41 protein-coding genes and 1 pseudogene (2 of these 42 only partly in view) are annotated in these 57,671 nt (G+C 73.5%); 16 read left to right on the top strand and 26 right to left on the bottom strand.

Annotated elements, in window-relative coordinates:
* The 3 genes from ACFYXA_RS06490 to ACFYXA_RS06480 form a co-directional block, all read left to right on the top strand.
* Nucleotides 1–1,197, top strand: partial view of a sugar ABC transporter substrate-binding protein gene (locus tag ACFYXA_RS06490; RefSeq protein ID WP_351096668.1) — the 3' portion only. The gene continues 138 nt to the left of window position 1, outside the view; the window shows 1,197 of its 1,335 coding nt (coding positions 139–1,335); its start codon lies off the left edge, out of view; it ends in the stop codon at nucleotides 1,195–1,197.
* 79 nt (nucleotides 1,198–1,276) lie between these two features.
* Nucleotides 1,277–3,322 (top strand): beta-galactosidase, encoded by a 2,046-nt coding sequence (locus tag ACFYXA_RS06485; RefSeq protein WP_389028702.1) that lies wholly within the window; start codon nucleotides 1,277–1,279, stop codon nucleotides 3,320–3,322.
* Nucleotides 3,323–3,476: 154 nt separating this feature from the next.
* Nucleotides 3,477–5,531 (top strand): RICIN domain-containing protein, encoded by a 2,055-nt coding sequence (locus tag ACFYXA_RS06480; protein WP_389028699.1) that lies wholly within the window; start codon nucleotides 3,477–3,479, stop codon nucleotides 5,529–5,531.
* A 76-nt stretch (nucleotides 5,532–5,607) separates the two neighbouring features.
* Here the strand turns inward: ACFYXA_RS06480 and ACFYXA_RS06475 are convergent, their stop codons facing one another.
* From ACFYXA_RS06475 to ACFYXA_RS06445, 7 genes are all read right to left on the bottom strand, one after another.
* Nucleotides 5,608–7,230, bottom strand: a complete 1,623-nt coding sequence (locus ACFYXA_RS06475) for a CHAD domain-containing protein (protein WP_389028697.1) — start codon at nucleotides 7,228–7,230, stop codon at nucleotides 5,608–5,610.
* Between the two features lie 28 nt (nucleotides 7,231–7,258).
* Nucleotides 7,259–8,161, bottom strand: coding sequence for an STM4011 family radical SAM protein (locus ACFYXA_RS06470; protein WP_389028694.1), 903 nt, complete (start codon nucleotides 8,159–8,161; stop codon nucleotides 7,259–7,261).
* Between the two features lie 10 nt (nucleotides 8,162–8,171).
* A complete protein-coding gene (locus ACFYXA_RS06465) occupies nucleotides 8,172–9,509 on the bottom strand; it encodes an STM4012 family radical SAM protein (RefSeq protein ID WP_389028691.1) in 1,338 nt (445 codons plus the stop codon).
* Nucleotides 9,506–10,321 (bottom strand): STM4013/SEN3800 family hydrolase, encoded by an 816-nt coding sequence (locus ACFYXA_RS06460; RefSeq protein ID WP_389029102.1) that lies wholly within the window; start codon nucleotides 10,319–10,321, stop codon nucleotides 9,506–9,508. Before ACFYXA_RS06460 ends, ACFYXA_RS06465 begins: the two co-directional genes overlap by 4 nt.
* Before the next feature lie 34 nt (nucleotides 10,322–10,355).
* Nucleotides 10,356–11,480 carry an STM4014 family protein gene (locus tag ACFYXA_RS06455; RefSeq protein ID WP_389029099.1) on the bottom strand — a complete coding sequence of 375 codons (1,125 nt, stop codon included), beginning with the start codon at nucleotides 11,478–11,480 and terminating at the stop codon, nucleotides 10,356–10,358.
* Between the two features lie 32 nt (nucleotides 11,481–11,512).
* A complete protein-coding gene (locus tag ACFYXA_RS06450) occupies nucleotides 11,513–12,466 on the bottom strand; it encodes an STM4015 family protein (RefSeq protein WP_389028688.1) in 954 nt (317 codons plus the stop codon).
* Nucleotides 12,467–12,569: 103 nt separating this feature from the next.
* The gene (locus ACFYXA_RS06445) at nucleotides 12,570–13,292 is read right to left on the bottom strand and encodes an FAD binding domain-containing protein (protein WP_352253692.1); all 723 of its coding nucleotides are present in this window, start codon (nucleotides 13,290–13,292) and stop codon (nucleotides 12,570–12,572) included.
* Nucleotides 13,293–13,657: 365 nt separating this feature from the next.
* Between ACFYXA_RS06445 and ACFYXA_RS06440 the strand changes: the two genes are divergently transcribed.
* The 7 genes from ACFYXA_RS06440 to ACFYXA_RS06410 all read left to right on the top strand — a co-directional run bounded on the left by ACFYXA_RS06440 (nucleotide 13,658) and on the right by ACFYXA_RS06410 (nucleotide 20,405).
* Complete coding sequence (locus ACFYXA_RS06440; RefSeq protein WP_389028684.1) at nucleotides 13,658–14,686, top strand: serine/threonine-protein kinase; 1,029 nt, start codon at nucleotides 13,658–13,660, stop codon at nucleotides 14,684–14,686.
* A complete protein-coding gene (locus ACFYXA_RS06435) occupies nucleotides 14,676–15,134 on the top strand; it encodes a hypothetical protein (protein ID WP_351096680.1) in 459 nt (152 codons plus the stop codon). Before ACFYXA_RS06440 ends, ACFYXA_RS06435 begins: the two co-directional genes overlap by 11 nt.
* The gene (locus ACFYXA_RS06430; RefSeq protein ID WP_389028681.1) at nucleotides 15,131–16,558 is read left to right on the top strand and encodes a hypothetical protein; all 1,428 of its coding nucleotides are present in this window, start codon (nucleotides 15,131–15,133) and stop codon (nucleotides 16,556–16,558) included. The genes ACFYXA_RS06435 and ACFYXA_RS06430 overlap by 4 nt, the downstream gene beginning before the upstream one ends.
* A 48-nt stretch (nucleotides 16,559–16,606) precedes the next feature.
* The gene (locus ACFYXA_RS06425) at nucleotides 16,607–17,371 is read left to right on the top strand and encodes a VWA domain-containing protein (RefSeq protein WP_389028678.1); all 765 of its coding nucleotides are present in this window, start codon (nucleotides 16,607–16,609) and stop codon (nucleotides 17,369–17,371) included.
* Between the two features lie 5 nt (nucleotides 17,372–17,376).
* On the top strand, nucleotides 17,377–18,156 hold the full coding sequence (locus tag ACFYXA_RS06420) for a PP2C family serine/threonine-protein phosphatase (RefSeq protein WP_389028675.1): 780 nt from the start codon (nucleotides 17,377–17,379) through the stop codon (nucleotides 18,154–18,156).
* Nucleotides 18,156–19,328, top strand: coding sequence for a protein kinase (locus ACFYXA_RS06415; RefSeq protein WP_389028672.1), 1,173 nt, complete (start codon nucleotides 18,156–18,158; stop codon nucleotides 19,326–19,328). Before ACFYXA_RS06420 ends, ACFYXA_RS06415 begins: the two co-directional genes overlap by 1 nt.
* A gap of 150 nt (nucleotides 19,329–19,478) precedes the next feature.
* Nucleotides 19,479–20,405: a GNAT family N-acetyltransferase gene (locus ACFYXA_RS06410; RefSeq protein ID WP_389028669.1), complete on the top strand. Its 927-nt coding sequence runs from the start codon at nucleotides 19,479–19,481 to the stop codon at nucleotides 20,403–20,405.
* Nucleotides 20,406–20,433: 28 nt separating this feature from the next.
* Here ACFYXA_RS06410 and ACFYXA_RS06405 read toward each other — a convergent pair whose 3' ends face one another.
* The 3 genes from ACFYXA_RS06405 to ACFYXA_RS06395 form a co-directional block, all read right to left on the bottom strand.
* Nucleotides 20,434–21,588 (bottom strand): peptidoglycan DD-metalloendopeptidase family protein, encoded by a 1,155-nt coding sequence (locus ACFYXA_RS06405; RefSeq protein ID WP_389028666.1) that lies wholly within the window; start codon nucleotides 21,586–21,588, stop codon nucleotides 20,434–20,436.
* 44 nt (nucleotides 21,589–21,632) lie between these two features.
* Nucleotides 21,633–22,916 carry a type II CAAX prenyl endopeptidase Rce1 family protein gene (locus tag ACFYXA_RS06400; protein WP_389028663.1) on the bottom strand — a complete coding sequence of 428 codons (1,284 nt, stop codon included), beginning with the start codon at nucleotides 22,914–22,916 and terminating at the stop codon, nucleotides 21,633–21,635.
* Between the two features lie 159 nt (nucleotides 22,917–23,075).
* Complete coding sequence (locus ACFYXA_RS06395) at nucleotides 23,076–26,450, bottom strand: pyruvate carboxylase (protein ID WP_352251131.1); 3,375 nt, start codon at nucleotides 26,448–26,450, stop codon at nucleotides 23,076–23,078.
* Nucleotides 26,451–26,794: 344 nt separating this feature from the next.
* Here ACFYXA_RS06395 and ACFYXA_RS06390 point away from each other — a divergent pair, with 344 nt between their 5' ends.
* Nucleotides 26,795–31,981: a family 43 glycosylhydrolase gene (locus tag ACFYXA_RS06390; protein WP_389028660.1), complete on the top strand. Its 5,187-nt coding sequence runs from the start codon at nucleotides 26,795–26,797 to the stop codon at nucleotides 31,979–31,981.
* A gap of 55 nt (nucleotides 31,982–32,036) precedes the next feature.
* Here ACFYXA_RS06390 and ACFYXA_RS06385 read toward each other — a convergent pair whose 3' ends face one another.
* The 5 genes and pseudogenes from ACFYXA_RS06385 to ACFYXA_RS06365 all read right to left on the bottom strand — a co-directional run.
* On the bottom strand, nucleotides 32,037–34,847 hold the full coding sequence (locus ACFYXA_RS06385) for a hypothetical protein (protein ID WP_389028657.1): 2,811 nt from the start codon (nucleotides 34,845–34,847) through the stop codon (nucleotides 32,037–32,039).
* Nucleotides 34,844–35,968: an AAA family ATPase gene (locus ACFYXA_RS06380; protein ID WP_351096702.1), complete on the bottom strand. Its 1,125-nt coding sequence runs from the start codon at nucleotides 35,966–35,968 to the stop codon at nucleotides 34,844–34,846. Before ACFYXA_RS06380 ends, ACFYXA_RS06385 begins: the two co-directional genes overlap by 4 nt.
* Nucleotides 35,969–36,001: 33 nt before the next feature.
* Nucleotides 36,002–37,450: a VWA domain-containing protein gene (locus ACFYXA_RS06375; RefSeq protein ID WP_389029096.1), complete on the bottom strand. Its 1,449-nt coding sequence runs from the start codon at nucleotides 37,448–37,450 to the stop codon at nucleotides 36,002–36,004.
* 8 nt (nucleotides 37,451–37,458) lie between these two features.
* Nucleotides 37,459–38,811: a hypothetical protein gene (locus ACFYXA_RS06370; protein ID WP_352251153.1), complete on the bottom strand. Its 1,353-nt coding sequence runs from the start codon at nucleotides 38,809–38,811 to the stop codon at nucleotides 37,459–37,461.
* Nucleotides 38,812–38,886: 75 nt separating this feature from the next.
* Nucleotides 38,887–39,360: pseudogene (locus ACFYXA_RS06365) on the bottom strand (hypothetical protein); the annotation flags it as partial.
* Nucleotides 39,361–39,616: 256 nt separating this feature from the next.
* Here ACFYXA_RS06365 and ACFYXA_RS06360 point away from each other — a divergent pair.
* Together ACFYXA_RS06360 and ACFYXA_RS06355 are read left to right on the top strand one after the other, a co-directional pair.
* The gene (locus ACFYXA_RS06360) at nucleotides 39,617–41,890 is read left to right on the top strand and encodes an ATP-binding protein (protein ID WP_389028653.1); all 2,274 of its coding nucleotides are present in this window, start codon (nucleotides 39,617–39,619) and stop codon (nucleotides 41,888–41,890) included.
* 443 nt (nucleotides 41,891–42,333) lie between these two features.
* The gene (locus ACFYXA_RS06355; RefSeq protein ID WP_389028650.1) at nucleotides 42,334–43,596 is read left to right on the top strand and encodes a helix-turn-helix domain-containing protein; all 1,263 of its coding nucleotides are present in this window, start codon (nucleotides 42,334–42,336) and stop codon (nucleotides 43,594–43,596) included.
* A gap of 63 nt (nucleotides 43,597–43,659) precedes the next feature.
* On the opposite strand, the gene ACFYXA_RS06350 is transcribed toward ACFYXA_RS06355, so the two are convergent.
* From ACFYXA_RS06350 to ACFYXA_RS06340, 3 genes are all read right to left on the bottom strand, one after another.
* Nucleotides 43,660–44,094 (bottom strand): hypothetical protein, encoded by a 435-nt coding sequence (locus ACFYXA_RS06350; RefSeq protein WP_389028647.1) that lies wholly within the window; start codon nucleotides 44,092–44,094, stop codon nucleotides 43,660–43,662.
* 27 nt (nucleotides 44,095–44,121) lie between these two features.
* Nucleotides 44,122–44,769: a flavin reductase family protein gene (locus tag ACFYXA_RS06345; RefSeq protein WP_389028644.1), complete on the bottom strand. Its 648-nt coding sequence runs from the start codon at nucleotides 44,767–44,769 to the stop codon at nucleotides 44,122–44,124.
* Nucleotides 44,770–44,847: 78 nt separating this feature from the next.
* Nucleotides 44,848–45,600: an ANTAR domain-containing protein gene (locus ACFYXA_RS06340; RefSeq protein ID WP_389028641.1), complete on the bottom strand. Its 753-nt coding sequence runs from the start codon at nucleotides 45,598–45,600 to the stop codon at nucleotides 44,848–44,850.
* Between the two features lie 125 nt (nucleotides 45,601–45,725).
* On the opposite strand from ACFYXA_RS06340, the gene ACFYXA_RS06335 reads away from it, so the two are divergent.
* Nucleotides 45,726–46,067, top strand: coding sequence for a helix-turn-helix transcriptional regulator (locus tag ACFYXA_RS06335; protein ID WP_389028638.1), 342 nt, complete (start codon nucleotides 45,726–45,728; stop codon nucleotides 46,065–46,067).
* A 431-nt stretch (nucleotides 46,068–46,498) separates the two neighbouring features.
* Entirely contained in the window at nucleotides 46,499–48,565 is a 2,067-nt protein-coding gene (locus ACFYXA_RS06330; RefSeq protein WP_389028635.1) for an NlpC/P60 family protein, read from the top strand.
* Between the two features lie 112 nt (nucleotides 48,566–48,677).
* On the opposite strand, the gene ACFYXA_RS06325 is transcribed toward ACFYXA_RS06330, so the two are convergent.
* A complete protein-coding gene (locus tag ACFYXA_RS06325) occupies nucleotides 48,678–48,851 on the bottom strand; it encodes a hypothetical protein (protein ID WP_352251111.1) in 174 nt (57 codons plus the stop codon).
* A 357-nt stretch (nucleotides 48,852–49,208) separates the two neighbouring features.
* Here ACFYXA_RS06325 and ACFYXA_RS06320 point away from each other — a divergent pair, with 357 nt between their 5' ends.
* A complete protein-coding gene (locus ACFYXA_RS06320) occupies nucleotides 49,209–49,844 on the top strand; it encodes a class I SAM-dependent methyltransferase (protein ID WP_352251109.1) in 636 nt (211 codons plus the stop codon).
* A gap of 15 nt (nucleotides 49,845–49,859) precedes the next feature.
* On the opposite strand, the gene ACFYXA_RS06315 is transcribed toward ACFYXA_RS06320, so the two are convergent.
* The 7 genes from ACFYXA_RS06315 to ACFYXA_RS06285 all read right to left on the bottom strand — a co-directional run.
* Nucleotides 49,860–50,432 (bottom strand): phosphatase PAP2 family protein, encoded by a 573-nt coding sequence (locus tag ACFYXA_RS06315; protein ID WP_351096724.1) that lies wholly within the window; start codon nucleotides 50,430–50,432, stop codon nucleotides 49,860–49,862.
* Complete coding sequence (locus ACFYXA_RS06310; RefSeq protein WP_389028630.1) at nucleotides 50,425–51,804, bottom strand: diacylglycerol/lipid kinase family protein; 1,380 nt, start codon at nucleotides 51,802–51,804, stop codon at nucleotides 50,425–50,427. Before ACFYXA_RS06310 ends, ACFYXA_RS06315 begins: the two co-directional genes overlap by 8 nt.
* A gap of 88 nt (nucleotides 51,805–51,892) precedes the next feature.
* On the bottom strand, nucleotides 51,893–53,605 hold the full coding sequence (locus ACFYXA_RS06305; protein WP_389028627.1) for a hypothetical protein: 1,713 nt from the start codon (nucleotides 53,603–53,605) through the stop codon (nucleotides 51,893–51,895).
* Nucleotides 53,606–53,770: 165 nt separating this feature from the next.
* Nucleotides 53,771–55,978 carry a DUF1996 domain-containing protein gene (locus tag ACFYXA_RS06300; protein ID WP_389028624.1) on the bottom strand — a complete coding sequence of 736 codons (2,208 nt, stop codon included), beginning with the start codon at nucleotides 55,976–55,978 and terminating at the stop codon, nucleotides 53,771–53,773.
* Nucleotides 55,979–56,276: 298 nt separating this feature from the next.
* Nucleotides 56,277–56,825 carry an isochorismatase family cysteine hydrolase gene (locus ACFYXA_RS06295; protein WP_389028621.1) on the bottom strand — a complete coding sequence of 183 codons (549 nt, stop codon included), beginning with the start codon at nucleotides 56,823–56,825 and terminating at the stop codon, nucleotides 56,277–56,279.
* Nucleotides 56,826–57,015: 190 nt separating this feature from the next.
* On the bottom strand, nucleotides 57,016–57,180 hold the full coding sequence (gene rpmG, locus ACFYXA_RS06290) for a 50S ribosomal protein L33 (RefSeq protein ID WP_351096733.1): 165 nt from the start codon (nucleotides 57,178–57,180) through the stop codon (nucleotides 57,016–57,018).
* A 338-nt stretch (nucleotides 57,181–57,518) separates the two neighbouring features.
* Nucleotides 57,519–57,671, bottom strand: partial view of an MFS transporter gene (locus tag ACFYXA_RS06285; protein WP_389028618.1) — the end only. It continues 1,092 nt past the right edge of the window; 153 of the gene's 1,245 nt are visible here — the last part of the coding sequence; its start codon lies off the right edge, out of view; it ends in the stop codon at nucleotides 57,519–57,521.

Here is a 57,671-nt window from a genome sequence, read left to right as displayed (position 1 = left end):
GAGAAGGGCGGCACGGTGACGGTGTGGGCCTGGGAGCCCACGCTGAAGACGGTCGCCGCCGACTTCCAGAAGAAGTACCCCAAGGTCAAGATCAACCTGGTCAGCGAGCGGTCCGGCGACAAGCACTACACCGCGCTGTCGAACGCGATCTCGGCCGAGAAGGGCGTGCCCGACATCGCCCAGGTCGAGTACTTCGCGGTGAGCCAGTACTCCCTCACCAAGGGCCTGACCGACCTCAAGCCGTTCGGCGCGGACAAGCTCGCCTCCAAGTACACCCCGGGCCCGTGGAACGCGGTCAGCGAGGGCGACGCCGTATACGGCCTGCCGATGGACTCCGGCCCCATGGCGCTGTTCTACAACAAGAAGGTCTTCGACAAGTACAAGATCGCCGTCCCGACCACCTGGGACGAGTACGTCGAGGCCGCCCGCAAGCTGCACAAGGCCGACCCCAAGGTCTACATCGCCAACGACGCGGGCGACGCCGGCTTCACCACCAGCATGCTGTGGCAGGCCGGTTCGCGCCCCTACAAGGTCGACGGCACCAAGGTGAAGGTCGACTTCGCCGACGCGGGCGCCAAGAAGTACACGGACACCTGGCAGAAGCTCCTCGACGAGAAGCTCCTCGCGCCCGTCAACGGCTGGACCGACGACTGGTACAAGGGCCTCGGCGACGGCACCATCGCCACCCTGGCCTCCGGCGCCTGGATGCCCGCCAACTTCGTCACCGGCGTCCCGAACGCCAAGGGCGACTGGCGCGCGGCCCCCATGCCGGCCTGGACCAAGGGCGACAAGGCGAGCGCGGAGAACGGCGGCAGCTCGCTGACGCTGCCCACGCTGGGCAAGAACAAGGAACTCGCCTACGCCTTCGCCGAGTACGCCAACGCCGGTGACGGCGTGAAGACCCGCGTCAAGCAGGGCGCCTTCCCGGCGACCACCGCGGAGCTGCAGTCCACCGAGTTCCAGTCGACCAAGTTCGACTACTTCGGCGGCCAGGAGGCGAACAAGATCTTCGCCGAGTCCGCGGCCAACGTCGCGAGCGACTGGTCGTACCTGCCCTTCCAGCAGTACGCCAACTCGATCTTCAACGACACCGTCGGCAAGGCCTACGTCGGCGGCAAGAAGCTGACGGACGGTCTGAAGGCCTGGCAGGACGCCTCCGTCAAGTACGGCAAGGAGCAGGGCTTCACCGTCGAGTAGCCCTCGGCACGCAAGTCCGCCGGGCGGCGCGGCACGTCGGCCGCGCCGCCCCCGCGCACCCCCATCCGGAAGGACCGCCATGATCTCCACCCTCCAGTCCCGCATGCTGCGCGGGGCGGACGGTGACCCCGCCCCGCGTCTGGCCTACGGCGCCGACTACAACCCCGAGCAGTGGCCCCGGGACGTGTGGGAGGAGGACGTCCGGCTGATGCGCGAGGCCGGCGTCACCGTCGTGTCCGTCGCGATCTTCTCCTGGGCGCGCCTTCAGCCGGGCCCCGAGGAGTGGGACTTCGGCTGGCTTGACGAGGTCATGGACTTGCTGCACGCGGGCGGCATCGGCGTCGACCTGGCCACCGCCACCGCCTCCCCGCCGCCCTGGCTGACCGCCGCCCACCCGGAGATCCTGCCGGTGACGGCGAACGGCGAGACGCTGTGGCCGGGGGCGCGCCAGCACTGGCGGCCGACCTCGCCCGTCTTCCGCGAGCACGCCCTGCGCCTGGTCCGCGAGATGGCGAACCGCTACAAGGACCATCCGGCGCTGGTCGCCTGGCACGTCTCCAACGAGCTGGGCTGCCACAACGTCTACGACTTCTCCGACGACGCGGCCCGCGCCTTCCGGACCTGGCTGCGCGCCCGCTACGGCACCCTCGACGCCCTCAACCACGCCTGGGGGACGGCGTTCTGGTCGCAGCGCTACAGTGACTGGGAGCAGATCCTGCCGCCGCGGCTCGCCGCCTCGCACCCCAACCCGACCCAGCAGCTGGACTTCAAGCGGTTCTCCTCCGACGCGCTCAAGGACCATCTGCGCGCCGAGCGGGACATCCTCCGCGAGATCACCCCGGACGTGCCGATCACCACCAACTTCATGGTGATGGGCGGCACCAAGGGCATGAACTACCCGGAGTGGGCCGACGAGATCGACTTCGTCTCCAACGACCACTACGTCCACCCCGGCCCGCAGGACCGCGACGAGCTGTCCTTCTCCGCGAACCTGGTCAGCGGCATCGCGGGCGGCCGGCCCTGGTTCCTGATGGAGCACTCCACCAGCGCCGTCAACTGGCAGCACGTCAACGTGGCGAAGCGGCCCGGCGATCTGGCCCGCGACTCGCTGCTGCACGTGGCGCACGGCGCGGACGCGGTGTGCTTCTTCCAGTGGCGGCAGTCCGCGGCCGGCGCGGAGAAGTACCACTCGGCGATGGTTCCGCACGCCGGCCCCGACAGCGACCTCTTCCGCGCGGTGCGTGACCTCGGCGCCACCCTCAAGTCCCTGGCCCCCGTGGCCGGTTCGGAGCGGGAGTGCGCCGCCGTCGGCATCCTCTACGACTGGGAGTCGTGGTGGGCGAGCGAGCAGGACTCCCACCCCACCGCGCTGCTCGACTACCGGCAGGAGGCGCTCGACTGGTACTCGGCGCTGCTCGCCCTGGGCGTCCGCGCCGACCTCGTCACCACCCGCGCCGACCTCTCCCGGCACCAGGTGCTGATCGCCCCCGTGCTGCACATGGTGCCCGCCGAGCTCGCCAAGGAGCTGACCCGGTACGCCGAGCAGGGCGGTCACCTCGTCACCACCTACTTCTCCGGCGTCGTCGACCAGAACGACCATGTCTGGCTGGGCGGTTACCCGGGCGCCCTGCGCGAGCTGCTCGGCATCCGCGTCGAGGAGTTCGGGCCGCTGCTCGACGGGCAGAGCGTGGAGCTGGACGACGGCGGCACCGGCACTCTGTGGACCGACCAGGTCGACGTCGCCGACGACGACACCGAGGTCCTCGTCCGCTACCGCACGGGCACGCACGCCGGCCGGCCCGCCGTCACCCGCCGGGTCACGGAGCGGGGCTCCGCCTCCTACGTCTCCACCCGCCTCGGCGTCGACGGGCTCGTCCCGCTGCTGCCGCGGCTGCTGGAGCCGGCCGGGGTGCGCAGCGAACTGCCGGCCGAGCTCCGCGGACGGGTCGAGCTGACCGTCCGCCGAAACGCCTCGGAGCGCTTCCTGTTCCTGGTCAACCGCACCGACGCCGCGGTGCCGGTGACCGCTCTGGACGGCGAGGTCCTGCTCGGCGCCCGCGACGAGGGCGGCGCGCTCGTCCTGGGGCCGCGCGAGGTCGCCGTACTGCGCCGGCCCGCTGGCTGAGCGCGAACGCGCCCGCACCACCTCGCAGCACCCGCACCACCTCCATGACTCCTCGGCGTGGGCACGGCCTCCGTGTCCGCGCCGGGGGCCATCCCCTCCCGCTCTGGCGGCGGGAGGGGCCCACGCAGCGACCGCACCGCAGTTGGGAGCACAGATGGCACGCCGTATCCGCAGCAGACGGTCCCTCGGGGCCGCGGCACTGACCGCCCTGGCCACCGGGGCCGCCCTGCTCAGCGTCCCCGCGCAGGCCGAGGCCGCCTCGTCGGTCACCGTTCGGCCGGACCCGTCGTACCAGCAGGAGAGGTTCGAGGGCTGGGGCACCAGCCTGGTCTGGTTCGCCAACGCCACCGGCGACTACCCGCCGGCGATCCGCGAGAAGCTGGCGAAGCTCCTCTTCGACGACGACGGCCTCGCGCTGAACATCGCCCGCTACAACGTCGGCGGCGGCAACGCCCCCGACGTCAGGGACTATCTGCGCGCCGGCGGCGCCGTCGAGGGCTGGTGGAAGGCCCCCGCGGGCACCACCCGCGAGGACACCGACTGGTGGAGCGCCGACGACCCGGCCGACTGGAACGCCGACGCGGACGCCACCCAGCGCTGGTGGGTGGACCGCATCAAGAAGGACATCACCCACTGGGAGACGTTCAGCAACTCGCCGCCCTGGTTCATGACGGTCAGCGGCTACGTCTCCGGCGGATTCGACTCGGGCGCCGATCAGTTGAAGACCGAGTCGGTCGACGACTTCGCCGCCTACATGGCCGGCGCGACCAAGCGGCTGGAGCGGGCGCACGGCATCAAGGTCAAGACCGTCGACCCGTTCAACGAGCCGAACACCACCTACTGGGGCACCCGGCTGGGCGCGGACGGCCGGCCCGTCGGCGGCCGTCAGGAGGGCGCCCACATCGGGCCCGGGCTCCAGCAGAAGGTCCTCGCCGCGCTGGACCCGGCGCTGAAGAAGGTGAAGACCAACGCGCGGATCTCGGCCATGGACGAGACCAACCCCGGCATCTTCGCGCAGAACTGGAACTCCTACTCCCAGGCGTCGCGCGACCTGGTCGACCAGATGAACGTCCACACCTACGGCACCGGGCAGCGCACCACCGTGCGCGACCAGGCCAAGGCCGCCGGCAAGACGCTGTGGATGAGCGAGGTCGAGGGCGACTGGGGCGACGGGCAGAGCTTCACCGACATGCGCCCGGGCCTCGGCCTGGCCCAGCAGATCGTCAACGACCTGCGTGAACTGGAGCCCAGCGCCTGGGTGTTCTGGCAGCCGGTCGAGGACTACGACAACATGAAGCCGGGCGGCGAGTCCGCCAAGGGCGGCAACTGGGGTTCCATCCAGCTCCCGTTCAGCTGCACCTCGAAGGACACGCTGCAGAGCTGCCCCATCCACACGAACACCAAGTTCGACACCGCCCGCAACTTCACCCACTTCATCAAGCCCGGCGACCGGCTGATCAAGGTCGACGACACCTCCAGCGCCGCCGCCGTGACCGCGGACGGCAAGGGCCTGTCGCTCGTCCACGTCAACAGCACCGCCGAGGCCCGCACGGTCACCATCGACCTGTCGAAGTTCCGCAAGATCAGGGACGGGGCGACCGTCACCCCGGTCGTCACCAGCGCCGACGGCAAGCTCCAGGAGAAGGCCCCGGTCGAGGTCAGCGACGGCAAGGCCTCCTTCACCGTGCCGGCCCAGTCGGTGACCTCCTTCGCCGTCACCGGCGTGTCCGACGCCGCGAAGGACGCCCCGGTGGTCCGCGAGGGCCGCACCTACACCCTGACCGGCGTCCAGAGCGGCAAGGCGGTCACCGTCGCGCCCGACGGCACCTCCCTGGTCATCGGCACGGCCAACGGCTCCGCCGCGCAGCAGTGGCGGCTGGACGCCCGCTACGGCGCCACCGACGGCGCCCGTCAGCGGTACGTGTTCGCCAACCCGGCGCAGGGCAAGCGCCTCGCCGTCCGGGGCAACGTGCCGGTGGTCGAGCCCGACACCGGTGTGCGCGACGCGGCCACCGAGTGGATCCTGTCCACCACCGGCGACGGCACCTGGACCCTGGTGAACCCGGCGAGCAGCCGTGTCCTCGAGGTCGGCGGGCAGGCCACCGACGAAGGCGCCGCCGTGACCACCTGGCAGCCCAACTCCGGCGCCAACCAGCGCTGGAAGGTCACGGACGTGACCGCTTCGGCGAAGGGCACGAACGCCTCCTGACCCGCGCGCCCGCAGCGCCCTGAACGACCCGCGCCCGCACCGTGTCCCTCACGATGCGGGCGCGGGTCGTGGCGGGTCAGGCCTTGCGCGGGCGGGCGCGGGCGGCCGCGCGCCACAGCTCCGGCAGGCTCTCCTCGCGGGCCTCCGCCGCGGCCTGCTCCCGGCCGTACAGCAGACCCCAGGTGAAGCCGGGTTCACCGGCGGCGTGGGCGGCCACCGCGTGGCGGCGCAGGGCGTCGCGCGCGACCACGCCGTCATGGTGGTCGCCGAGCGCCTTCTGCACCGACTTGACGGTCTTGCTCAGGCGCTTCGCCGGCTTGCCGAGGGCGGGACGGGCCGCCTCGGCGGCGTAGCGCAGGCGCTTGGCCTTCTTGCGGGCCTCGTGGAGCGCGGCGTCGCGCTCGGGGCCCGCGGGCGTGCGCAGCGCCCGGTCGACCCGGTCCGCGAGCCGGTCGAACTCCTTGCCGAGCGCCTTGGGCAGCGCCTTCGCCGCCTTCTTGGAGGCCCCGGCCCGCAGGGGCGGGTCGGCGACGATCCGGTCCAGCGTGTCCAGGAGGGCGACGTACCGGGGTGAGGACAGGGCGGCGAGGCTGCGTTCGCGGGCCTCGGCGGCCTTCGTGACGTCCCAGGCCTGGAGGCGGGCGGAGACGGGGCCGAGGACCAGTTCGCCGGGCAGCCGGTCCACGCCCTCGCGCAGCCGCTGGGCCAGGACCTCCTGGTCGCGCTCGGCGCCCAGCTCGCCGCCGAGCCATCGCAGGTCGGCCCGGACGGGATCGGTGACCTCGCGGTCGACGAGGGAGCGGTAGCAGCGCAGGCAGCTGCGCAGCCGGCGGCAGGCGACCCGCATCCGGTGCACCGAGTCGGGCAGGCCGCGCCGTACCGCCGGGTCGAGGTCGACGAGGGCGCGGACGTGCTCGGTGAAGTAGGCGTGGAACTCCGCGCCGGCGGTGCCCGGGCGGGGGCCGGAGGCGGTACGTGGCGCGCTCTTCGGGCCGGAGCCGCCGGCCGCGTCGGCGGCGGTGTCGCTCAGCGCGCGGGCCAGTTTGGACGCGGACCCCGAGCGGGTGAAGCCCTCGGCGCCGAGCGCGTTCTCCACGCGGTCCAGCAGGGCGGGGTCGCCGTGACCGGCCGCCAGTTCGACCTCGAGCTCCGCCCAGGAGGCGTGGCCGCCCTCCGGGCGCAGCGAGTCGGCGTCCACCCGGTCCAGGGCGACCTCCGCGAGGACCGTGCCGTCGGCGTCCACGAGGTCGCGCACGCTGCGCCGGGAGCGGATGCGTACGACGGGCTGGAGGCGGGCGCCGCGGGTCCGGGACAGCGCCAGCTCGCGCAGCCGCTCGGGGACGCCGTCCTGGAGGGGGGCGCGGATCTCGTCCCGGTCGTCGCCGGGCAGCGGCAGCTTGAGGTGCCAGCCGGCGTCGGGGCCGCCGGTGCGGCGGCGCAGGGTCGCGGCGGAGCGGGCCAGCCGCAGGTCGTCGGTGTCGTAGTACACCGCGTCCAGGTCGTGCGCGCCGCCGTCGACGAGCGAGAGGCCGGGGCTTTCGGCCCTGGCCCGCTTCTTGCCCTTGTCCTTGCTCGTGCCCTTGGTCTTGTTCTTGCCGTCGGCGCCCTTGCCCTCACGCGACAGGGCGGCCAGCGTCGGAAAGCCGCCGGTGTCCGGCACCTCGTACTTCCGTTCCGTCTCCCGCGTCGACTGCGTCATGTCTCCCCGGTAGACACAATGGACGAAATCAAACCTCCCGGGCTCCGGCCGCGCCGGGGCCCGGCAGATCGACGGGGCCGCTCGGCGGTACGGCCGCCGGGACGCGCTCCAGGACGCCGCCCGCGAAGACGTCGTACAGCGGCAGCGTCTCCAGGTGGACGTAGCCGATGTGGCAGTCGCAGACGGCGAGCGGGCAGGGGCGGGGGCGCAAGGCCGCGCGGTAGGTGCCGTCGTAGAGGTTGCCGAGCGGGGTGCGCACGAAGTGACAGCGGCGGACGGCGCCGTCGCCGTCGACCGAGATCACGCTCTCGCCGGTGCGGCAGGGCAGGCCGGCGCTGGTGTGCGGATGGCGGCTGTACGGGAACAGGGGGTCCAGGGCGGTCCAGGCGTCGGCCTCGGCGTCCGTGTACGTGTGTGCCTCGGCCGCGTTGATCCACAGGTAGACGTGCTCGGGCAGGGCGGCGCGGAGCCTGCGGGCCTCGTCGAGGTGCTCGGGCAGGCCGACGACGCCGACGCTGAAGCGGACGCCGCGTTCGCCCAGGTCGCGGCACTTGGCGAGGAAGCGGTCGTAGCGGGTCTGGCCGGGGTGGTAGGTGCACCACAGGGCCAGGGTGTCGGCGTCGGCTTCTGCGAGCCAGTCGGTGCGGCAGCTGAGGTTGGTCTGGATCGCCACCCGGCGGATGTGCGGCTGGTGGGACAGCTCGGCAAGGGTGCGCCGGTACCAGGAGCGGACCAGACCCTCGCCCCACGGGGTGAAAAGGACCGACAGCCGGTCGCCGCTCTGGTCCGCGGCCCATCGTGCGAACCGTTCGAGGGCGGCGCGGTCGGCGCGGAGCTGGTCGCCGGTGTCGCGCCGCTTGGCGAACGGACAGTAGGGGCAGTCGTAGTCGCACGACGCGAGAGGGCCGCGGTACAGGAGGGTGAGGTCCATGGCGGGCCGGTCACTTCCTGTCGTAGGCGGTCATCGCGGCGCGCACGGCCTGGGAGAACAGGGCGGGGCCGACGGCGTCGGAGTGGGCGAGGCCTTCGGGGGTGAGCCGCAGGGCGTCCGGGGCGTCGTCCGCGAGCCAGCCCCGGTCGCCGAGGCGGGCCAGTTCGGGGCCGAAGTCGCCCGCGGGGTCGCTGCCGAAGCGGGCCCGGTAGTCCTCCAAGGGCAGGCCGTCGGCCTGGAGGAGGGACTGCAGGAGATGGCGGCGGCGGGACTCGTCCCCGTCCATGCGCCGGCCGTACTCGGCGCGGGCGAAGTCGGCGGCCGGCCGCGCGACGTAGTCGTCGACGATCGCGCGGATCTCGTGCATGCCGACGGCGTAGTCGAAGGAGTAGTGCAGGCCGGCGGTGTAGGAGCGGGCGCCGCAGCCGAGGCCGATCATGCCGTCCGTCTGGCAGGCGTAGTCGTCCGCGCCCTGGTGCGGGGCGTCGGCCCGGCGGAACATGCGCATGGACTGCTGGGTGTAGCCGTGCGCGAGGAGGTGGTCGCGGCCGGCCCGGTACAGGCGCAGCCGCTGCTCGTCCCAGGCGGAATCGGGGCCGGTGCGGCGGCGGTCGAGACCGGTGAGGGGGCGGACGTAGAGGGGATACAGGTACAGCTCCTCGGGGCGCCAGGCGAGGGCGGCGTCGAGGGAGTGCCGCCAGGTCTGCTCCGTCTGGCCGTCGATGCCGTAGATGAGGTCGATGTTGAGGACCGGTATGCGGGATTCGCGGACACGGGCGAGCGCCGCCTCGACGTCGGCGCGGCGCTGCGGGCGTACGGCGGCCCGGGCCTCGGCGTCGACGAAGCTCTGGACGCCCAGGCTGAGCCGGGTGGCGCCGCGCTCGGCCAGGACGCCGAGCCGGTCGGCGGTGGCCGTGGCGGGCGAGGCCTCCACCGAGAGGGGAACCGCCCGCAGGTCTGCGCCCATGCGGTGCTCGGCGATGTCGCACAGCCGGGTCAGTTCGGCGGCGGTGAGAAAGGTGGGGGTGCCGCCGCCGAAGGCGGCCGTGGCGAAGCGGACCTCGTCGTCCTCCCCCAGCGCCTCCCGTACGGCGCCGGCCTGCCGTTCGAGCGCGTCGAGGTATGCGCCGGTCAGGCCTTCGGGAGCGCCGATGCGGGTGAAGAGGTTGCAGAAACCGCAGCGGACCTCGCAGAACGGGATGTGCAGATAGAGGGAGAGGGCGTCCTTGGGTTCGGCCGCCCACAGGTCCCGCAGGCGGGGGCGGTCGATCAGCCTGCGGTACGCGGTCTTGTGGGGATAGGCGTACACGTAGTGCTGGTAGGGGCCGGCGAGTTGGGCGGTGGTCATCGTGCGGCCTCGGCTCGGTCGAGGAAGAAGTGGGTGTACGGCACGGTCCACACCGACTCATGGCCGAGGCGGTGGCCGGTGTAGCCGTCGTCGCCGTAGGCGGTGCCGTGGTCGGAGCAGACGATCGCGAAGCAGCGCCGTCTGCTGCTCGCGGCGGCGAACAGCCGGCCGATGTGCCGGTCGACGTATTCCAGCGCGGCGGCGTGGGTGGCCCGGCTGTCGCCGGCCTCGCGGGTCGCGCCGGGCAGGTGGAACCAGTTCGGCTGGTGCAAGGCGGAGACGTTCACGAAGAGGAACAGCCGCTGTTCGGCGGGGAGGTCGCGGACGACCTGTTCGGCTCGGGCGATCTGGTTCTCGAAGGAGTGGGGCGAGGTGACGCCGAACTCCGGTTCCCAGTGGGAGTCGTGGAAGAGGCCGGGCAGCACCGAGCCGAGCGGACCCTGCCGGTTGAAGAAGCCCACGCCCCCGATGCAGACGGTGTGGTAGCCCGCTTCGGCCAGGCCGGAGACGAGGTCGGGGGTGTCGAAGACGAAGGTGCCGCTCGCGGTGGTCTCGCTGCCCGCGAACTTCGCCGCGAACAGCCGCGGGTGGGGTCCGGGGACGGCCGGGGTCGGCAGGAAGCCCGCGAAAATCGCCTGGTGCGAGGCGTAGGTGAAGCTTCCCGGGGCGTGCCGCTTCTCCCAGCGGCCGCCGGGCAGATGACGGGCGAGGTTCGGGATGCGGCCGGCTTCCGCCAGCTCGGCGGCCACGTCGTGGCGCAGGGTGTCGAGGGTGACCAGGAGGAGGTCGTGGCTGCCGACGACGTCGTTCATGTCGGGCTCGCCGGGCAGGTCGGGCAGATCGGGCTCAGGCATGGGTGGGTCCTGTTCTGTGCCGGTCACGCAGTACGGCGGCGATCTGGGCGGCGTAGGTGTCGAGGCCCTCGGCGCCGCTGCCGGGCAGGCCGGTGAGGCGGGGCAGGAGGTCGCCGAAGGCGTTGACCTCGCCGACGGCGGCCCTGCGCCAGCCGATCGCGGGGAGCAGGTCGACGCCGACGCAGAGGGTGCGGGGGAAGCAGGCGGCGGCCCGCTCGCACACGCCGAGCAGGTCCGGCCAGCTCCCGCCCGCCGCCTCGACGGCCCGCCGGGCCGCGTCGAGGTCGCCCCGGCTGCCGCCGAGGTGGAGGTTGGTCATCGGCGAGCGGCTGGTGCGGACCACGGCGTGAGTCGCCCGGCCGGCCACGACGACGACCCTGAGGTCGGCGGCACGGCCCGCCTGGGAGGCTTTCGGCAGCCAGCGTTCCAGGTGCAGCCCGTCCGGGGCGAGCGCGTCGACGATCGCGGCGACGTCCCGCTCCCGTGCGTAGCGGCGCACTTTGAGGGAGTTGTACAGGCTGCCGTCCGGGGCGAGTTCCACGGACGTGGTGGCCCGGATCCGGCCGGCGCCGCCCGATTCCACGGCGAGCACGCCGGAGGCGGACGATCCGTGCGCGGGCTTGACGAAGAGCCGGGGCATACGGTGCTCCCGCATCAGGGCCCGCACGTCGTCCCAGCCCCGCACGGGCGCGGTCCCGGGGCCCGAGGTCGGCGAGGCGGGCACCGGCACGTCCGCCGCGTCCAGGACGGCATGACAGCGGCGTTTGTCGAACAGCACGGCGAGTTCGCCGGGGTCGTCGAGCCGGACGCCGCCGCGCAGACCGCGCAGCGCCGCGGTGAACCCGGCGTACCAGCGGGCGGAGCCCTCGACCCGGGTGGGATCGGATGTGCCGCGCCACTGCCGGTCGACGTCGGCGTTCTCGCCCGGCGAGTCGATCCGGACGGTCTCCCCGGCGTCGAACCGCGCCCCGCCGTCGCGCAGTACGTCCGTCCAGGCCACGATCCGCGGATCGGGCAGGCCGGCTGCGCGCACCGCGTCGGCGAAGAGGGTGACGCGGCGGTTCTCGGGGTTGCCGACGACGGCGAAGCGGGGCGCCCCGCCGGCCGGGGCGGACATGTCGGCCGTGCCGCGGCGCACGGTGGACGGGTTCACTCCCCCACTGCGACGAAGCGCCACACCGTGCCGTCGTCGTCCTCGTCGTCTTCGGCGTCCTGCCGGTCGAGGTCGACCTCGACGCCTTCGGGCGTCAGGGCCTGCCGGATCCGCTCCTGGAGGGGCTCGCTGATGTAGTGGTGGTGCAGGTCGAGTTTCCTGAGGTGGGTGAGCGGCCGGCCGGCCAGGAGGGCGGTGGCGCCCTCATCGGTCAGGACGCCCATGGACAGGTCCAGGACCTCCAGCCGGGCCACCACCGGCGCGACGGCGACGGCCGCGGCGACGGCGTCCTGCATCTCGCTGTTGCGGAGGGCCAGGTGGCGCAGCCGCGGCAGCCGGTCGCCGGACAGGATCGGATCCAGGTCGGCCGCCTCGCTGTCGCCGCCGTACTCGGCGGTGCCGAGCCACAGGTCCAGGTGCTCCAGCGCGGGCAGTTCGCTCGCGCCGACGCCGCGCACGACGCCGGCGGGCAGGCCGCCGGTCTGTATGACCAGCTTGCGCAGTCCGGTGTGCTTGACGGGCGGGAAGCGCAGCTCCGAGCCGCCCCGGACGCCGAACTCGGCCAGTTCGGGGAAGGCGTCGAGCAGCGGCGTGACGTCGGTCTGGTTGATCCAGGAGATCTCGCACTCCTCCGAGACCATGTCGCCGACGAACAGCGCCCGTAGCGCGGGGAACCGGTCGCGGGCGGCGAGCAGCGCCTCGAGGACGGCGGTCGGCTCGGTGTCGTAGGCCTCCTGCCAGGCGCCCACGATCAGGGCGCGCACGCGCGTGGTGTCGACGGCCGCGCAGAAGCGGGCGAACGCGGCCGTCCAGTCCTCGTCGGCGTCGTACACGTCGCTGGTGATCCGCCAGGCGACCGCGTCCGCCTCGGGCAGCCCGCCGGCGTCGGGGCCGGGGAACGTGTGGGCGGGCAGCCGGTACAGCTCCGAGAGGTGGTCACCGATGGTCATACGGCCGCTCCTGTGGAGGACGAGGGTGCGTGGTGTGGTGATCGCAGTTGTACCAACTGCCACTGACAACGCCGGGAGCGGGGCGGCTCGTTGCCGGCCGGGCTCAGGTCCTCTGCGGGCGGGTGAGGATGTCGGTGACCTGGTCGCTCACCGTCGCCCAGGCGAGCGGGGCCAGGGCGCCCAGGTCCGTGCGGCGCAGGGCGGTGACGGTGTCCTCGGGTGTGGAGCGGCAGGGGGTGGTCTCGCTCAGGACCTCGTAGCCGTCGCGGACGGCGACCCGCAGGCGTCGTCCGCCTTCGGCGTCGGTGTGCACGGCGGCCGCCACGACGAACGGCGGCGGGCCGCCCGCCTCGCCGGCGAGCTTGCGGTAGCCGCTGACCGCGGGCTCGTCCCACTTGAGGTCCAGCAGGAGGGGCCGCTTGGCCACGACCTCGGCGAGGTCGGTCTCGTACACCCGGTCGGGTTCCAGCACGGTGGCCCGGGCGTCCAGGACGAGCGCCGCGGGCAGCAGACAGCGCAGCGTGCTGCCGACGATGTTGCCGCCGACCGTCGCCGTCCGCCGCACGGCCCCGGTGCCCACCGTGGCCGCGGCCCTGCGCAGCACCTCCGGCACGTCCTCGCCGATCCGGCTCAGCACCACCGCCGCGCCCAGCGTCCCCCGTCCGACCACGTTGGCCTCCGGCACCTCGCGCAGCGACATGGCCTGCTGCGGGAAGCCGTCCCGCTGCCAGGTCGCCCACACGAGGGAGGCCCCGCCTATCGGCACGGCCCCGGCCGCCAGGAACTCCTGGGCTTCGGACACGGAGGTGGGAAGACGCAACCACACGACGACCGACCTGCCTTCCCTGTACGTCGGCGGCCGCGCACCCGGTGTGTGGCCGCCGCTTGATCGCGGACGGAGGGATTCTCCCCGGGCGGCCGGGGGCGCATACAGGGCTCATCCCTCGATTCATGCGCCCCTGGGCGGTGTTGCCCGTTCCAGGCCTGCCCGGAGGGGGCTGTCGCGTCCCCGGCGAGTGCGCTCCCCCGCACCCCCGCACGCCCCCCTCTCCCTTTCCTTCTTTTCGTATCGCGGGGGTATCGATTCGGCCAACGCCGCTACGGTGGATCGGTATTCACCACCCCGTCCGTCAATTCACCTGCGACGACGCGGAATTCAGGTGTGAACACTTTTCGGGGGGCCGAACATCTGTGGACCAGAGAACGATTCCGACGCGTGTCGGCCCGTATCAGGTGGCGCGATTCCTCGGCCAGGGCGGCATGGGTTCCGTATATCTGGCGCACAGTCCGGGCGGCCGGCCGGTGGCCGTGAAAGTGGTCCGTCCCGAACTCGCCAGGCAGCCCGTTTTCCGTAAGCGCTTCGCCCGTGAGGTGGCCGCCGCCCGGGCGGTCAACGGCGCGTACACCGCGCCGGTGGTGAACGCCGACACCGACTGCGACGAGCCCTGGCTGGCCACCGTCTTCGTCTCCGGCCCCTCCCTGTGGGAGGCCGTCCGGGCGAACGGCCCGCTCACCGCCCGGGAGACGAGGCGGCTGGGGGCCGGACTGGCCGAGGCGCTGCTCGACATCCACGCCGCCGGGATCGTCCACCGCGACCTCAAACCGCACAACGTGCTGATGGACACGGCCGGTCCACGGGTCATCGACTTCGGCATCGCCCATGTGCCGGCGCTTCCCTCGCTCACCGATCCGGGCGCCGTGCTGGGCACCCCGCACTTCATGTCCCCGGAGCAGATCACCGGCAGAGCGCCGACCCCCGCGAGCGACGTCTTCGCCCTCGGGCTGGTCCTCGCCTTCGCGGCCGGCGAGCGCAGTCCTTTCGGCGCGGGGAGCAACGCCGAACTGCTGTACCGCATCGTGAACGCCCCGCCCGACGTGCGGTCGCTGCCGGACGGGCTGCGCACCCTGGTCACCACCTGTCTGGCCAAGCGCCCGGCGCAACGGCCCACCCCGGCCGAGCTCCTCGACGCGCTCGGCCGCCGCTCCGACGGCCCCGGCGTCCCGGCCGGCGTCCGCCCGACGTCGGCGCCGCCTGCGCCGCCCTCGGCGCCCCCGGGAGCGCTGTCCGAGACGATCCCCGCGGCGGGGCCGTGCGCCCCGACGCTGTGGCAGCCGCAGCCCCGGCACACCGACCTGGACCTCGCCCGCAACGCGCACGCCGTGCTGGCGGACGGGCTGACGGACGCCCTGCTCCTGGAGGCGGCCGGCCATGTCTGCTGAGCCCGACGCCCGCACCGCCCCCCTTCTCCTCGACGCCGAGTGGAGCCGCCTGGCCGCCGGCTGGGCCTCGGCGAGCGGGATGGACGTACGCGAGGAGCCCACGCACATGACGCTCAGCATGACCCACCGCCCGGCGGGAGCCGACGAGCTGGAGGTCCGGCTGACCACCTCCCGCCGCTTCCTGGTGGCGTTCATGACCAACGGCCGCGGCCTGGCCCCGGGCGAGCTGGCGCGCGGCGCCGCCGCGGCCAACGCCTGGAACACCGAGCAGCTGACGCCGACCCTGTCCGTGTGGAACGTCCGCGGCACACGGCCGCACTTGGGAGGCGTGTGCACCCTGCCCCTGTCGTGCCGGCTGAGCCAGGAGGACTTCGACGCCGTCGCGTCCGGCTGGATCGACCAGGCCGTGACCATGTTCGCCCGATGCCGCGAGGTCTTCCGCCTGTGACGCGTCCCGCACCCACGCCGCACCCCTCCCGCAGCACGCCCGCGGGCCGATCCCGCCGTACGCCGCCGCGCCGCTCCCGCCCGGCCCCGCGCCGAGGGCGGGCCCGGTTCGTCGTCCGCCGGCTGCTGCTGTGCGCCGCGCTGCTCGTCCCGTCGCTGGTCCTCGGCCTCGCGACGCGGTCCGGCGCGATGCAGCCGGAGCCTCCGCCGCCGTCCGTCACCGCGACCACCCGCGCGGCGAGCGGATGCGCCCACACCGACTTCACCCGGTCGATGCGGTGCTGGGGGAACGCCGCCGCCGGCGGTGAACGCTCCATCGTCGTCACCGTCTCGGCGCCCCAGTCCCTGGGCGGGGAGCCCGGACTCGACGCCGTCGCGGACGCGGTCGAGAAGCTGCGCGACAAACTCGTCGTGATCGTGCCCGACGGCGTCAGCACCGGCTCCGGCGGCACTCTCCTGCTCGCCCTCGCCTCGCACCGGATCGTCGGCGAGCACAGCTCGATCAGCCCGCTGGGCGTGGCCGAGCACCGGCGTCTGACGGACCTCAACGGCTGCCCGCCCGGCCGCTTCTGCGACACCGTCCGCAGCCGGCCCCTCAGCGGCGGCGACCTCGTGCGGCGCGGGCTGGCCCAGGACGCGCGCACCTCCGTGTTCACCGCGGGACCGGCGCGTTCCACCGCCCCCGCCGATCCCGGTGCGAACCCGTCGGACGGCGGCGGGGCCGGCGGTGTGCCCCCTGCGGACGTGGAGGCCCAGGACGACGCGTCGGGTGACTCGTTCGCCGTGCTCCTCGTCGTCGGCGCGGTTCTCCTCTGCCTGGTGACCACGCTGGGCCTCATGGTCCGCAGGACCGGAGGGGCGACGGAGGCGGCGCACCGCCGCCGGTCGCCGGCCCCGTCGGCCTCCCGTCGGGAGCCGACCTCGCGACGGCGGCAGTCCACCGCCCGCCCGGGGCGGACCCCACGGCCACCGGAGACACCCCCGGGCCGGGAGCCGACCGCACGGGCATCGGAGACGACCGCCCGCGCGCAACGGTCCGCTCCGCGACCGGAACCCGCCCACCCTGACCCGCACCGGCAGCCGGCGACCGTCCCGGACACGCCGACAGCGGCAGCGGACCGTCCCCCCGCACAACCGCCGCGGGTGCAAAGGGCCATGACACCGCAGGCGGTGACGCCGCGGTCCGCCGAACTGCCCACGATGCCCGGCCCGGCCGCCGCGTACCGGTCCGGCGTGGTCCGCACCGGCCTGCGGCCGCAGGGCTACGTGGACGTCGACGGCCTGCTGTACCGGGCCGGTTGGGGCGGCCCGGGCGAACCCCCGCCGCCCGGGCGGCCTGTGCGCGTCGTCCAGGACGGCGCCGGCGGACTGACCGCGCATCCCGCCGCGCCCGACGACGATCTGATGCGCACCACGTCTGACTGAACGTCAGCAACCGCACCCCCGGCGACAGCGACCCACAGAGGTACTTCCATGCACGACGAGCGTTCGCGCAGTGTTCCGCTCTACTACGACGACATCGTGCCCGACGGCAACGCCCAGCGGCAGCCGCTGGTGCTGTGCCTGGACACCTCGATGTCCATGGCCGACGCGCCCATCACGATGCTCAACAGCGCGTTGCAGGAATGGGTGCGCGATCTGGGCACCGACGTCAACCTCGCCCACAGCGTCGAGGTCGCCCTCATCACCTTCGGCGGGCGTGAGGTGTGCGCCTGGCGGGGCGCCACCGTGCTGCCCGACGCGGCCGACCCGGACGCCTTCGTCGCGGCGCACTCGTTCCGGCCTCCGCTGCTCCAGGCCGGCGGCGTCACCCTGATGACGGACGCCCTGCGCACGGCCGTACGGCTGGTGGCGGCCCGCAAGTCGGCGCTGCGGCAGGCCGGTCACCAGTACTACCGGCCGCAGATCTGCCTGATCACCGACGGCCAGCCCACCACGAGAGAGGGCCACCTGACCGACGACTGGAAGGAGGTGGTGCCGCTCCTCGCCGAACAGCAACGGCGCAAGAAGTTCCGGCTGTTCGCGATCGGCGTCGGCGGGATCACCCCGCGCGGCGAGGAGGTGCTGCGGGCCATCGCGCCGAAGTACTACGCCCGGCTCCAGGGATTCCCCTTCCGTCAGGTGCTCCAGATGATGTCGGCGAGCGCCGGCGCGCAGGACAAGGGGGACGGCGAGGAGATCTACGAGAAGATCTTCGCCCGTTTCACCAGTCAGCGGTCCGCGTGGAACAACGGGTGAGCGGCATGACGCACCCCCCGGAGTGGCGGCTGCACGGGCTGAGCGTGCCCGGCCACCGGCACCGCAGCGACAACCTCCCCTGCCAGGACGCCTTCGTCTGCCACCAACCCGGCCCCGACACCTTCCTGCTCGCCGTGGCGGACGGGGCCGGCAGCCGCCCGATGTCCCGTGAGGGCGCCCGACTGGCGGTGAGGCTCGCCCCCTCGGCGTTCCTTGCCACGCCCTCGCTGCCCAGGGAGCCCGACGACGTGCGCCCGTTCCTGCGGGACCGGTTCAGGCTCCTGAGGGCCGAGTTCCTTCAGTTCACCGGGCCGCGGCACGACGACTACGCGACCACCCTGACCGTCGTCGTGCGCACGCGGCACTGGCTCGGCTACCTCAGCGTCGGCGACGGGTTCGCGATGCTGCGCGCCGGGACCTCCGACGGGCAGCCCCTGTTCCATCTGCTGCCCCAGCCGGCCCCGGTCAGCGAGTACAGCAACGAGGCCTTCTTCGTGACCTCCGACGACGCCGCCGAACGGCTGGAGACGGCCTGCGTCCTCGACGACGGCATCACCGGGATCCTGCTGTCGACCGACGGGCTCACCCAGGCCGCCGTGGAGTCCCCCGGCAACGACAACCGGCGCGCGAAGCACACCTTCGTCTCCAAGGTGCTCGGTGCGATGGAGCGGCCGGACGTCCCCGACGACGAGGAGGAGGCCGAACTGACCCGGCTGCTGCACTCGCGGCGGCTGGCCGCGGACAACGCCGACGACAAGACCCTCGTCAGGGCGGTCAGAAGCTGATGGACCAGGTCTACATCGAAGGTGAGCCCACCCCGCTGGAGAAGGAGCCGCTCGCCAGCGGCGGGCAGGCCGCCGTCCACGCCGTCGTCGGCCGGCCGGAGCGGGTGGTGAAGATCTACCACGAGCCGCCCGGCCCGGAGCAGCAGCGCAGGCTGGCCGGCATGATCCGGATGTCGCCGCTGACCGGCCGGGCCACCGACGGCCGTCAGGCCCCCGAACTGGCCTGGCCGGCGGCGCTCGTCCGGGACGCCGAGGGCGCCGTCGTGGGGTACGCCATGCAGCGCTTCGCCCAGCCGGCGCACGTGCCGCTCGCGGCGCTGTTCGACCGGCGCAGCAGGGCCGAGTGGTTCCGTCCTGAGCTCGACTGGCGCTTCCTGCTGGGCGTCGCCTGGAACCTCGCCTATCTGACGGTCCGGCTGCACAGCGAGGGCATCGTCGTCGGCGACTTCTCGGCCCGGAACATCGTCGTCGACCGGGACGGCTTCGTGACGTTCCTGGACTGCGACTCCATGTCCTTCGACGACCCCGGGGACGGCACCCACTACCCGTCGGAGATGCACACGCCCGCCTACAGCGCGCCCGAGCGCTTCACCCGGGGCACGGCCTCACGGGCCAGTGACAGCTTCGCCCTGTCGGTCTGCGTGTTCCAGCTGCTCACCGGCGGCACCCACCCGTTCGCCGGCCACCTCAAGGACGCCGGCTCCGAGAGCGTGTCGATGCGCAGCCGTATCTCCGGCGGCGTCTCGTACGTCAACCAGCCCGAACGGGTCGTCGTGCCGCGCGGCACGGTGCGGCCGGGGGTCCTTCCGCCCGCCCTGTTCGACCTCGCCCGGCGGACCTTCGGCACGGGGCCGTCGGACCCGGCGGCCCGGCCCACCGCGATCGAGTGGTTCGAGGCCCTGGAGAGCACCCGGAGCGCGGTGTCGTCCTGCGCCGTGCGCACCCATCACACCTACGCCTCCCACCTCGTCACGTGCCCGTGGTGCGAGCGGCTCGCGCAGCGCCATACCGACCTGTTCGACTCGGCCCCCGTTCCGCTGCCCCCGCCTCCGCCCGCCCCGCCGGCGCCGACGCTGCCGCCGCCCGCGGGGCCGGACGCCTCGACGGCCGTCCTGCTGTGGTCGCTTCTCGCGCTCTTCGTCCTGTGCGTGCTGGTGCTGGCCCTCGCGTGAGGACGCGCGCACGGACGCGGACCCGGCAGGCGCGGGCGGTCCGCGCAGGGCACCGGCTGCCGTTGCTGCGCCACGCCGACGGCCGCCGCTCCAACGCCGTTGCGCCGAAAACCCGTTGCGGCGGCCGCCGCTCCCCCGGACCCTGGCCCCATGTCCTACGTCCTGCGTGCCGCCACGCTCACCGACGCGCCCGCCGTCACCGACCTGCTCAACGCCGTCGACCTGATCGAGATCGGCCGGCCGGAGACGGACCTGCACACCGTCGAGGCGGACCTGAAGCACCCCGAGGTCGATCTGGCGCAGGACTCCTGGCTCGCCTTCGACGGGGACCGGCTGGTGGCCTACGGGCTGCTGTGGGACGAGTCGGGCGGCGAGCGCGTCGACATCGACCACTACGTCCTGCCCGAGCACCAGGAGGCCGGGCGGCTGCTGCTGGACGCGATGGAGTTGCGCGCGCTGCGCAGGGCCAGGGACAACGGCGCCGAACGGGCCGTGGTGCACCTGAACTTGAACGTGGCACCCACACTCGACACCGGTCTGCTCCGGGAGCGCGGCTGGTCCGTCGTACGGCGCTACCACGTGCTGCGCCGGCCCGTTGACCCCGTCGAGGACCGGGCCCCGGAGCCGCCCGCCGGGATACGGATCCGGCCCTGTGACTCGGAGGCGGACCGCCGGCGCGTCCACGAGCTGTACCAGTCGACGTTCGCCGAGCACTTCGACTTCCAGCCGCGCGGCTACGAGCAGTGGCTGCACGACATCGACGGGACCGCCCTGGACTGGTCGCTGGTGTGGATCGCCGGCACGGACGACCTGGGGGACGCCGGGTTCCTGCTGGCGCGTGACGACCGGGAGGCGATGGGCTGGATCCGCGGCATCGGCGTCCGGCGCGAGTCCCGGGGACAGGGTCTGGCCGGGCTGCTGCTGCGGCACGCCTTCGCGGCGTTCGCCGCCCGGGGCCGGGACACGGTCGGCCTGGGCGTCGACACCTCCAACGAGACCGGGGCGCCGCAGCTCTACGCCCGCAACGGGATGACCGTGCACTACGCCGTGGACACCTGGGAGGCGGTGCTGCGGTGAGCCGCAGCCTGTCGCGCCGCCGCTCGCCTCAGCCGCCGGCGCCCAGCCAGGGCCCCGGATCGGCGTAGTAGCCGTCGTAGACCACCTCGAAGTGCAGGTGCGGGCCGGTGGACAGGCCGGTCGAGCCGGCCCGGCCGACGAGGGTCCCGGTGCGCACGCTCTGCCCGACCCGCACGTCCAGCGCGGAGAGATGGCTGTACGTCGTCTCCAGCCGCTTGCCCTCGATGGTGCCGTGGTCGACGACGACCCGGTTGCCGTACGCCTTCGTCATCGCGGCGAACACGACCCTGCCGTCCCGCGCGGCCGTCACCGGGGTGCCCAGGGGGGCGGCGAAGTCCACGCCGGTGTGCAGTTTCGTCACGCCGGTCAGGGGGTGCCGGCGCGAGCCGTACGGGGAGGTGACGGTGAGCGCGGTCAACGGCGCGGTGAGGACCGGGCCTCCCGCCGGGCCGGTGTCGCTCTGCGGCTCCTTGTCGAAGGCCCCGTAGCGCGGCAGGAGCCCTTTCACCTCGGCCAGGTAGGTCAGCGCCCCGGCCGGGACGCGGCCGGCCCGCTTCACCGCGTCCGTGCCCACCGCGTACGCCGCGAGGGTCAGGTCGACGAGGTCGCCGTTCACGGTGCCCTCGGTGCGCAGCTCGGTGACCTGCTGGGCGAGGGAGCAGTCCTGCCGGCCGAGGGCCATGACGGCGTCGGCCGGGTCTCGCGGCGAGGACTTCCCGTTGCCGTCGTCGTCGCGGCCCCAGCTGCGCCATTCGCCGTCGGTGAAGCCGGCGATGCCCTGTTCGCCCGAGGCGCCGGTGTCGTCGCGCCAGCCGGAGAGCTGGTCGATCTGGGCGGCGAGGAGCGCCGGGGTGACCACCGTGCAGGCCCCGGCGGCCTTGCGCAGCCAGGGCCCGTACGTCTCGTTCACGCCGCCCGCCGCGCTCTGTCCCGAGCCGGCGTCCGGTGAGCCGTCGACGGGGAGACCGCCCGTCAGGGCGAGGACGCCGGCCACCGCGGCGAGGGTCAGCAGGCCCGGCAGCACCAGCAGGGTGACGGGGCCCGGGCCCCGCCGCGTCCTGCGGGGCGGGGACGGGACGGACTCGGGGAGCCGGTCCTTGGGCGCTTCGGCGGTGTCGCCGTGCGGCGGGTGCGGTGGTCGCGGTACGTGCGGCCGGGCCTCGACGGTGCTGTCGTCGCTCACGCCACCAGCCGTCGCGGGGAGATGCGGTTGCTCACGGGCGGACGTTAGCGCGGGGCGCGCCCGGCGTCATCGGACGCGGAGGCAGAAGGCCCTGTCCCCGGGGGCAGACCTGCCCCGTCCGCGCGGCCCTCCCGGTCTTCGGCGGAGGGGCCCGGCGGAGGACCGCCGTAGGGGTTCTGCTGCGGCCCGGGGTACGGGGCGTGCGGTCCGCCGGTGTGCGAGGTGTGCGGCGGGCCGCCGTACGGGGTCTGGTGCGGCACGGGGTACGGGCCGCCGTACGGATTCTGGTGCGGGCCGGCGTGAGGAGCGTGCGGGTACGCCGGGTACGGGGCCGGGTGGCCCGCGTACGGGACGTACGGGTGCGGGGGAACAAGTGACGGGGCCTGGGCGGTGCGGACCGGCGGGCGGCGGCGGGCGAGCCACAGGACGACCGCCGCGTAGAGGAGCATGCCGGAGACGTCGACGAGCACGACCTGCCACGGGGAGTCGGCGGCGGTCTCGTCGCTCTTGAGGCCGTCGACGATCGCGGCCGAGAAGCCGAAGGCGAACAGGTTGTTCACCGTGTGCAGCGCGATGCCCGCCTCCAGTCCGCCGGTGCGCACGCTCAACAGGCCCGCGACGACGCCGAACACGACCAGGTCGGCGAAGCCCCACGGGGTTCCCCACCCGTGGGCGGCGGCGAACAGCACCGCCTGCGGCACGACCGCCACCCAGGGCCGGCGGAGGAACGCGCCCGCGGTCTGGGTGAGCCAGCCGCGGAAGACGTACTCCTCGGCGGCGGCCTGGAACGGCACCAGCACGAGCAGCACGGGCATGGCGGACAGGAAGAACCCCCAGCCCGCCCAGCGCACCGGCTCGTCGTCCCCCGGCAGCAGGAACATCACGGCGCCGGTGACGACGCTGACGGCGAGGGCGGCCAGCATGTACGTGCCCAGCAGGCGCAGGCGCAGACGGCCGGTCACGGAGGAGACGGTGCCGGCCGGCCGGTCGCCGATCCAGCGCACCGCGAGCAGGACCACGGGGATCGCCACGGCTATCGCGACGAGGTCGACGGCGGTGCCCGCGACAGGGCCGAACTCCGTCATGCCGTCGCGGTCCACGGGATAGTCCCGCACGGCTCCCCAGACGTCGGCGAGGCCGTACACCAGGAACAGGGTGAACATGATGCCCACCAGCAGGAACAGCGTGCCCACGAGCGGCCGCCACCATCGGTGGCGGACTGATATTCGGGCCAGGCGATGGTAGGCGAGCGTCTCGGAGTGCCGCGGGTCGGGTGCGGGCGGCGCCGGGTAGGGCGGGTACGTCGGGCCGGCGGGCGGAATCGTCATGCGGCGAACTCTCTCAGGGGTCGGCGCCCGGCATCGGCACCGGGAACGAACGGGGCGTCACCCATCTGAACGGACCGCCCGTCCACGAGTTCCCGCCCCGCCCGGCCCGGACACCCGGCGCCCACCGACCGGCCGGCGTCGATGCCCCTCGGGGTCGCGCTATCCGACCTCGACCAGCAGGTCTCCGCCCTCCACCTGCTGGATCCTGTTGATGGCGAGCCTGCTCACCCGGCCGGCCTTCGGGGCGGTGATGGTGGCTTCCATCTTCATCGCCTCGATGGTGGCCACGGTGGCGCCGGCCTCCACCTCGTCGCCCTCGGCGACCGTCAGCGTCACCACGCCCGCGAACGGGGCCGCGACATGGCCGGGGTTGGAGCGGTCGGCCTTCTCGGTGACCGGGACGTCGCTGGCGGCGGCCCGGTCGCGGACCTGGATGGGGCGCAACTGGCCGTTCAGGGAGGACATCACGGTGCGCAGACCGCGCTCGTCGGCCTCGCCGATCGCCTGGAGCTCGATCAGCAGCCGCACACCCGGCTCCAGGTCGACGGCGTACTCCTTGCCCGGGCGCAGACCGTAGAAGAAGTCCTTGCTGTCCAGGACGCTGGTGTCGCCGTAGGCCTGGCGGTGGGTTTCGAACTCGCGGGTGGGGCCGGGGAACAGCAGCCGGTTGAGGGTGGCGCGGGGGGACTTCTCCAGGCCCTCGCGGTCCTCGGCGCTCAGTTCGGTGACCGGCTTGGGCTCGGCGCGGCCCTGGAGGGCCTTGCTGCGGAACGGCTCGGGCCAGCCGCCGGGCGGGGTGCCGAGTTCGCCGCGCAGGAAGCCGATGACGGAGTCGGGGATGTCGTAGCGGTCGGGCGCCGACTCGAAGTCCTCGGGGCTGACGCCGGCGCCGACCAGGTGCAGGGCGAGGTCGCCGACCACCTTGGACGACGGGGTGACCTTGACCAGGTGGCCCAGGATGCGGTCGGCGGCCGCGTACATCGCCTCGATGTCCTCGAAGCGGTCGCCGAGGCCGAGCGCGACGGCCTGGGTGCGCAGGTTGGACAGCTGTCCGCCGGGGATCTCGTGGTGGTAGACGCGCCCGGTCGGGGAGGCGAGGCCCGCCTCGAAGGGGGCGTAGATCCTGCGGACGCCCTCCCAGTAGGGCTCGAGGTCGCCGACGGCCTGGAGGTCGAGGCCGGTGGGGCGGGCGGAGTGGTCGGTGGCGGCGACGAGCGCGGACAGCGACGGCTGGGAGGTCGTACCCGCCATGGAGGCCACGGCGCCGTCGACGGCGTCCGCGCCGGCCTGGATCGCGGCGAGGTAGGTGGCGAGCTGGCCACCCGCGGTGTCGTGGGTGTGCAGGTGCACGGGCAGGTCGAACTCGCGGCGCAGCGCGGAGACGAGGGTGGCGGCGGCGGGGGCGCGCAGCAGGCCGGCCATGTCCTTGACGGCGAGGACGTGGGCGCCGGCCTCGACGATCTGCTCCGCGAGGCGCAGGTAGTAGTCGAGGGTGTAGAGGCGCTCGTTCGGGTCGGACAGGTCGGAGGTGTAGCAGAGGGCGACCTCGGCGATCGCGGTGCCGGTCTCGCGTACGGCGTCGATGGCGGGGCGCATCTGGCCGACGTCGTTGAGGGCGTCGAAGATGCGGAAGATGTCGATGCCGGTGGCGGCGGCCTCCTGGACGAAGGCGTCGGTGACCTCGGTCGGGTAGGGGGTGTAGCCGACGGTGTTGCGGCCGCGCAGCAGCATCTGGAGGCAGATGTTGGGGACGGCCTCGCGCAGGGCGGCGAGCCGCTCCCAGGGGTCCTCGGCGAGGAAGCGCAGGGCGACGTCGTAGGTGGCGCCGCCCCAGCACTCCAGGGAGAGCAGGCCGGGCAGGGTGTGGGCGACGACCGGGGCGGTGGCGAGGAGGTCCTTGGTGCGCACGCGGGTGGCCAGCAGGGACTGGTGGGCGTCGCGGAAGGTGGTGTCGGTGACGCCGATGGTCGGGGACTCGCGCAGTTGCCGGGCGAAGCCCTCGGGGCCGAGGTGGATCAGGCGCTGGCGGGAGCCGGCGGGCGGCTCGCCCTGGGGCAGCGGCGGCAGCTTGGTGGTGGGGTCGATCAGTTCGGGCCGTTCGCCGTGCGGCTTGTTCACGGTGACGTCGGCGAGGTAGGTGAGCAGCTTGGTGCCGCGGTCGGCGGAGTGACGGGCGGTCAGCAGGTGCGGGCGCTGCTCGATGAACGAGGTGGTGACGCGTCCGGCCTGGAAGTCGGCGTCGTCCAGGACGGCCTGGAGGAAGGGGATGTTGGTGGCGACGCCGCGGATGCGGAACTCGGCGACGGCGCGCCGGGCGCGGCCGATCGCGGTCGGGAAGTCGCGTCCCCGGCAGGTGAGTTTGACCAGCATCGAGTCGAAGTGGGCGCTGATGTCGGTGCCGGCGTGGGTGGTTCCGCCGTCGAGGCGGATGCCGGAGCCGCCCGGGGAGCGGTAGGCGCTGATGCGGCCGGTGTCGGGGCGGAAGCCGTTGGCGGGGTCCTCGGTGGTGATGCGGCACTGCAGGGCCGCGCCGCGCAGCCTGACGGTGTCCTGCGACAGGCCGAGGTCGGCGAGGGTCTCGCCGGAGGCGATGCGCAGTTGGGCCTGGACGAGGTCGACGTCGGTGACCTCCTCGGTGACCGTGTGCTCGACCTGGATGCGGGGGTTCATCTCGATGAACACGTGGTTGCCGTCGCGGTCGAGGAGGAACTCCACGGTGCCGGCGTTGCGGTAGCCGATCTCGCGGGCGAAGCGGACGGCGTCGGCGCAGATCCGGTCGCGCAGCCCGGGGTCGAGGTTGGGCGCGGGCGCCATCTCGATGACCTTCTGGTGGCGGCGCTGGAGCGAGCAGTCCCGTTCGAACAGGTGGATGACCTCGCCCTGGCCGTCGGCGAGGATCTGCACCTCGATGTGGCGGGGTTCGACGACGGCCTTCTCGAGGAAGACGGTGGGGTCGCCGAAGGCGGAGGCCGCCTCGCGGGACGCGGCTTCGACGGCCTCGCGGAGCTGCGCCGGGTCCTCCACGCGCCGCATGCCGCGCCCGCCGCCGCCGGCGACGGCCTTCACGAAGACCGGGAAGCCGATCTCGTCGGCGGCGCGGACCAGTTCGTCGACGTCGGTGGAGGGCTGCGAGGAGCCCAGCACCGGCACGCCGGCGGCGCGGGCGGCGGCGACCGCGCGGGCCTTGTTGCCGGTCAGCTCCAGGGTGCGGGCGTCGGGTCCGACGAAGGTGATGCCCGCTTCCTCGCAGGCGCGGGCCAGTTCGGGGTTCTCGGAGAGGAACCCGTAGCCCGGGTAGACGGCGTCGGCGCCCGCTCGGCGGGCGGCGCCGACGATCTCCTCCACGGACAGGTACGCGCGCACCGGATGTCCCGGCTCCCCGATCTCGTAGGCCTCGTCGGCCTTCAGCCGGTGCAGCGAGTTGCGGTCCTCGTGGGGGAAGACGGCGACGGTGCGCGCGCCGAGCTCGTAGCCGGCGCGGAACGCCCTGATCGCGATCTCGCCACGGTTGGCGACCAGCACCTTGCGGAACATCCTGGAATCCCTTCAGCCTGCCGGTGACGGCACCATCGTGTCGGTGCGGTCACCTCAGTGCCATGTGAATCAGGCCACTCGGCTCAGCGTGCCGACCTGTGCTCCATACGGGGTAGAAGGGGCCGGCGCTCAGGGTGCGGCGGTGGCGGCCGTGCGGTCCGGCGTCCCCGGTAGGCACCGCTCTCCTGACCTCTGTCGCCAACTCGTCGCGAGAGAGGGCGCTTTGAAAGGACACCAGGCGTTGTTCGGCAGGTCGGACATCGTTCGAGATCTATTGACGCCGCGCCACAGCCCGCCTGACACTCTCGCAACACCCACGTCACACAGCTGAAACGGCGGGCCCCATGACGCACATCCCCCCACCCCGCAGCAGGGCGAGACGCCGCGCGAAACGGCTCGCAGGACTCGTCGCCGGTTCCATGCTCCTCGGGCTCACCGCGACGGCGGCCCCCGTCCAGGCGGCCGAGAGCGCGGACGTCACCGACGGGCTGGCCCTCTGGTACAAGCTCGACGGCCCGTCCGGCGCCGCCGACTCCTCCGGGCACGGCCGTGACGGCGTGGTCCAGGGCTCCGCCGACTGGTCCCGGCCGGGCGAGGGCCTCGGCTTCAACGGCGCCGACACCTACGTCAAGGCGCCGAACGACCTGATGAAGGGCATGGCCTCGATCACCGTCTCCACGGACGTGCTGATCGACGCCACGCAGAGCGCCCCGTACTTCCTCTACGGCTTCGGCAACACGAGCGGCGGCAGCGGGAACGGCTACCTGTTCACCACCGGCAACTCCTTCCGCACCTCGATCGCCACCGGCAACTGGTCGACGGAGCAGACCACCAAGCCCGCCGACTCCCACAATCTCACCCGCGCGGTGTGGAAGCACATCGCCTACACCCAGACGGGCAGCACCGGCGTCCTGTACGAGGACGGCGTCGAGGTCGCCCGCAACACCGCGGTGAGCACCACCCCGGGCGCCATCGGCGCCGGCGCCACCACCGCCAACTCCATAGGCAGGTCGCTCTATTCGAGCGACAAGCTGTTCAAGGGCCGGATGCGCGACTTCCGCGTCTACGACCGGGCGCTGGCCGCCTCCGAGGTCGAGCGGCTCTCCCTCCCCGTGGCCACGCGGGGCGTCGCCGACGACAAGGCCGCCCTCACGCTGGGCGACACCGCCGCCGTGACCGCCGACCTCGACCTGCCCAGGACGGGCCCGGCGGGCGGCTCGGCCATCACCTGGGCCAGCGACGCCCCGGCCGTGGTGTCCGCCGCCGGCAAGGTGACCCGCCCCGCCGCCGGCGAGCCCGACGGCCACGCCACGCTCACCGCGACCCTGAAGAAGGGCACGGTCACCGCCACCCGGTCCTTCGACGTCACGGTCCTCGCCGCCTACGACGACGCCGCCTCCGTCCGGCAGGCCGCCGAGGCGCTCACCGTGCACAATCTCGGCGACGCGCGCGGCAACCTCTCCCTCCCGGCGTCCGGCGCGTACGGCACCTCCGTCTCCTGGACCTCCGCGCGCCCGGACGTGGTCTCCGCCGACGGCGTGGTCCGCCGGCCCGCGCACGGGGCCGGCGCGACCGCCGTCGAACTCACCGCGACCGTCACCAAGGGCGCGGCGAAGGCGACTCGCGCGTTCACCGCGAAGGTCCCGGAGCTCCCGGCGCCCGCCGCCCTCAAGGGCTACCTCTTCAGCTACTTCACCGGCGAGGGCACCGCGGACGGCGAGCAGGTCTCCTTCGCGCTCAGCAAAGGCGACGACCCGCTGAAGTGGCGGGAGCTCAACGACGGGCGGCCCGTGCTGACCTCGTCCCTCGGCGAGCGGGGTCTGCGCGACCCGTTCATCATCCGCTCCCCCGAGGGCGACAAGTTCTACCAGATCGCCACCGACCTCAGGATCTACGGCAACGGCGACTGGGACGCCGCCCAGCGCACCGGCAGCAAGTCCATCATGGTGTGGGAGTCCACCGACCTCGTCCACTGGACGGACCAGCGCCTGGTGCGGGTCTCCCCCGACAGCGCGGGCAACACCTGGGCTCCGGAGGCGTTCTACGACGCCGAGCGCGGCGAGTACGTGGTGTTCTGGGCGTCGAAGCTGTACGCCGACGCGGGGCACACCGGCGACACGTACAACCGGATGATGTACGCCACCACGCGTGACTTCTACACCTTCAGCGAGCCCAAGGTGTGGGTCGACCGTGGCTATTCGGTCATCGACTCCACCGTGATCCGGCACGACGGCGTCTACTACCGGCTCTCCAAGGACGAGCGCAACAACAGCTCCTCCACGCCCAACAGCAAGTTCGTCTTCGAGGAGAAGAGCGACTCGCTGCTGAACCTCTCCTGGGAGCCGGTCGCCGAGGGCATCGGCAAGGGCGCGATGAACGCGGCCGAGGGGCCGCTGGTGTTCAAGTCCAACACCGAGGACAAGTGGTACGCGTTCCTCGACGAGTTCGGCGGACGCGGTTACATCCCGTTCGAGACGACCGACCTCGCCTCCGGCGTGTGGACCCCGTCCACCGGCTACGAACTGCCCGCGCGGCCCCGGCACGGCACCGTCCTCCCCGTCACCCAGGCCGAGTACGACCGGCTGCTGCGCGCCTACCAGCCCGACCAGCAGGTCACCGACGTCGAGGACGTGAGCGTCGGCACGCGCGTCGGTCAGGCGCCCGTGCTGCCCGCGACGGTCGTCGCCGGGTACGCCGACGGCGTGCGCCGGCCCGTCGCGGTCACCTGGGACGCCGTCCCCGCCTCCGCGTACGCCCGGCCCGGGACCTTCACCGTGGCGGGCGTTCTCGCGGACGGCTCCGCCACCGCCGTCCGCGCCCAGGTCACCGTGTCGGCCGAGGGCCCGGACACACCCGCCGACCTGCTCCTGCACTACACCTTCGACGAGACGTCCGGCAGCATCGCCCGTGACGTGAGCGGCCACGGCCTGCACGGCGCCTACGAGCGCACCCCCGCCTTCGGGACCGGCGTGCACGGCGGCTCGTTCGCGATGTCCGGGGACTTTGCGACCTCCCCGTACGTGAGGATCCCGAACGGACTGCTGAAGGACGCCGGCAGCGTGACGGTGTCGACGTACGCCAAGTGGAAGGGCGGCGCCGGCTTCCAGTGGCTGTTCGGGCTCGGCCCCGACAGCGACAAGTACCTCTTCGCCACCCCCTCCAACGGCGGCAACAGCCTCTACTCGGCCATCACCACGGCGAGTTGGGCGGCGGAGTCCAAGCTGACGGCGGGCTCCCCGCTGACGCCCGGAGTGTGGCGGCATGTGACGGTCACCCTCGACGGCGCGACCGGCCGGATGGTCCTCTACGTCGACGGGGTGGAGGCGGCCCGCACGACGACCGCCGTCAAGCCGTCCGAGCTGTACGACGCGGCCAAGGGCCAGAGCGGTTACATCGGCAGGTCCCTGTACGCGGCCGACCCGTACTTCGGCGGCGAGGTCGACGACTTCCGCGTCTACGGCCGGGCTCTGTCGGCCGAGGAGGTCATGGAGCTCAGCGGCAACACCGCGGGCATCGCGAAGGCGACGCACCCCGCGCTGAAGGTCGACGCGATCGTCGACGACGCGGGCGGCCGGATCACCCTGCCGATGAAGGAGGGCACCGATCTGAGGGCGCTGGCACCGGAGTTCACGCTCGCCCACGGCGCCGCCGTCAGCCCCGCGTCGGGCAGTGTGCAGGACTTCAGCCACCCGGTGACGTACCAGGTGACCGGCTCCGACGGGAAGAAGCGCACCTGGACGGTGTCGGCGCTGGTCATGCGGACGCCGGTGCTGCCGGGTCTGAACGCCGACCCCAACATCGTCCGCTTCGGCGACACCTTCTACCTCTACCCGACCACCGACGGCTTCGAGGGCTGGAGCGGCACGCAGTTCAAGGCCTACTCCTCCACCGACCTGGTCCACTGGAAGGACCACGGCGTCATCCTCGACCTCGGGCCCGACGTGTCCTGGGCGGACAGCAGGGCCTGGGCGCCGACGATGGCGGAGAAGAACGGCAGGTACTACTTCTACTTCTCCGCCGACGCCAACATCGGCGTCGCGGTGTCCGACTCGCCCACCGGTCCCTTCGAGGACCCGCTCGGCCGGCCGCTGCTGAAGGCGGGCCTGCTCAGCGGCCAGATGATCGACCCGGCGGTCTTCACCGACGACGACGGCCAGTCGTACCTGTACTTCGGCAACGGGCACGGATACGTCGTCCCGCTCAACGCGGACATGACCTCATTCGACGCCTCGAAGATCAAGGACATCACCCCGAGCGGCTACAACGAGGGCTCCTTCGTCGTGAAGCGCAAGGGCGTCTACTACCTCATGTGGTCGGAGAACGACACCCGGGACGAGAACTACCGCGTCGCCTACGCGACCGGCTCCTCCCCCTACGGCCCGTGGACCAAGCGGGGCGTGATCCTGGAGAAGGACTTCTCCCTGGGAGTCAAGGGCACCGGCCACCACTCGGTGACACAGGTGCCCGGCACCGACGACTGGTACATCGCCTACCACCGCTTCGCGATGCCCGGCGGTGACGGCATGCACCGCGAAACCACCCTGGACCGGCTGGAGTTCGACGCGGACGGCCTGATCAAGAAGGTCGTGCCCACGCTGACGGGCGTGGACCCGGTGGGCATCGCCCACGCCGGCGCGGACGCCACCGGGACGGAGGGAGCGGCGATCGCGCTCACCGGCACGGTCTCCGGCGCCGGCGGCGCCAAGTGGACGCTCCAGGCCGGCGCGCCCTGCACGCTCGCCGACCCGGCCTCCGCCCGCACGACGCTCACCTGCACCGACGACGGCGTCCACACGGCGACCCTCACGGCGGGCCGCAGCAGCGACACCGTCACCGTCACGGTCGCCAACGCGGCCCCGGCGATCACGGCGGCCGCGGCCGCGCAGTCCCCGCTCCCGGTCCGCCGGCCGGCCGTCGTCACCGCCACGTTCACCGACGCCGGCGCGTCCGACACCCACACCTGCACCGTGGACTGGCGGGACGGCACGAAGCCGGCCGCCGGCCAGGTCACCGCGACCGGCTGCCGCGCCGAGCACACCTACGCCCGGCCGGGCATCCACCGCCCCGTCGTCACCGTGACGGACGACGAGGGGGCGACGGCCGCCACGACGCTCCCCGAGCTGATCGTCTACGACCGGACCGCGGGCCCCGTGGTCGGCGCGGGTCTGTTCGACTCCCCGGCGGGCGCCTACCCGGCCAAGCCGGCACTGAAGGGCCCGGCGTTCTTCTCCGTCGCCGCCGGCTACCTGCCCGGCGCCACCGCCCCGGCCGGCTCGGTCACCTTCGACTTCGCCCCGGCCGGCCTGACCCTCCGCTCGACCGCCCTCGACTGGCTGGTCGTCACCGGCGACACAGCCGTCCTCCAGGGCTCCGCGACCCTGGGCGGCAAGAAGGGCTACACCTTCCGCGCCACGGCGACGGAAACCCCGGGCGCCTTCGCCCTCCGCGTCTGGAACACCACCACAGGAGCCGTCGCCTACGACAACACCCCCGGCACCAGGACCCACGCCCTCCTGACCGTCGGCCTGTAACCCACACCCGACACCGCACGGGCCCCCGCCGTTCCGGCGGGGGCCCGTCGCGTGCTCAGCCCGCCGGGATCGCCAGCAGGGCCGCCAGTGCCTCGGTCGTGGCCGGGTGGTGGGTGAGGAGGGCGGTTCCGGGGGCCTCGGGACGGGGGGTGGTCGAGGTCGCCCAGGTGCCTGGGTAGGCCAGGTGGGCTGCGAGGGCGTCGCAGGTGGCGGGGTGGCTGGTGAGGAGGGCCAGGGGCTGGGTCGTGCCGGGCTCCGGAGCCGGGGGCAGGGCCGGCTGGTGGTCGTGGAGCCAGGGCGGGGTCCAGGCGTCCAGGTCCTGGAGACCGGGCGGGAAGAGGCGGGCGGCCTCGCGGATCAGGAGGGGGGCCAGCTCGGCGCCGTCGGCGCGCAGGGTGGTGATGAGGGTGGGCAGCCAGGGCAGCAGGACCGGGTCGGGGAGGCGGGCGAAGGCGTTCGACACGGCCTCCACGACGAAGTCGGCCAGCGCGGGCACCGGTTCGAGGGCGTGCAGGAAGCCGCTGAGGTAGCGCGGGTAGGCCGGCAGCGCCAGCGGGTCGGCCAGCAGGGCGTCGCAGCGGGAGCGCAGGTCCGGCCGGGACAGGGTGCCCAGGTGCGTCCGGGCCGCCCACAGCAGCGCCGTCCTGGACGGCTCCTCCGGGTGGCACTGGGCCAGGGCCAGTTCGAGCTGGGCCCTGTCGCAGCCGAGGGAGAGCGCGAGGTGCTCCATGCCGAACAGGAAGCCGAGCATGGCCCCGACCTGGCGCACGGTGGCGTCCTCGTCGGTGAACGCCGTGGGCAGCAGCGTGCAGTAGTGCGCGTAGCCGGTCTTGACGAACGACTCGATCCACGGCGGCAGCACCGGTTCGCTGGTGCGGTAGTGCGTCAGCAGTCTGCGGATCCGGCGCAGGACCTCCGGCGCGCCGTCGACGCTGCGCTCGCCCGACAGCACGTCGAGGGCCCGGGTGCCGAGTTCGTCGGCGAGGCGGCGGCTGCGCAGGTAGAGGATGGCGTCCTCGACGGTTTCCAGGACCTGGGCGGCCGTGGCCTGCGGGGCGTACGCCGTCCGCCGCAGCCGCTGCTCGAGGACCTGTTCGATGCTGACGCCCTCGTAGCCGAGCTCGATCAGGGCCCGCTCGTGGGTGCCGAGCGCCAGGTCCCACGACTCCTGGATGGGGCGCTCGCCGAAGCTGCGCTCACCCATGACGATCCGGGCCGCGCCCTGGGGCAGCAGACGGCGCAGCATCCACAGCACGTCGGAGCAGCGCTCCAGCTCGGGACGTGCGGCGATGTCGAGCAGGGCCCGCTGGACGCCCCGCTGCTGCAGTCTCAGGCCGAGCGGGGCGAGGCGGTCGTGCACGTCCCGGGCGAGGGGCGGCAGCGCGTCGTAGCCGACCCGGCCGATCCGGTCGCCGCCCATCATGATCTCGACCAGCCGGCGCACGTCCCGCCGCCCCGGCACGGCGTCCTTCTCGATGCAGGTGATCGCCGCGTCCTGGAAGTCGTACGGGGTGGGCTTGACGCGGTCGCGCATCCCGGCGAGCAGGATGGACGTCTCGAAGACGGCGATGGCGTCGGCGGTGGAGGCGAGGTAGCCGCTTCGCCGGGCGGCCCGCACGATGTCCACGGACCAGCCGAGCAGTTCGGCCTCGTCGAGCGGGTCGAGGGCGGGCGGCCGCTGGAGGAAGCCGGTGAGCCGGTCGGCGGGTCCGCTCGCGGACGCGGGTGCGGGGGCGGGGAGGGCCTTGCGCGCGCGGGTGCTCTTCTTCGCGCCCGCCTGGCCCGCCAGCCGGTACGGCTTGACGCCGGTCCGGTCGAGGTTCTTCGCCCACTGGGTCGCCGCGATGGACACCGAGCCGGCGGCCAGGCCGAACTGCGCCTCGATCGCGGCGTGGCTGGACGGGATCAGCCCGTGCAGCCACTTGGTGGGGGTGCGCGGGGTGATGGTGAAGGTGTCGCTGCCGTGCACGCCGAACTCGGCGACCCGGCTGGCCGCGTGGAACGCGCCGCACACGTACAGGCAGTCGGCGGGGTCGGTCCCGGTGGCGGCGAGGTGTTCGCGCATCCGGGTCCACATGTACCGTTCGCGGTCCTCGTCGACGCGCACCTGCCGCGCGTCGCCGGGGGCGAGCCGCCGGAAGAGGCTGCCGATGAGCAGCATGACCTGCCGGTAGGTGTCGTGGTCGCCGTCGCCGAGGGGTACTTCGACGTACTGGTGCCACCACTCCGACCAGTGCCGCACCCGGCCGTGGCGCAGCAGGTGCTCCTCCAGTTCGGCGAAGCGGGGCCGCAGGTCGCCGATCTCCACGCCGACGGCGTCGCCGTGCAGGGCGCTCTCCTCGTCGGCGGGCGGCGCGTCGGGGTCGGTCCCTTCGGCGGGCGGCGTCTGCCACTGGAAGACGTGGTCGGAGGAGCGGTCGACGAGGACGAGTTCCACGCCGGGGGTGTCGAGGGCGTAGGCGATCGCCTGGTACTCGGCGGACGCCTCGGTGACGGGGGCGACGACCGACAGCGGCGACCAGTCGGCGGGGAAGCCGTCGACCTCGCCGGCGAAGGCCTGGACGGCCACCGGGAGGCGGCAGTTGCGCAGTTCGGTCAGGAGCGGCGCCATGTCCTCGCACAGCTCCAGGTAGACCGCCTTCGGCTGCTTCTCGCGCAGCCGGCGTGCCATGGCGAGCGCGGACGCCGGTGAGTGGTGGCAGACCGGGAAGATCTCCAGCGGTTCGCGCACGGCGCGTTCGACGTCGTCGACGATGCCCCGCAGGATGCCCTCCAGGGCGCCGGGTCCGTCGGCGAAGGTGAGGGCGGCGTCGTGGAGTTGGCCGCGCAGCGCGTCGAAGGCGCCGCCGCTCGTGCCGCCGTTCACGACAGGGTCGCGATCGCGTCGCGGCCGCCCTCCAGGAACTCCGGCCAGGAGCCCCCTTGTTCCTTGCTGCGGGGTTCGACGACGCCGTGCAGGTACTTGTTGAGGATGGCGAGGTCCTCGGGCTCGCGGCGGGCGAGGGAGCCGACGAGGGAGGAGGCGAGGGTGTGCGCGGTGAGGGCGCGCTCGCCGAAGAAGTTGCTGTGCAGGATGGCGTCCTCCAGGACGCCGATCTGTTCGGCCGTGGACAGCGCGGACTCCAGTTTCTCGTCGTCGCTGCCGGCCGCGGCGGCGGAGGCGCGCAGGTCGGCGAAGCTCTGCAGCAGCACGTCCAGCAGGGTGGGCGGCACGTCCAGGTCGATGTGGTGGCGGCGCAGCAGCTCCTCGGTGCGGAAGCGGACGATCTCCGCCTCGCTCTTCTTGTTCGTCACCACGGGGATGCGGACGAAGTTGAAGCGGCGCTTGAGCGCGGAGGACAGGTCGTTGACGCCCCGGTCGCGGCTGTTGGCGGTGGCGATGACGGAGAAGCCGGGCTTGGCGAACACGATGTTGTCGGAGTCGCCGTCGCCGCCGAGTTCGGGGACGGAGATGTACTTCTCCGACAGGATCGAGATCAGCGCGTCCTGGACGTCGCTGGTGGACCGGGTGAGCTCCTCGAAGCGGCCGATGGAGCCGGCTTCCATCGCGGTCATGATGGGTGAGGGGATCATCGACTCGCGGGACTGTCCCTTGGCGATCACCATGGACACGTTCCACGAGTACTTGATGTGGTCCTCGGTGGTGCCGGCCGTGCCCTGCACGACGAGGGTGGAGTTGCGGCAGATCGCGGCGGACAGCAGCTCGGCCAGCCAGCTCTTGCCGGTGCCCGGGTCGCCGATGAGCAGCAGGCCGCGGTCGGAGGCGAGGGTGACGATGGAGCGCTCTACGAAGCTGCGGTCGCCGAACCACTTGGGCGCGATCTCCCGGTCGAGGCCGTCGGCGCGCTCGGAGCCGAGGATGAACAGCCGGACCATCTTGGGCGACAGCCGCCAGGAGAACGGCTTGGGGCTGTCGTCGACCGACTCCAGCCAGTCCAGTTCCTCGGCGTACTTGATCTCGGCGGGGGCGCGCAACAGGTCGGACATGTGAGGGCCTTTCACTTCGATGAGGGCGGTTGCCTAGACGAGGGACGACTTGAGCTCGTGGACGAGCTTGCGGACGTGACCCGATATCAGCGGTGTGCCGAGGGCCTTGAAGCGCTCCCGGAACCAGGGGTTGACCTCCTGCCGGCCGGAGCTGGTCACCGAGCCGACGGGAATGAACTTCACCCCGGAGCGGTGGACCTCTTCGATGCCCTCGAAGAGAGGCTGCGAGCGGTCGAACTCGTAGAAGTCGGAGATCCACACCATCACGGTGTTCCGCGGCTCGGTGATCTTCGGGCGGGCCATGGCCATCGCGACCGGGCCGTCGTTCCCGCCGCCCAGCCGGGTGCGCAGCAGCACCTCGAACGGGTCGTGCACCCAGGGGGTGAGGTCCAGCGCCCGCGTGTCGTACGCGATGAGGTGGACGTCGACCTTCGGCAGTCCGGCGAAGATCGAGGCGAGGATGGTGCAGTTGACCATGGAGTCGACCATGGAGCCGGACTGGTCGACGACCACGATCAGCCGCTGCGGTGTGGTCTTGCGGGCGGTGTGCCGGTAGTAGAGGCGGTCGACGTAGAGCCGTTCCTCCTCCGGACTGTAGTTGGTGAGGTTCTTCCAGATCGTGCGGTCGAGGTCCAGGTTGCGGTAGACCCGCTTGGGCGGGACCGAGCGGTCGATCGCGCCGACGGTGGCCTTCTCGACCTGGGTGCGCAGCACCTCGGCGACCTGGTCGACGAAGCGGCGGATGAGCGACTTGGCGTTGGCCAGGGCGACGCCGGACAGGTTGCTCTTGTCGCGCAGGAGCTGCTCGATGAGTGACATGCTCGGGGTGAGCTGTGCGGCGAGCGCGGGGTCGGCCAGGACTTCGCGCAGCCGCATGCGCTGGACCAGGTCGGCCTCCAGGGCGCCGAGTTCGGGTCCGATCTGCGGGACGATCCGGCTGAGGTCGGGCGTACCGGTGCCGCCGCCGGAACCGGTGGGGCCGGGGCCACGGCCGCCGTTGCGGCCGCCGCGCAGGTCGCCGGGCGCGCAGCCGAGGGCGCGCTCCAGCCAGCCGGCGTCGGACTGCCAGCGCGCGAGCTGTCCGGCGCTGACGGATCCGCTGCCGGTGGCGAAGACGTTGAGCAGCACCTTGGACACCAGGGCGGCGCGCCGCACCTCGGCGGGCCGGTCGCGTCCGGCGCCGGCGTCTTCGTCCTCCGCGCTTTCCGGCGGCTCGGGGGCCATCAGGCCGTCGAACTCGGCCGCCAGGGCCGGGTGGCGCTGCACGATCGAGTCGACGGAGGCCCTCGGGTCCAGCAGTGCGGCCGGCAGGCCGAGGTCCTTGACGACGGCGAGGCTCGCGGACTCCAGCGCGGCCTGCTCCTCGGGGTCGAAGAGACGGGCGAGCAGTCGCCAGTAGACGACCTGACGTCGGTTGTCGTGCGGGGCCGCCTCGCGGGGGTCCTCGTGCTCGACGGTGGGCCCGGTCGCCTCTTCGTTCATGGGCTCGGTCATTTGCGCAGCAGCCTCCCCGCCCGCTCCCGCAGCACGGTGACCGCGTCCGTCGCGGCCTTCTCCGCCCTGACGCCGGCCTTGTCGGCGGTGCCGCCGGCCCACGCCCCGGCCTGGACGGTCACGGTCTTCTTCCGCACGGTGGTCTCCACGGCGAGCGGCTGGACGCGGAACCGTCCGTCGTCCCAGCGGAGCAGGCCGAGGCAGGCGCCGGAGGCCTCGACGGCCTCGGGGGTGAGCGGTCCGGCGGCCGGTATGCGGTCGGTGTCGACGGCCAGGGTCCGACCGGCGACGATGAAGGCGAGCGTGTCGCCGTCCCGCCGGACGTCGTAGCCCTCCAGGAAGACCGGTTCGGCCAGCCGCGCGGGGTGCCGGTCCAGAGGCGGCGTCGGCGGGGCGGTCGCGGTCGGCAGGGCGACGCGGGCGGCGGCGAACGCGTCGGCGCTGTCGCCCGGGCGGGCGCGCTCGTCGTCCCAGAGCAGGTCGCCGCCGTCGGTGAGGGGCATGTCGGTGAGGTCCATGGCCCGGCCTTCGCCGAGGGCGGCCAGCAGCGACAGATGCGGGCGCAGGAGCTGCCAGACGCCGGCCGCGACGACCGTGTCGGGCTTCGGCGCGGACACGCCGGCGCGGACCAGGCGGGGCGGGCCGCCGTCGGCGGGTTCGAACACGGCGTGCACCTGGGCCTGTGCGGCGGTGGCGTGTTCGTGCAGGTCGACGCCGAGGGGCAGCAGTCGCCCGGTGGCCGGGGCCACGGCTGCCGGCTCGGCCGCGCCGGGCCGGGTGAGCAGCAGGGCGCGCGCCCACAGGTCGCCCCAGCGGCGTGCCGGGAACCGTTCCTGGCCGGCGCCGGGGCAGGAGGCGGCGAGTTCGGCGGCGAAGCCGTCGAGCAGCGTGGCCAGTCGGCGCAGGGCGGGGTCGGGGAGCATCGCGGAGACGATCGGGGCGGCCGCGCCGGCGAGTTCGTGGTCGAGGCCCTGCCAGCCGGTGCGGGCGAGGTCGGTGAGCCAGGTGCGGGCGGCCAGCAGCAGGTTGACCGTGCGCTGCTCGCCCGGTTCCGCCGCGGCGCTTTCGCCGCGGGTGCGGCCGGTGGCCTCGTCGACGCGGGCCGTCAGCGCGTCGTGGGCGGCGCCGAGCAGGGCGGTGCGGGCGGCGGCGAGGGCGAGGAAGTGGTCCTCGCTCGCGGCTCCGGCCGCCGCCTTCTCCGCCGCCTCGGCGACGCGGTCGGCCAGGGGTGTGCCGGCGACGGCGCGGGCGAGTTCCGCGAGGTCGGCGGCGCGGGCGGGCTGGGGGCGCAGCAGGCCCCCGGTGAGGGCGCGGTCGAGGGCGTCGACCGCCGCCAGGGCTTCGTCCAGGCCGTCGACAGGCTCGGCGAGGTACGCGGGGCCCTCTTCCTCGCCCGGGCCGCTCTCACGAGCGGCGTCGTCCGTCGCTTCCGCCCTGGTGGGCGCGAACCACTGCATCTCCGGCAAGGGGGTGGTGGCGGGCGCGAGTTCCAGGTAGGCGAGGTGGCGCAGGAAGCGGCTGAAGACGGGGGCCGCGAGCGTCTTCCCATCGGCCTGCGGGGGCCGGGCACCCGTCATGGCTGAGGTGAGGGACGCGGCGTCGCGCTCCGTGCCGTCGGCCGTCTCGACGCGCAGGTACCGGGCGACGCGCCGGGCGCCGTACTGCAGGACCGCCTCGGTGACCAGGGCGCGGATGTGGTTGCAGAACGAGCCGCGCGCGCCCCCGCACGGGCGGTTGTTGTTGGTGCTGCACGCGAACGCGTAGCTGCCGGCGGCCACCGACGACACATACACGCGTTCGATGTCCGAGCCGCTGGAGACGACGCCCTGGAGACGTCCGTCGGCCAGCTCGACGAAGGGGACCTTGGCGAGTTTGCGCGGCCGTGCGGGCGGCACCACCCGGGCCGTGCTCGACTTCTCCCAGTCAGACAACGCACCATCTCCTTTGCGCGCACAGCGGTGTCACGCCGTGTCGGCGCAGCACAGGGGGACTGTCACGCCCGATCCGGCGCGACAAGAACGAAACTACCGGCCACCACTGACAACGCCCCGGCGACGGCGGGCGCGGCATCCTTCGCGGTCCGCGCGCTCTCTTAGAATTCGCATGATCACGCCCGGGGGCGCGGAGGGGGCGTGACGGTCAGAAGGGGCGGGGTTGAGCGGGGAGCGGACGGCGTTCGGGGCGCTGTTGAGGGAGTTGCGGCTGTCCGCGTCGCAGACCATCGAGGGCCTGGCGGAGGCGTCGGGGGTGAGCGTGCGCGGCATCGGGGATCTGGAGCGCGGGCGGCGGGCGGCTCCGCAGCGGCGGACGGTCGCCGCGCTGGCGGACGGTCTGGGTCTGGACGAGGCGCTGCGGGAGCGGCTGCTGTCGGCGGCGCGGGCCGGGCGCACCGCCGGGTACAGCCCGGTGGGCGTGCGGGCGTTCCCGCGCGGCATCGACGACTTCGTGGGCCGCGAGGAGGAGCTGGGGCGGCTGGCGCTCCTCGCCGGCGGCGGACGCGACCGGCCGTCGGGGGCGGCGGGGCCTCCGGTGGTGGCCGTCTCCGGGGCGCCGGGCACGGGGAAGACGACGCTCGCGCTGCACGCCGCCCGGGATCTCGCCGACCGTTTCCCGGACGGGCAGCTGGTCGTCGACCTGCGGGGCACGGACGACGATCCGCCCGGCCCGGCCGAGCTGGTCCTCGGTGTGCTCAAGGCCTTCCAGGTGGCCGACCGCGACCTCGTCAAGGCGGGCCCGCAGGGTCATGTGGCGCTGTACCGGCGGCTGTCGGCCGAGCGGCGCTGTCTGCTGGTGCTGGACAACGCGCGTGACGAGGGGCAGGTGCGGCCGCTGCTGCCGGCGGCGGGCGGGGGCATGGTCGTGGTGACCAGCCGGCGGATGCTGACCGGGCTGGAGAGCGTGCACCGGCTGCCGTTGGGCGAACTCAGCCCGCGGGAGGCGGCGGCGTTCCTCGCCGCCCTCGTGGGAGCCGAGCGCGCCCAGGCCGATCCGGCCGCTCTCGCCGAGGTCGCCGAGCGGTGCGGGCATCTTCCGCTGGCCCTGCGGGTGGCGGGCAACTGGCTGGCCACCCGCACCGGTTGGACGGTGCGGCGGCTGGCGGACCGGCTCGCCGCCGACGAACGGCGGCTGGACGCGCTGGCCGCCGGCGACGTGCGCGTGGACGCCGCCTTCGACCTGTCGTACCGCCAACTCACCCCCTCCGCCGCCCGGTTGTTCCGGCGGCTCGCGCTGGTGCCCGGTCCGGACGTCGGGGCGGCCGGCGCGGCCGCGCTGACCGGGCGGCAGGTGTTCGACGCCGAGGACACCCTCGAGGAGCTGGTCGAGGCGGGGCTGCTGGGCACGGACGGCGACCGTTACCGGCTGCACGACCTGCTGCGGCTGTACGCCCGTTCCCGGCTGGAGGCCGAGGAGAGCGCGACGGAGGCCGGGGAGGCGCGGGCGGCCCTGTACCGGTGGCTGCTCGACACGGCGGTGGTCGCGGGCCGCTGGTTCGAGCCGGACCACGGCGCTCCCCCGCCCTCGTGGCGGGGCACGGTCGACCTGTCGGGCGCCGAGCCGGCCCGCCGGTGGCTCCAGGCCGAGGGCGCCAACTGGCTGGCGGCCCTGCGCGCCGCCGCGAGCGCCGGGGAGCACGCCACGGTGGTGGAGGTGGCCGAGGCGCTGCACTGGTTCTCCGACCAGTGGATCTTCTGGGGGCACTGGCCCGAGGTGTTCGGCGGCGCCGCCCGCAGTGCGCGTGCGCTGGCCGACCCGGTCCTGGTGGCGACGCACGTCAACTATCACGCGTGGGCGCTGCTCCTGTGCGAGGGCCGTCCCGGGGACAGTCTGGCGACCTCCGCCGAGGCCCTCGCCGCAGCGCGGGGCGCCGGGCACACCGGGCAGGAGGCGTGGGCCCACCTCTACCGGGGCTGGGCTCACCGGCAGTTGGAGGACCTCGCACCGGCCGCGGAGCATCTGTACCGCGCGGCCACGCTGTTCGAGGCCGTCGGGGACCGCCACGGCAGTCTCCAGGCCCAGTTGGGGCACGGGCTGATCCTCCGGGACCAGGGTCTGACGGAGGAGGCCGTCGAGGCGTACACACGTGTGCTCGTCTTCCTGGAGCGGTCCGGCGACCGGCTGGAACCGTACATCGCCGACACGGCCCGTATCTCGGTGCACGCGGGACTGGGCGGCGCCCACGCGGCGGCGGCACGGTGGGACCGGGCGGTCGACCACCTGAGCACCGCCGCGGCGATCTGCCGCCAGAACGGCAACGTGGCGCTGGAGAGCCGCCAACTCCTCCTGCTGGGAGAGGCGTTGCTGTCCGCAGGCCACCCGGAAGAGGCCCGGGAGGCCTTCACCCGCTGCGTCGGCCTCGGCCCCGACGCCGACCCGAAACCGGTCGCGAAGTCCCGCTCCCACCTGGATCGCCTCGCGGGCCTCCCGTAGGCCCGACTCACCGGCGCCGACGGGCACTTCCGCCTCGCCGGTGACGCCCGCGCTCCCCCGCCGCCGTCCTCATGCCGCCGCAGCGCGAGGACGCGGGCGGGGGAAAGCCGGGTGTCACCGGCGAGGGGGGATTCCCTCGTCGTGGTGCCATCCTCGGCCCTCTCGCTCCCCCGCGTCTTGTCCCGGAGCGCACCTCGCTGTCCCCACAGCGCACAACGCCCGCGGACCGGCGCCGCCTCGCGGTTTCTGCCTGCTTCCTGCCTGGAGGCCGATCGGGGCCGCTGCTTGGCTGGAAGCGGCGGGGATCTCCGGGCCGCAGCGTCGCCGCCCGCCCAGGCCATCGGCAGCACGGCGGCAACGGGTCCTACCCGGCCCTCGCCGCCCACGCGCGCCCCCTGGCTCCGAGGCTCCGCCGGTACCGCACAGGTGGAGAGGAGAACCAGGTGACCCTGGTGCTGACGACGGCTTCGGTCCCTGACGGGGACCAGCTCGCGTACTGGCGTGAAGCCCTGAACCGGACGCTGGGGCCCATGTCGGTGACCGCGCGCGGCGACGGGCCGTTCCGCGGCCGGATCGCCACCACCCGCCTGGGCCCGCTGCGGGTCTCCTCCCTGGACGCCGACCCGCAGCGTGCCGGCCGCACGCACCGGCACATCGCCCGGGCCGGCGCGGAGCACGTGGTGGTCGGCGTCCTGACGGCGGGCCGGGCGACGCTGGTCCAGGACGGCCGGAAGACCGACGTCGGCACGGGCGACCTCGTCGTCTACGACACGACGCGCCCGTACTCCCTCGACTGCCCGGAGCCCTTCTCCGCCCGCGTCGCGCACATGCCCCGCCGGATACCGGGGCTCGGCGAGGAGGAGCTGCGGCAGGTCACCGGCAGCGCGTTCGCCGCCTCGGAGGGTCCGGCCGCTCTGCTGGTGTCGTTCCTGACGGCGCTGACCTCCTCGGCGCCCGCCTGCTCCCCGGCGGTCGCGGCGCGGCTGGCCGCGAGCGTCGTGGACCTCTTCGGCACACTCGTCGACGTGCGGACGGGGCAGGGCGCGGAGGGGGACGCCGGCGCGCACGAGCACCTCGTCCGGCGCGTCCGCGCCCATATCGACGGCCACCTGCGCGACCCGGAGCTGTCCCCGCACACGGTCGCCTCCGCGCACCACATCTCCGTGCGCTATCTGCACCGGCTGTTCGAGCGCGAGGGCGTCACCGTCGCCCGGCTGATCCAGCAGCGCCGGCTGGCGGAGTGCGCCCGTGAACTGGGGCGCCGGGACGCGCCGGCGCCCACGGTGTCAGCGGTGGCCCAACGCTGGGGCTTCGCCAACCCCGCCCACTTCAGCCGGGTGTTCCGCGGGGCCTACGGCGTATCACCGCGCGAGTGGCGCGGACGGGACGCGCACGGCGGTCAGCCCGGTCACGGCGGGGGCAGTGGGCGGGACGCGCACGGCGGTCAGCCCGGTCACGGCGGGGGCGGTGAGCGGGACGCGCACGGCGGTCAGCCCGGTCACGGCGGGGGCGGTGAGCGGGACGCGCACGGCGGCCAGCCCGGTCACAGCGGACGCAACGAGCGGGACGCGCACGGCGGCCAGCCCGGTCACGGCGGGGGCGGTGAGCGGGACGCGCACGGCGGCCAGCCCGGTCACGGCGGGGGCGGTGAGCGGGTGTCACGCGCCGCACAGTCCGGGACCGGCGTCGCGCCACCCCGGGGCTGACCGCCCTGGACGGCCGCTCAGGCAGGCCCCCGCGGCCTCACAAGGAGCCCGCCGGATCGCTCCTCAGGCGGTCCGCGCCGCCCGGGAGGAGCCCGAGCCCGTGGCCCGGATGCGAAGGAGCGTCAGCGCGACGAGCGCCGCGCCCGCCGCCCCGGCCACGAGGGCGCGCTCGCTCGCGGACCACCGCGCCGCCCGGCCCCGGAGGGCCACGCGCTCACCCCTCCAGGCCCCCACCGAAAAGACCGACGCGGCGGAGCCGACCGACCCCGCGGACAGCACACTGCCGACCGAGAAGACCGACAGGGAGCTGCCGACGGAGCCGAGGGACAGCGCACTGCCCACGGACCCGACCGAGAGCACGCTGCCCACGGACCCGACGGAGAGCACACTGCCCACCGAGCCCACGGACAGGAGGGAGTCGACCGAGCCGATCGAGTACGCCGGCGTCGTCGACCGGCACGCGCGCCCGGAACCGTCGGCAGGATTGCGGATCGTCATACGCCGATCCTGTCAGAGCGCCCGCCGTCAGGCACCGTGCTCCCGGCCCGGACGGCCCGGCCGCCAGCCCTTCTTCGGCCAGTCGCGGTACGGGATGCGGGCCAGTTCGCGGACCTCGCCGACGGTGCTCCACTCGTCGCCGCCGAGCCGGGCGAGCGGCCGCAGCCGGCGGATGTCTGGGTGACCGTCGACGAGGACGTCCTCGTCGACGACGGCGTGGACGACCTGCCCGAGGACGAGCGTGGAGTTGCCGATGCCCAGGGTGGAGTGCAGTCGGCACTCCAGGGCGACCGGGGAGGCGGCCACGCGGGGCGGGGCGACCCGCAGGGAGGGTTCCCGCTCGATGCCGACGGCGTCGAACTCGTCCTCCTCCGCGGGGAAGTCGACGGCGCTGGCGTTGATCTGCTCGAACAGCGGCTCGGGGGCGAGGTTGACGACGAACTCGCCGGTGGCCTCGATGTTGCGGAGCGAGTCCTTGCGGCCCACGGAGGTGAACTGCACGATCGGCGGGTCGGTGCACGCGACGGTGAAGAAGGAGTGCGGGGCGAGGTTGGCGGTGACGCCGTCGGCGGACAGGGTCGACACCCAGGCGATGGGCCGGGGCACGACGACGGCGGTGAGCAGCCGGTAGAAGGCTCGCGAGCCCAGGACCTCGGGGTCGTGATCGATGCGCATGCCAGCCAGTTCTACCCGATGCCGGTGCGGACGCCGGAAGCGACTCCGGCCCCGGTCGCGTTGCGGCCGCTGCCGGGTTCAGCCGTCGGGGTGGGCGGTCCCGTCGTCGTCCGGCGGAGGCTCCGACCGCACCTTGGCGACCGCCGCCGCGATCTTCTCCTGCACGTCCTCCGCGGGCGGCGACCCCTGGACGGCGGCGACCAGCTCCCCCGCGAGCTGGTGGAGCTTGGTGTTGGTGTGCTGGGAGGCCTCGACCAGGACCCGCCAGGCGTCGTCCGCGCTGAGCGTGAAGGACGCCATGAGGATGCCGCGGGCGAGGTCGATGGCCGGCCGGGTCTCCATGGCCCGCCGCAGCTGGACCACCTCGATCCGCAACTGCTGCTCGACGCCGTCCGGGTGACGGGGGCCGTCGGGAGTGGGGGCGGGGGCGGTGAACAAGGTGTCCGTGGCGGTGAGGGCGAGCAGACGGGCGACGACCGGGCCGGCCGCCCGGAGCGCGACCGTCTTGCCCTGCTCGAGCCCCCGCTCGCGTGCACCGAGCAGCGCGTTGAGGGCGGAGCAGTCGCAGAAGTCCACCTCGCCGAGGTCCAGGTCGACGCCGTCGGCGGCCTCCGCCAGCGCCGAGCGCAGAACGTGCGCCAACCGCTCGCAGGCGTCCAGGTCGAGCTCCCCGCGCACGGCGACGACGACGCGGTCACCGTCCGGCTGGAGGGTGAACTGCGGGCCGCGCACCGCCGGAGCGCGGGGCTCGGAGCGTGCGGGGTCGCCCGTCTCCTCCCGTACGCAGCCGTCCCCGACAGCGGGGTCCGCCTCGTACGCAGCCTCAGACACGACCGCCTCCCCCGGTCACCCTTGCAGTGACACCAGATTCGCCCGGACGGCTGTCATACGTCAACCGATACATGAAATCGAGTTCCGGCGTTTCTATACATGAATCCTCGTCGTAGAATCGCCCCATGGAGGGAGTGCCTGAGCCGCATACCGGATGGACGTTCCTGACCAATCACGCCCGCGTGCTGGCGGTCATCGCCGACAACCGCACCGCGCGGATCCGTGACATCGCCGCGCACTGCCGGCTGACCGAACGTGCCGTCCAGAAAATCATTTCCGACCTGGAGCAGGACGGCTACCTGTCCCATCGACGGGAGGGACGCGGCAACACGTACCGGATCGAGCCGGGCAAGGTGCTGCGGCACCCGGCCGAGGCGGGGCTCACGGTGGCGTCCCTGCTCTCCCTGCTGATCCAGGACGAGGTGACCCGCATCCGCCGGCCCGAGCCGGAACCGCCCGGCGACTGAACCCCGTCCGACTCCGGGGGCACGCCCCGCCGCCCTGCGGCCCGCCGATACGGCCGGAATCGTTCGGGCCGCCCCCGGCGGGCCGCGGCCGCGCGTATCGGTCAAGTCGGGGCGAGCCAAACTTGGTTGCCGCCGGAAGAGACGAATGTCACGAATACGTATCGGACATTTAACGCTTCAATCTTCACACCAGGCACACAAGTTGGTTAGGTTGACGCCAGGCCGCACGACCGACTCCGGCGAACCCCGCCGGGCCGCGCGGCCACCGCCGAGTCCGTGGCACCAGTGGTACGGCCGGAGCCGGGGACCGATCATCCCCGGGGTGGACAACCGACCGTCCCACAGGGCGGCGAGCGCGGAGCGCCCGGTGCACGGGCCGCTCGCAGCCACCGCCCACTCGGCCGGCGGAGCACGGAAGGAGTACGTCTTCCATGGCGACGGATCGCACCCGCCCCTCGGGCAAGGGTTCCGCACGCATCGAGGACGCCGGCACGCCGAGCCGCGCGGAGATCCAGCAGCGGATCACCTCCCTCTACGACCGGGCGGAGAACGACTCGGGCACCTTCAATGCCACCCGCGCCATGAACAACGGCCCGCGCCGGACCGTCACTTCCGTAGCCAACAGCCCGCGCCGCGGGTCGGGCGACCCCTCGCTGGAGGCTGTGGCCCGGCAGTGGTTCGACGTGGCGCGCAACAAGATCGGACCGGTCACCGCCGCCGTCCTGCCCGCCGACCGCATGCCCGAGCGCCCCTCCCGTCCGCGTCCGCAGGAACCGGCGGGCTCCGAAGCCCTGCGGGAGTTGGAGGCGGCCGCGCGGGAGCTGTCGTCCAGACGTGAGCTGGAGGCCGGCGACCGGCAGCCGCCGGAGCTGACCGGCCGCTCCGTCGCCGCGCTGCCCGCCGTGCCCTCGCCCCGGGAGGAGCCCAAGGCTCTGCCGGCCGTGCCCGCCCAGGCCCCGGCAGCCCTTCCCTCCGGGTCCGCTGCCGCTCCCGCCGCGCCTCAGTCCTCGCTGCGCACGTCCAAGGAGCAGATCCGGCGCAAGCTCGACACCGCCCGTGAGGTGCTGGCTCGCGGTATCGCCCAGTCGACGGCGGCCCGCCCGGCCCTCGAGGCACCCCCGGCCGCGCAGACCTGGGACACCGGGGAGCTGCCCTCCTACCGGACGGCCACGACGAACACCTGGGACGGCCGCCAGACCGACGGCCCCACGACCGGCACGGGCCAGTTCCCCACGGTCGGCGGCCCCGGTACCGGCCAGATACCCACCGTCAACCCGACCAGCACGGGCCAGTTCCCGACCGTGGACCCCACCGGCACCGGCCAGTTCGCGGCCGTGACGACCACCGCCACGGGCCAGTTCCCCGCCGTCACCGCGACCGGCACCGGCCAGTTCCCGGCCGTCGGCGGCCCCAGCACCGGCCAGATACCGACCGTCAACCCGACCGGCACGGGCCAGTTCCCGACCGTGGACCCCACCGGCACCGGCCAGTTCGCGGCCGTGACGACCACCGGCACCGGCCAGTTCCCCGCCGTCACCGCGACCGGCACCGGCCAGTTCCCCGCCGTGGGCACTCCGGCCGCACCGGCAGCGCCGCCCGCCGCCCCGTCGGCCCGTGCTGCCGACCCCGGGCTGGGAGCGCCCGTGGGCGGGTTCCCGGCGCCCGAGACGGGCATCCTTGCGGCCAGTTACGGCGACCTGCTCGCGCCCCCGGCCGCGGGACTCCCGCCGCAGCAGCCGCAAGCCGCCGCCCCCGCCCAGGGGTTCGTGCTGCCGACCCCCCAAGTCCCGCTTCTCACCACCTCGTACGCCCCGGCGACTCCCGAAGTGACGTTGCCGACGCCCGAGTACGCCCCCGGAATGCCCGCGGCCGCGCCCGGATACGCACCGAACGCCCCGCAGACCGCCGCGCCCGCGTTCGCGACCCCTGCTCCTCAAGCAGCGCCCCCGGCACCCGCGTTCGCAGCCGCCGCGCCGCAAGCCGCTCCCCCGGCACCCGCGTTCGCCGCCGCGGCCCCTCAAGTCACGCTTCCCGCGCCCGAGTACGCCCCGCAGGCCGCCGCGCCTGCCGTGTCGGCCATGCCCGCCGTGCCCGCGGCCCCCGCCGGCGTCACCGCTCACGCCACCGGCGCCGTCTACCTCAGCAGGGCGGAGAAAGCGCTCGCGTTCGCCCGGGCGCAGTTGGGGCGGCCGTGTGTGTGGGGTGCGACGGGACCGGAGTCCTACGACTGCTCCAGCCTCACCCAGGCCGCGTGGCGGGCCGCCGGCGTGACGCTGCCGCGGTCGGCCGTGGACCAGGCGCGGGCGTTCACCTCGGTCGCCCTGGACGACCTGCGCGCCGGCGACCTCGTCTTCTTCCACGACGACCTGAACCACACGGGCCTGTGCACCGGCGACGGCATGATGATCCACGCACCCGGTCCGGGCGCGCGCATCCGCGAGGATTCCGTGCACAGCCTCGGCGAGGGAGCGCTGCGCGGCGCCGTACGCCCCGCCTGAGGACCTGTCCCGGCCTGGGGACCCGCTCCGGGCCGCCGGCAGCGGGACGGCCGCCGCACGCCTCGACACCGGCTGCGGCGGTGCACAGCCGGGGGGCGGTCGGGAACCGGACTCAGCGAGCCGCCGAGTCGGCGCGCATCTGCTCCCTGCGGGCGTTGTTGTAGGCGCGCAGGAGGTGCTTGGAGACCGCGCAGGGCACGGTGTCGAAGTGGCACTGGCGGCAGGTGCGGGCGTGCTCCTCGTAGGTGGCACGGGCCTGCTGCAGGGCTTCCTCGGGAGAGGGCATGGGAGTCCTCCGATCAGATACGGCGATGACCCAGGCGTGGGCTACTGACGAGTAGGTATACCTGGAATTGAGAGTGGATCATGTTACTGACGGTAGTGGAAACTCTGATTCCGGCCGCTTCCGACGCCCCGGTCCCGACAAAGGCCTGATTTCAACGGGTCGATGGGCGGACCGGCCGCGCGGCACCGTGAGCAGTGTCACTCTCCGTATAGCCACGCACTCCCCGCTCCGCCCCGTTGTGAGCCCCCGTCAGGAATGCGACGATGCGCGTCCGGGCGCACACCGCAACCGCGCACACCACACCCACGCACGACATCCACGTCCACGACATCCGCCCGAACGACGGGGAGGCCCGACTTGACCGGTGAGCACGACGCACGACGCGCCGCGGCGGTGTTCGACGCGCTGGGATCCGCGTACGAGAAGGCGTTCGCGCACTCCGCCCCGCACCGGCGGTCGCTGGAGTGGCTGCTCGGGCGGCTCACGCCGGGCAGCCGGGTGCTGGACGTCGGCAGCGGGACGGGCCGGCCGACGGCCGCCACCCTGGCCGCGGCAGGCCATGGCGTCCTGGGCGTCGACGTCTCCCCCGTCATGGTCGACCTCGCCGCCCGGCAGGTCCCTCAGGCCGCCTTCCGCTGCGCCGACGTACGGGAACTGCCGCTGGAGGAGGGCTCGTTCGACGCGGTCTGCGTCTACTTCTCGCTGCTCCAGCTGGACCGCGCCGAGCAGGCCGCCCTGATCGGCCGGCTGGCGCGGGCGGTGCGGCACGGGGGCAGCCTCGTGCTGGCGACCGTACCGCTGGACGTGGAGGGCGTGGACGCCGTCTTCATGGGGCAGCCGGTGCGGGTGACCAGCTTCGCCGGCCCGGACCTCGTCGAGACGGTGACCAGGGCCGGCCTGACGGTGCTGGCCGAGGAGAACGCCCTGTTCACCCCGGACCACCCCGAGGCCGTCCCCGAGCCCCATGTGTTCCTGCACTGCGAACGCCCCTGACCCAGGGGCGCCCGCTCAGTCGTCGAAGCGGGCCGCCACCGCGAGGACCAGGGCCGCCGAACCGGTGCCCAGCAGCGCGCCGGCCACGACGTCGCCCGGGTAGTGCACGCCGGTGTGGACGCGCGAGTAGCCGACCGCGCAGGCCAGCAGGCCGAGCGGGACCGCGGCGGCGGGCAGGCCCGGGCCGACGGCCGCGGCGAAGGCGACCGCCGAGGCGGTGTGCCCGGACGGGAAGGACGCGGAGTCCGGCATCGGCACGTGCCGCCCGGGGAACGGCGAGTCGACGGCCCGGTGCGGGCGGGGGCGGCGTACCAGCCGCTTGCCGAGCAGGTTGGCGCCCGCCGAGGCCACGCCGATGGCGGCGACGCCCAGCACGGCGGCGCGGCGGGTGCGTCCGCCCCGCAGGGCGAGGCCGGCGGCGACCGCGAAGGAGATCTTGGAGTGGTCGGCGGCCCCGGACAGCCGGCGCAGCGCGGTGTCCAGGGTGGGCGTCCTGGTCACCGTGACCGTCTCGTACAGGGCCCGGTCCAGGGTGGCCAGGTCACGGACCAGGCTCACGGCGGAGAACTTCGGCGAGCGGTCAGACATCGTAGGAGTCCTTGATCGTGCGGGGGTCGGGATGGCCGAGGGCGAGGCGGACGATACGCCGCCAGTCGACCGCGGGCGGGGCGTAGGCGGCGCCGGGCCGGTGCCGGGGCACCCGGACGCGGAGCACGCCGGCGCGCACCGAGCAGACGACCGGCGTGGGCAGTTCCAGGGCCTCGCCGTCGACGGCGACGGGGATGCGGTCCCGGTCGGCGTCGACGGTCACGCGCAGGGAGGTGAGCGAGGTGATGCCGCTGGCCCGCTCGCCGAGCAGGGCCAGCTCGGCGGCCTGGGCGGCGCTGTCCACCCGTACCCCGATCACGCCGAGGAGACCGGCGTCCAGCCGGGGCCGGCGGCCGCCGCCGAGCGGGTCGGCGCGGGCGTAGGGGTTGTTGCTGACGAGGAGGGCCTGCGGGGCCTGGACGCGGGAGTCGTCGGTGCGCACGTCCAGGGTGGCGCCGCCGTCGCCCGCGAGCAGCTCGGGCAGGTGTTCCAGCGCGGTGGCGGCCTTGGCGTCGCGGTATTCGGGGCTCTGCACGATCTCCGCGTACGCCCCGAAGGACACGGTGTTAACGAAGGGCCGCCCGCTGACGTCGCCGAGGTCGACGCGGAGTTCCACGCCCTCGGTGAGGGCGTCGAGGCTGCGCACGGGGTCGGTGCGGTCCAGGCCGAGGTCCATGGCGAAGTGGTTGCGGGTGCCGGCGGCGATGACCAGGAAGGGGACGCCGTGTTCGGCGGCGACCGCCGCGACGAGCGCCTGGGTGCCGTCGCCGCCCGCCACGCCGAGCAGGTCGGCGCCGTCGGCGATGGCCTGCCGGGCCACCGCGGTGGGGTCGACGTAGGTGTCCTGGCCGAGAAGGATCACCCGGGCGCCGAGCTTCTCCGCCTGTTCGACGAGGCCGAACCGCTCGACCTTGCCGCCGCCCGACCGCACGTTCATGATCAGCACCGGGCGGCGGGGCCGCGGCGTCCTGCGGGTGTGCATGCCGCGCGGGCGGCGCAGGAGGCGCAGTGCGGTCCGCGCGGAGGCGAGAGCGGCCGCCCACAGCGCGACCGCGCCCACGGCGACCACCCACAACCCCGACGCGGCGTACAGCACCAGCACGGCGATCGGGGCGGCGACGGCCAGCAGGGCGCCGAGCAGCCGGGCGCCGCCGCGCCGGGCCAGCATCCACCACACACCGGCCCCGGCGACCGCCAGCCCGGCGAACCCGATGAGCAGGACCAGCCAGCCGCCGGATCCGGCGCCGGCCGCGACCACCGCCGCGCAGCCGGCGAGCATCAGCAGCGCGAGCCGCGCCCAGCCGCGGGCGCGGCCGATCCCGGTGGACGGCCGGGCCTCGGCCTTGGGTCTGGTGGCACTCGTCTCGTTCACCCTGCGCCTGCCATGGTCCGAGCCCCCTGTTTCAAGCTGTTCGGCATGAAGGATCTTCGCGGCCGTCCGGCTCGGACAGCGCTGTCGATCAATTGTCCATGGCGCAGCAGCCGTCCGTCTCGGCGGGCCCGGCGCCGACGCCGTCGAGACGGCAGAAGCAGGACGCCTTCACGGGGACGTCGGCCACGGCGGCGGCGAACTTCAGTTGCTGGGCCACGAGCCGCGCCTCCTCCCGCTTGCCGAGGCGGACCAGGCACTCGTGGAGGCCGTGCAGGGACCACACGTTGCCGGGGTGCTGGGAGGGGCGCGGCAGCAGGTCGTCGAGGCCGAGGTCGGCGCGGTAGACGGCTTCGGCCTCCGCGATGCGGCCCCGCTCCAGCAGCAGCGCGCCGTACGCGTGCCGGGTGGGCTGCATCCATCCCCACGGCTCGTCGTAGGGGAGGCCGTCGTCCAGGGCGATCGACCGTTCCAGGGCGGCGAACGCGGCGTCGTGGCGGCCCTTGCGGTACTCCAGTTCGCCGTCGAGCATGGCGGCGGCGATGGCGAGGATGTCGGCGCAGGTGTTGTTGAAGAGCATCCGGGTCTCGGGCACCCGGGCGACGGCCTCGTGGAACAGGGTCCGCTCGTGCTCCGCCTCCTCGACGCGGCCGGTGGCGGAGAACGCCACGCCGCGCGCGTAGTGCCGCATGGCGGTGGTCATGCAGTACAGCCGCGGGTCGGAGGGCGCCGGCAGGTCGAGGACGTCGGCCCAGCGGCCGAAGCGGATCAGCACGTGCGCCCGCATGGTGAGGAAGGCCTCCAGCCAGTCCGCCATGGGCGGGCTCTCCACCCGCAGCAGTTTCTCCGGCAGGGCCGCCTCCAGCTGGGCGGTGGCGTCGAGGGCGACCTGGGACCGGCCGAGGAACATCGCGCCGTAGATCCTGAAGTGGTGGTTGTGCGCCCGGTAGAGGGTGTAGAAGTTCATCGCCCCGGCACGGGCGAGGTACCTCTCGTCGGCGGCGATCGCGCGCGTGTTGTCGGCGACGACCGCCCGGTAGTCCCCGCACAGCACCTCCAGGTGGGAGGGCATGTGCTGGAGGTGTCCGGCGTCGGGGACGAGGTCGCGCAGCCGGTCGGCGACGGACAGGGCGGCCTCGGGGGCCGGCGACATCTCCATCAGGTGGATGTGGAAGTGCAGGACGCCCGGGTGGTCGAGCGCGCCTTCGGCGGCGAGCGCCCGCTCCAGGACGGCCTTGGCCTCCAGCGTGCGCGCGCCCTCGGCGGGCTCGCCCGTGCGCAGGTCCCACAGCTGCCAGGGCGTCAGGTTCATCAGGGCGTCGGCGTACAGCGCGGCCACGTCGAGGTCGTCGGGGGCCAGTTCGTGGACGACGCGCATGGCGTCCGCGTACGGCGGGTTCCACACCGAGCAGTCCTCGGCGGGGCGGTCCTGCGGGTAGCGGGCGCGCAGCGCGCCGATGAGGGCCCGCTCCACGGGACTGGCGCCCGCGGCCGTCTCGTGGGCCTGCTCCACGGCGGCGTGGGCGCGGGCGACCGTGCGGCGCAGGTCCTGGTCGTCGAAGAACTCCCAGGGCTTGTTGTAGTTGGGGCCGAGCGCGTACGCGATGCCCCAGTACGCCATGGCGCAGTCGGCGTCGGCGCGGGCCGCGGCCTCGAAGCAGGCGACGGCCTCCTCGTGGTGGAAGCCGTACGACCAGACCAGGCCCCGGTCGAACCAGCGCTGGGCCTCGGCCGACGAGGTCGTGACGGGCCGGCCGTAGGAGCCGAGGTCGTAGTCGTAGCCGTCGGTTGGTGTGTGGTCCATGGCGCTCCCCTGGTCGCGCTGCGCACCGACCTCCCGGAGCCAGTGTCGCTCGGAGCGGCCCGTGGGGTCACTCCGAGCGACATATACCGTGCGGTCCGGCGGTGGGCGGCCACTCGTGTGCGGGTGCACCCGAACGCGCCGCCCCCGACGGGAGCCGCGGGCGCCTCAGTGGCGGCGGCTCGCGGCCCGGCGCAGGACGACGAAGCCGCCGATCACGAGGAGCCCGCCGGCGGCCGCGGGCCACAGGCTGGCGCCGGTGTCGGCCAGGCCGCCCTGGGCCTGCGGCGCGGGCAGGACGGGGGTGTCGCCCGCGTCGGCACCGCCCACAGCGCCCGCGACGATGGAGCTGTCCGAGATGTCCGAGCTGTCAGCACCGCCGGTGACGGCCGCGGGCGCGGCCTGGGTGGGAGCGGTCGCCGGAGCGCCGACCTCGCCCTGGCCTCCGCCGACCGCGGCGGGAGCGGACGCGGGGGGCGCCTGGGTCGACTTCGCGGTCGGCTGAGTGGCGGAACGGGGCTCGGCGGTGCGGGGTTCGGTGGTACGAGGTTCGTCGGTACGGGGTTCGGCGGTACGGGGCTCAGTGGTCCGGGGGGTGTCGGCCTTGCCCGTGTCGGCCTTGCCGGTGCCTGCCGTGGCGGCGTCGGTGCGGGGGTTCTGGGCGGGGGGCTGCTGGTTGTCGCCCTGGCCTGCGGCGTTGCCGGCGTTGTCACCGTTGCCGGTGTTGCCGTCGTTTCCGGCGTTCCCGTCGTTGTTCCCGCCGCCGGCGTTGTCGTTGCCACCGGCGTTGTCGTCGCCGGCGTTCCCGCCGTTGTCATTGCCGGCGTTCCCGCCGTTGTCGTTGTCGTTGCCGCCGGCGTTGTCGTCGCCGCCGTTGCCGTTGTCACCGCCGCCGTTGCCGCCGGCGCCCGCGCCGCAGGTGCGGCCGTCGTTGATGCAGTCGACCATCTCGTTCATCAGCTTCTCGTCGAAGACGTTGATGAAGTCGCCGTGGTCGGTGACCGCCTTGTGCAGCTGCTCGGGGAAGGAGTCCACCGCGAACAGCGGGGTCGTGCGGCCGCCGTCCTGGAGGCTGGGCGCGTCGACGTCGTAGACGATGCGCTGCACGAGCTGCGGGATGGCCCGGAAGCCGGCCGGGCAACTGCCGTCGGCGGCGGCGAACGCCACGTGGGTGCGGTGGTTGGCGCTGTCGATGTTGGCGCCGTCCCAGCAGCTCTGGAAGCGGAAGGTGCGCACCACGTCGCTGCCGTCCGGGCAGAGCGGGTACTTGTCCTTCAGCTGCCGGTCCTCGAAGCCCGTGCAGCTCCAGGACGCGTTGGCGTTGGCCGTGCCGTTGACGAACGCCTTGGCGTCGCCGGTGATGATGCGCAGCAGCCGCGGCATGGCCGTGACCTCGGACCGCGGGTTGCCGACGAAGGTGAGGGTGACGTCCTTCGGCGTGACGATCTTCCCGGCGTTGCCCTCGATGCCGCCGCCGGGCGAGTTGGCGTCCCGTTCCTGGTCGCCGTTCTGCAGGCGCAGGACGGGCCAGTAGTAGGTGGACTTGTCGCCCTGGTCGACGCAGGTGGTTGCGGCGTTCGCCAGGTCCTCGTCGGAGGCGAAGGCGTCGTTGGACTGGTTGCCGATGTAGTCGTGGAAGTGGTGGGCGCCGTTGGAGACGCCCGGGGCCACGATCACGTTGTCGGAGTTGAACAGACCGTTCGCGTTGACGCCGCAGCTGGAGGTGAAGGTGCCGCCGGAGGGGCCGGAGCCGGGGTCGGCGGGCTGCTGCGCGGGCTGGACGGCGGTGATGTCGGTGAAGTCGGCGGCCACGGGGCCGTTACCGGCCTGGCCGCCGTTGCCCTTCCCGCCGTTGCCGCCCTGCTGACCTCCGCCGTTCTGCTGACCGTCGCCCTGCCCCAGGTTCTGACCCTGGCCCTGGTTCTGACCCTGGTCCTGGCCCTGGTCCTGGTCCTGGCCCTGATCCTGGTTCCGGCCGTCGCCGCCCTGGTCTCCCTCGCCCGCGCGGTCGTCAGCGGTGCGCAGTGAGCACGCGGCGAGGTCCGAGAGGCCCTCCGGGCGTCCGCCGGCACGGTCGAGGGCGTTGCCGATGCGCTCGATGGTGGCGGCGCGCTTCTCCTTCAGCGGGTTCATCACCGCGTTGTCGGCGAAGCCGGCGTCCTGGCGAACGGCCTGCGCGTTGTCCTGCAGTTGGCGGTAGGCGGCGGCGATCTGCTCGTCCAGCAGGGCGAGTTCGCGGTCGACGTCTCCCGAGGCCTGCTCGGGCACGTTCGTCAGCCGGTTGCCGACGTCGGGGCAGTCGATGGTGACGGAGCCCGAAGTCCAGGGCCCGCCGGCGCCGTCCTCGCTCGCGGAGGCGTAGACGTTCGCGGCCATCAATCCGCCACCGCCCAGAATCAACGCGACCGCGGCGAAGGTCGCTCGCCTCCCGCCTGTCGGGCGTCTGCGGCTGTTGTGTCCCACGGAGTGCTCCAAAGCTTCGTCGGCGGCCAGGGCATGGAATCCCCCCGGCCCAATACGCAGCCGGACACAGTTGTGTTCAACAGAAACAGAAATTCACAGTAAGCTCTCGGCGGAAAGCGCTGTCTACCCAGGTCGCAGCCTTTTCGCCGATTCACGGGCGCGCAAGGCCCGGACGCCGGACACCGGTCCGCCCCACTTTGCTGACGACCCGTCAGGTACCGTCCTCGGCCCAGAGTTCAGAGCTGTCGCAGACGCGCGCTCCCATGTTCCGCTCCATCATCTGCAGGGCGGCGTCGGCGAGATCGGCGTGGATGTGGGCCACGGCGTCGCTGGGCACGATCACGTTCAGATGGCGGATGTGGGCGTCCAGGGCCGAGTACAGGACGCATTGTTCGGTGACCTGGCCGCAGAGGACGAGCCGGTCGATGCCCTCCTGGTGGAGGAGATAGCCCAGCGGGGTCTCGAAGAAGATCGAGTGACGGGCCTTCATGACGAACAGGGAGTCGTCGTCGGGACGCAGCGGTTCCACGAGGTCGGCGTGCGGTCCGGAGAGGGCGGCGTTGAGAAGCTCGCCGTGGTGGGAACGCCACTGGCCGAAGTTGTCGTTGACGTAGACGACGGGGACGTCGGCACGGCGCGCCCGCTCGAGGAGTCCGGCGATCACCGGGACCGTCTCGCGCGCGGACGGCAGAAGCAGCTCGACGTCCTTGTGGTCGTAGGTGTTGATCATGTCGATGAGGATCAGTGCGGTCTTGCCCATGCCGGATGGGTCCCCTCATCGGGCCTGCTGGATCCCGGCCGGGGTGGACATGGGGGAAGTCGGCGCCGGCCGGGAGCGGACCGGGTCCCCGGGAGGGCCAGGTCCGCTCCACCACCGTAGAACGATCAGCCCCGGTCCGCCCGGTGAGCGCGGACCGGGCGCTTCGACCCCTGAGGGGTCCTGACCGTCGTCAGCGCTGTTCGCGGAAGTCGACGTGCCGCCCGACGACGTGGTCGTACTTGCGCAGGACCAGACGGTCGGCGTCGTTGAGCCGGTTCTTGCGGGTCACGTAGGTGACCCCGGTGCCGGCCGTCGACCTCAGGGTGACGACGGGGCGGGCTGTGCTGCGTGCCATGGGTGCCTCCTCTCACCGGCATCGCCCTCATTGAGCGGGGCATGCCAGTCATGGGCTGCAACAGCGGACTCTGGGCCGGCATTCCCGGTGCGCTCGGCGCTCCCGGCAGCTCGGGGTTCCCGGCGGCTCGGCGCACCGCGGCCCAGGCGGCCCGACGCTCCCAGCAGCTCGGCGCACCGCGGCCCAGGCGGCCCGGCATTCCCGGCGCTCCCGGCAGCTCAGCCCACCGCACGACCCAGGCGGCCCGGCATTCCCGGCGCTCCCGGCAGCTCAGCCCACCGCACCACCCAGGCAGCCCGGCGTTCCCGGCAGCTCACCTCGGCACCCCCCTTCGCGCCTCACCCCCGCCCCGTCGTCATCCGCGCCGCGACGAGGTGGAGCGCCGCCGCGACCAGCAGGGCGCCCGTCAGCGACCGCGCGCCGATCGCACCGCCCGCGGCCGCGCCCAGCGCGAACCCGGTGATCTTCGCGCTGGCCCCCGTGGTGAAGAC

The organism is Streptomyces sp. NPDC002566, from assembly GCF_042889585.1.
GTDB lineage: Bacteria > Actinomycetota > Actinomycetes > Streptomycetales > Streptomycetaceae > Streptomyces.
This window is presented reverse-complemented; position numbering and strand designations above follow the sequence as displayed.

Bases quoted from the DNA above. Each gene is read 5' to 3' on its own strand.
- ACFYXA_RS06485 (WP_389028702.1), top strand. From the start codon at position 1,277: ATGATCTCCACCCTCCAGTCCCGCATGCTGCGCGGGGCGGACGGTGAC.
- ACFYXA_RS06480 (WP_389028699.1), top strand. From the start codon at position 3,477: ATGGCACGCCGTATCCGCAGCAGACGGTCCCTCGGGGCCGCGGCACTG.
- ACFYXA_RS06475 (WP_389028697.1), bottom strand. From the start codon at position 7,230: ATGACGCAGTCGACGCGGGAGACGGAACGGAAGTACGAGGTGCCGGAC.
- ACFYXA_RS06470 (WP_389028694.1), bottom strand. From the start codon at position 8,161: ATGGACCTCACCCTCCTGTACCGCGGCCCTCTCGCGTCGTGCGACTAC.
- ACFYXA_RS06465 (WP_389028691.1), bottom strand. From the start codon at position 9,509: ATGACCACCGCCCAACTCGCCGGCCCCTACCAGCACTACGTGTACGCC.
- ACFYXA_RS06460 (WP_389029102.1), bottom strand. From the start codon at position 10,321: ATGAACGACGTCGTCGGCAGCCACGACCTCCTCCTGGTCACCCTCGAC.
- ACFYXA_RS06455 (WP_389029099.1), bottom strand. From the start codon at position 11,480: ATGTCCGCCCCGGCCGGCGGGGCGCCCCGCTTCGCCGTCGTCGGCAAC.
- ACFYXA_RS06450 (WP_389028688.1), bottom strand. From the start codon at position 12,466: ATGACCATCGGTGACCACCTCTCGGAGCTGTACCGGCTGCCCGCCCAC.
- ACFYXA_RS06435 (WP_351096680.1), top strand. From the start codon at position 14,676: ATGTCTGCTGAGCCCGACGCCCGCACCGCCCCCCTTCTCCTCGACGCC.
- ACFYXA_RS06425 (WP_389028678.1), top strand. From the start codon at position 16,607: ATGCACGACGAGCGTTCGCGCAGTGTTCCGCTCTACTACGACGACATC.
- ACFYXA_RS06420 (WP_389028675.1), top strand. From the start codon at position 17,377: ATGACGCACCCCCCGGAGTGGCGGCTGCACGGGCTGAGCGTGCCCGGC.
- ACFYXA_RS06415 (WP_389028672.1), top strand. From the start codon at position 18,156: ATGGACCAGGTCTACATCGAAGGTGAGCCCACCCCGCTGGAGAAGGAG.
- ACFYXA_RS06410 (WP_389028669.1), top strand. From the start codon at position 19,479: ATGTCCTACGTCCTGCGTGCCGCCACGCTCACCGACGCGCCCGCCGTC.
- ACFYXA_RS06400 (WP_389028663.1), bottom strand. From the start codon at position 22,916: ATGACGATTCCGCCCGCCGGCCCGACGTACCCGCCCTACCCGGCGCCG.
- ACFYXA_RS06395 (WP_352251131.1), bottom strand. From the start codon at position 26,450: ATGTTCCGCAAGGTGCTGGTCGCCAACCGTGGCGAGATCGCGATCAGG.
- ACFYXA_RS06390 (WP_389028660.1), top strand. From the start codon at position 26,795: ATGACGCACATCCCCCCACCCCGCAGCAGGGCGAGACGCCGCGCGAAA.
- ACFYXA_RS06380 (WP_351096702.1), bottom strand. From the start codon at position 35,968: ATGTCCGACCTGTTGCGCGCCCCCGCCGAGATCAAGTACGCCGAGGAA.
- ACFYXA_RS06375 (WP_389029096.1), bottom strand. From the start codon at position 37,450: ATGAACGAAGAGGCGACCGGGCCCACCGTCGAGCACGAGGACCCCCGC.
- ACFYXA_RS06350 (WP_389028647.1), bottom strand. From the start codon at position 44,094: ATGACGATCCGCAATCCTGCCGACGGTTCCGGGCGCGCGTGCCGGTCG.
- ACFYXA_RS06345 (WP_389028644.1), bottom strand. From the start codon at position 44,769: ATGCGCATCGATCACGACCCCGAGGTCCTGGGCTCGCGAGCCTTCTAC.
- ACFYXA_RS06335 (WP_389028638.1), top strand. From the start codon at position 45,726: ATGGAGGGAGTGCCTGAGCCGCATACCGGATGGACGTTCCTGACCAAT.
- ACFYXA_RS06330 (WP_389028635.1), top strand. From the start codon at position 46,499: ATGGCGACGGATCGCACCCGCCCCTCGGGCAAGGGTTCCGCACGCATC.
- ACFYXA_RS06325 (WP_352251111.1), bottom strand. From the start codon at position 48,851: ATGCCCTCTCCCGAGGAAGCCCTGCAGCAGGCCCGTGCCACCTACGAG.
- ACFYXA_RS06315 (WP_351096724.1), bottom strand. From the start codon at position 50,432: ATGTCTGACCGCTCGCCGAAGTTCTCCGCCGTGAGCCTGGTCCGTGAC.
- ACFYXA_RS06305 (WP_389028627.1), bottom strand. From the start codon at position 53,605: ATGGACCACACACCAACCGACGGCTACGACTACGACCTCGGCTCCTAC.
- ACFYXA_RS06300 (WP_389028624.1), bottom strand. From the start codon at position 55,978: ATGGCCGCGAACGTCTACGCCTCCGCGAGCGAGGACGGCGCCGGCGGG.
- ACFYXA_RS06295 (WP_389028621.1), bottom strand. From the start codon at position 56,825: ATGGGCAAGACCGCACTGATCCTCATCGACATGATCAACACCTACGAC.
- rpmG (WP_351096733.1), bottom strand. From the start codon at position 57,180: ATGGCACGCAGCACAGCCCGCCCCGTCGTCACCCTGAGGTCGACGGCC.